The organism is Micromonospora sp. NPDC049240, from assembly GCF_040647835.1.
Taxonomy (GTDB): domain Bacteria; phylum Actinomycetota; class Actinomycetes; order Mycobacteriales; family Micromonosporaceae; genus Micromonospora.
In genome coordinates this window covers 399256-455007 of sequence record NZ_JBEZCX010000001.1, presented here as the reverse complement: position 1 = coordinate 455007, position 55752 = coordinate 399256, and the positions used below count along the sequence as shown (strand labels likewise).

Genomic DNA, 55752 nt, shown 5'->3' with positions numbered 1-55752 from the left:
TGGTCCGTCGCGGCGGACAAGGCGCCCGGTGCCCTCTCCACCCTGAAGATCGTCGACGGCGACTTCACCGGTGACGGGCGGGCCGACGTGGCCGCCCTCCAGACCAAGGACAACAAGCTGCGCCTGCTGACCTGGACCGGCAAGCCCGACGGCAACTTCACCGACCCGGTCGAGTCGTGGTCGTCGTCGATCTTCGGGCAGTTCGCCAGCATCAAGCTGGTCGGCGGCGACTACAACGGCGACCGGCGGGACGACCTGGCCGTCCTCTACAAGTACCCGGACAACGGGCTCGGCCTGCACACGTTCACCTCGACGCCGACCGGCGGGTTCAACGTGCCGCTCGCCTCCTGGCGGGTCGGCTCGGGCGTCTACGGCTGGTGGCCGAGCATGCGGATGGACGGCGAGTAGGACCGACCGGACGAGGCCCGGACCGGCGTCCCTCCGCTCGTGCGGAGCGGCGCCGGTCAGGGGCGGCGCGGCGGGGCGGCGGGCAACGAGGTGGCCGGGGCGTCCCGTGTCGCGCGTTGCGCCGCCCGGTGCTTGGCCGCCAGCCGGCCCAGATAGAACAGCGCGCCGGCCAGTACGCCCATGTCGTCCAGGTAGATCGGGTCGGGGAGCAGGTCCACCGGCAGGATCGTGTAGATCAGCGCGCCGTAGAAGGCGACCTTGCCGCCGGCGCCGAGCGCGCCCAGCATGCGACGGGTGCGAACCACCCGGATCGCGAGCAGCACCGCGCCGACCAGCGTCGCGGCCGCGACGACTGCGGCGACGACAACGAGCACCCACGCTTCACGGGACACGACACCACGCTAGCGGAGCCGGGCCGCCGCCGCCCGGATGCTCAGTACGCCGGCACGGCCGCCCGGCCCCGGGCCACCGGCGTCAGCTCCCGGGTGGTCTCCGCGACCTGCGTCGCGGTCGGCAACTCCCGCGTGCTCTCCGGGCCGGCGAAGCCCACGATGGAGAGTGCCGCCTGCGGCTCGACGACCGGGTGCAGCGCCGTGAACGCCTCCTCGCGCAGGCTCCGCGCCGCCGCGGCGGCCGTCTCGGCGGCCCGCCAGGCGGCCTGTTCCCGCTCCGAGGCGGCACGCTGCCGGGCGAGCAGATTGTCCCGTACCAGCCGGCGCAGCAGCAGCTCCTGCTCCACCGGGTGCCGGCTCGGGTCCCAGCCGCGCCCGCCGAGGATGTCGCTGAGCTGCTGCACGCTGATCTCCTTGCGCCACTGGGCGTCCAGCGCCGCCCGGTGCAGCCAGCGCTCCCGGTCCGCGTACTCGGCCGGGGTGCGGGCGGTCCGGGGCAGCGGCAGGGCCGCGGCGGCGGCCAGCCGGCGGACGTCCTCCTCCGCCGCCTGGCAGGCGAGCCACGCCGCTTCGGCCTCGTCCTGGGCGGCCAGCCACTCGGCCCGACGCCGTTCGGCGGTCACCGTCGCGCGGGACGCGGCCACCGACACCTCGTCCGCGTACCGGGCCCGTTCGCGGGCCCGCTCACGGTCCTGCTCGGCCCGGTCGATGCTGCTCGGCCGGGCGGCGTCGCTGATCCGTTCGCCGAACACCGCACGGAACCGGGTGGGGCGGACGACGAGCGCGGCGACCACGACCGCCGCCAGGGCGAGCAGGGCCAGCCAGATCACGGCGGCGGCGGGGACGTCCGGCAGGACGGTGGAGAAGACGGTCTGCATACCAGCACCTCGCGGTGGAACTGTTCACGATCAACGGGTGGGGCCCGGGCATCGGGCGGAGTGCGCGTCGGCGCGCGACGGGGTGCGCGGGTGGGGCGACCTGCGGTGGGTGGGCCGCGCCGGGGCGACCGGAAAGGTGGCCCGTCAGGCGCGCGGCGGCCCGCGGCGGGCGATGGTCGCCCGGCCCGCGTCGTCGGTGACCGTGACCTCGACGGCCGGGATCGGCGCGACGGACGCGTCGTCGAACCGGTCGGCGACGGACGGGCCGGTGGCCGAGTGGGTGACCGCCCACGCCGCAGCGGTGCCCGGCTCGGCGACCGACGTGGTCGACGTGGCCTCGCGACCGGCGTCGACGGTCGACGACACGCGGGTGTCGGTCACCGTGACGACGGCGGGACGCGTCACCGTGGCGGCGTCGGCGGAGGTCGTGGCGATGCCCTGGAGGCCGGCGATCAGCGCCAGAGTGGTCACGGCCGTGCGGGCGATCCGGCGCAGCATCGCCGTCCAGGCGGACGAGGCGAACGCTACGGGCAGCACCCCCTCAACCTATCGGTTGATGCCGGCCCACGCAGCTCGACGATCTTCCCGGTTACGTGAGCCGGCCCACGGATCGGTGTGGACGGACCTTCTTCTTCGCTTCGGAGCAGGTCGACGGATGCATCGACGACGATGAGATTGTCGACAGTTTTCGGCCGGTCGGGCGGGGCACACTGGCGCGGACGACCCCCCACCGCGAGGAGAAACCATGGGTGTACGCCGCACCACCACCGCGCTGGTCGCCGCGCTGACCGCCGCCACCCTCCTGAGCGCCACCCCGGCCCACGCCGCGACCACCTCGGTCGACACCGGTCCGCTGCGACCGGTGGCCGCCGTCGACGTCAACCGGTACGCGGGCGACTGGTACCAGGTCGCCGCCATCCCGCAGTGGTTCGAGATCCAGTGCTTCAAGAACGTCAAGGCCCGGTACGACGTTCAGCCCGACGGGACCGTCGGCGTCCGCAACACCTGCCGGACGATCCTCGGCACCACGAGCACGGTCACCGGCCGGGCCCGGAGCGAGAACCCGCCCGCAGACTCGGCGCTCACCGTCTCCTTCCTCCGGCTCGGCGACCGGTGGATCTACCTGGGCGGCCCCAACTACGTGGTGATCGGGCTGGACCCGGAGTACCGCTGGGCGGTCGTCGGCGACCCCGACCGCAGCAGCGGTTTCGTGCTGTCCCGCCAGCCCGCGCTGGACGCGGCGCAGCTCGCCGACGTGCAGGCCACGCTCACCGACAACGGCTACGACCTCTGCGACTTCCGCACCACCCGGCAGGACGGCGGCGCCCGGGCCGGCGCGTTCTGCTGACGGCCCGGCCCAATTTGGGGGACGCACGCCGCCCCGACGCCGAACGGCGCGGCACCCGCCGGGTGCCGCGCCGTTCAGCCGTGCGAGGTCAGTGGCCGTCGATGACCGGCGGCGGGGCGGCCCTGCCGTCCCCCCAGACCATGTCGTCCTCGGTGAGCCAGGTCAGCCGGCCGTCGGACTCGTCGTCGTCGGAGTTGCCGCGTGCGCCCAGCACCCCGTTGCGGCCGGCCGTAGCGGGCCGTCCGGTGCGACCGGTCGATCTGCCCTCCGTGTCGACGGCCAGGCTCCGGCCGGAGGTGAGCCGGCCGGTGCCGGCCGCCGAGCGGCTCTCCGCGCCGGGCACGCCGCCGAACCGTCCCGTGGCGGCCGCGTTGGCGCTGCCGGCGAGCGAGCCGGTGCTCAGCACGCCGGGACCGCCGAAGAGCCCGCCCCCGCCGGCCGGCACGGTCGGGTGGGCACCGCCGGGGCCGAAACCCGGGCCGCCGCCGATCGCCGGGCCGCCGGGAACGGTGGTCAGCGGGCCGGCGCCGGCCAGCGACGTGCCGCTCGGGTCGACCGTGCCGCCGGTCGGGACCGAGCCCGGGGCGCCCGCGCCGGGGTGACCGCCCGGGTGGCCGCCGGGTGTGCCGTCGCCCGGCGTGCCGCTGGTCGGGGCCGTGTGGTGCACGCCCGAGGTGGTCGCGGTGCCGTGCGCCCCCGGGCCGAAGCTGCCCAGGCTCGGGCCGGACGACGGAGTCCGGACCGACGGGCCGTCGTGCAGCGTCGGATCCTGCGGAGCGTGGTGGCCGGGCAGCTCGCTCCCGGGCGGCTCCGGCGCGACGACCCGGCCGTACGCCGAGAAGTCGTAACCCTCGGCCAGCTTCGCCACCACCCGCACCATCCGTCGGTGCGCCTTCTCCTGCTCGGCCTCGTCCTGCTGGTGGCCGATGATGCCACCGATCACCGCGCCCGGGCCGCCGCCGAGCAGGAAACCCTTACCGGCGCCGGAGAGCAGCTTGTCGTGGTCGTCGGTCTTCTCCGGGCTCTCCGCCTCGGCCTGGGCGGCGCGCAGGTCGCCGGCCATCATGTCCAGCGCCTGCCGGATGCCGGTCATGCCCTCGGCCAGGTCGCCGGAGTAGCCGGCGACCATGGTGAGCCGGCGCTGGAACTCGCGACTCGCGCCCCCGGTCCAGGTCTTCGCCAGCGCGTCCAGGTCGGCGGTGAGGTCACGGGACAGGTCGTCGAGCGTGCCCTCGAGGGAGGTCCAGCGGGCGCTCAGCGCGTCGATCTGCGCCGGGTCGCCGGCGTTGACGCCCTGGTAGAGCTCCTCGTGGCTGACGTGCTCGTAACGCCGGGTGTATTCAGACACGGGGATCCTCCTTCGGTTGCGTCATCGCCTCGTTCAGGCCGGCGAGGGCGGCCGCGATGTCGGCCGCGGCAGCGGCGTTGCGGGCCTCGGCGGTCCGGTAGTTCTTCATGATCGTCGCGGTGGCCTCGCGGGCGGCCAGGATCGCCCGGCGCAGCCGGTCGACGTGGTCGACGTAGCTCTGGTGCGTCTCGGCGTACCGGCGTGAGTTGTCGGTCGCGTCGACGAACGTGCCCAGCGCGGGGGGCCGGCACTGCATCTCGGTGTTGAGCGTGCGCAACACCGACTCGGCCTCGTGCAGACGCCGTTCGAGCCGCTTGTGGAAATCCTCCAGGGAGAGAACGTCGACTGTGGTGCGCCCGGTCATGGCGGAATCCCCGTTGTCCTCGTCGAGAGCCGGTGGCCGTGCTCAGATTAGTCGAACCGCGTCCACCCGGGTGGCCCCCGGACGCGCCGCTCCACGTCGGTCGGTCAGCCGCCTCCGACCTGGGCCGCCGCACCGTCCGGCGGGGCCGGCACGGGCGTCGCGGCGCGCTCCGGCAGCGCCGTCGCATCGAAGTACGCCATGGCGTCCGCGCGGGCCAGGGTCGGCCCGGTCGGCACCAGCGCCAGCAGCGAGGCGGGCACCGCCACCGGGCTCACGTCGCCGTAGCCGAGGGCGCTCCGCGCGTCCCCGGCGGCGGTGCCGAGCGGGTAGCGGATCCCCTGCGCGGTGATCAGGTAGACCGTGGCGCCGGCCGCCGGCTTGCCGCTCTCCCCGGCGGTGGCCTGCACCAACGCGCCCTTGCCGCCGGGCAGCAGCACGCTTTCGGCGGTGCGGACCGCGTCCCGGGCACCCTGCCGCGCCGGCAGCGCGGTCGCCGCGGTCAGCTCCGGCGGCGGGGCGTCGAAGATCTCCAGCGTGGTGGCCGGCGGCTGGCCGGCCGGACCGGGCCGGTAGGTGGCGCAGAGCACGGTACGGCCGGGGCGCACCTCGTGCAGCGTGGGCATCCGGGCCGGCAGCCCGTCCGCCTCCAGCCGCTGGTCGGTGTAGAGCCGGCCGGCTTCGTCCGGGGTGATGTCGGTGATCCCGCCGCCGCCACCGAGCAGCAGCCGGGCGGTGACCTCGCCGACCGCCGCCAGGCCCTGCCGGGTGAGGACGTAGAACTGGCCGGCGGCCTGGTAGACCTGACCGACCCGGGCCGGCCGGTCGGCCACCGTCAGCCCGCTCGGGCCGCCGTCCCCGCCGATCGTGGGCCTGCGCAGCGCCGGGCCCACCGGCACCGCGTTGAGCAGTTGCGGGCCGACGGTGAGGTTGGCCGCGCCGGCCATCCGCAACGCCACCAGCGCCTGCTCGTCGCCGACCACGCGCAGCCGGGCGCCGCCGGTCAGCAGCCAGCGGGCGTCGCCGGTGCGGACCAGGACGGCCCGGTCGGTGAGCGGGGTGCCGCCGGACAACGGCCGGTCGATCACCAGCCGGGTGGTCGAGCGGCGCCTGTCGTTCGGGTCCGGCACGTCGCAGACCGACCAGGGGAGCCCGACCAGCGACCCACGGTCGGGCAGGTCGTCCGGCGCACCGACGATGCCCACCATCCGGCCGCGCGGCCGGTCCCGGATCGACGCCTGTGACACGGTGCGCACTGTCGCCGACGCGTCGTCGACGACGAGCCGGGCCGAGGCGTAGTTGAGCGTCGGGTGCAGCACCCGGTCGTCACCGAACCAGTAGGTGGCGCCGGTCTCCCGCTCGATCACCACGGTGTTCGGTTCGAGCGGGGCGGAGTTGCTTGTCAGTTGCCCGTACGCGCCCACGCCGCCGAGGACCACCGCCGCGGCGATGACACTGCCGAACACCGCCATGCCGAGCCGGCGCATCGGCAGGTCGTTGGTCTCCGGGTCACCGGAGAGCAGCGCCGAGACGATGCGGCGGGTGACGAAGCGGTACGCCTGCACCTGATCGCGGCGGGTCCGCATGACTAACCTCCGGGCCGGGTGGGCCCGCGACGATCAGGGCCGAACAGCGCCGCGGGCTTCCCTACGATAAGGGGCCGTCGGGCGCGCGCCGGACCCCGTCCGCCGCCCGGTGAACGCATCCGCCGGCAGGTGCCCACATGTCCAGAAGGGACGCTCACCGATGACGCAGCTCCAGGCGCCACCCGGTCGTACGGCGACCGCCCCCGCCCCGGCGGACCGGCCGGTCACGCCGGCGGACAGGCGACGCCGGGGCCGCCTGGGCCCGGTCGTCGTCGGTCAGCTCGTGGTGGCCGAGTGCGCCGCGCTCGCCGTCTGGTTCGCCACCGCCGGCCCGGCCTGGCTGCTCGCCACCGTGGCGCTGCTCGCGCTGCTGTCCGTGGTGGCCGCGTTCGCCCGGCGGGGCGGCCGATGGTGGTACGAGGACCTGATGCTCCGCCGTCGGCTGCGCCGTCGTCGGGACCGGGCCCGGGGCGCGCTGCCGGCCGGTGACCCGCGGTTGGCCGCGCTCGCGCCCGAGCTGACCGTGGTGGAGCTGACCGAGCGCGGCACCCGGCTCGGCATCGGTCAGGACGACCGGGGCTGGTTCGCGGCGGTGGCGCTTACCGGTCGGCCCGGTGCGCCCGCCGGGTCGATCGAGGCGGCGACCGTGGACCGTGCCCTCGCGGTGCTCGCCGACTTCGCCGGCCCGGTCAGCCAGACCCAGGTCGTCTCGCACACCCTGGTCTGGTACCCCGCGCCGGGGGCGGCCCCCGCCGCGCACCGCACCGTGTGGGTGGCGCTGCGGCTGGCCGTGGGTGACGCCCGGGCCGAGACGGTGAGCCGCGGCGGCGGCCTGCGCGGCGTGCACCGGACGGTGGCGGCCGGCGTGGGCCGGCTCGGCAAGGCGTTGCACGCCGCCGGGCTCGGGCACCGTGTGCTGGGTCGCGACGAGCTGCACGCGGCGGTGGTCTCCGGGGCCGGGCTGGACCTGGCGCCGGACTCCCCGGCCGAGACCTGGACCGGCCTGCGCGGGGGCGGCTGGACGCAACGCTGCCTGGCGCTGCGGGTCCGTCCCCACGGCTCGCTGGGCGCGCTTGTGGACGCGGTCACCGCCACCTCCGCGCCCTCGCACACGGTCGCGGCGGTGGTGCTCCCCGGTGGCCGGCGGCTCCCCCCGCTGCTGCGGGTGGCGGCCATGGACGGGCACGCCGAGGCGCTGGTGAAGGCCGTCCGGGAGATGGCCCGACGGGCCGGGGTGCCGGCCCGCCCGCTGGACGGCCAGCACGGGCCCGGCGTCTACGCCACCGCGCCGGTGGGCACCGCGATGGGCACCGTCACGGTCGAAGGTTGACGATCCAGCCGTACGCGCCGCAGACCCAGACGGCCAGCGGCACCAGCGCGACGATCAGCAGGATCTCGACGATGTCCAGGACCCGCCCCCAGACCGGGGAGATCCGCTTGCCGGCCACGGTGAGCCCGTAGACCAGGCTGATCACGGCCACCACGGTCAGCCCGCCGAGGATCAGGCCGAGCCGCACCGGCAGCGAGCCTGCGTCGAAGACCGCCGCGGCGACCAGCCCGAGGCCGACCGTGCCGGCGAGCAGCACCGGGGTGCGTTGGTCGCGGCCGAGGAACGGGCGGGCCCGCAGCAGCGACAGCAGCGCGAGCACCAGGCAGAGCAGGACCGCCGGGAGTCGACCGTCGGCGGCCAGCACCAGCTCACCGCCGAGCACCAGCAGCGCGACGGTCCACAGCAGACCGGTGAGGAACCCGTCGGCCCGCTCGCTGTCGCGCAGCACGGACGGCCCGTCCACCGACTCGGTGTCGGTCTTCAGGTCCTCCGGGCCGGTCGGAATGGACGGCACCGGCAGCCGGGCGAGCCGGTAGGCGAGCATCGGCAGCGCCGGCAGCGCGCCGAACGCCACGGCCGACACCACCGCCGCCGAGGCGGCGGCGTCGATGTCGAAGGCCAGGCTGAGCACCGCGCCGAAGCCGACCGCCGCGCCCACGCCCACCGTGCCGAGGAACCACGGCGTCCGGTCCCCGACGGCGAGCGCGGCGAGCGCGCCGAAGAGCACCACGGCGGTGCCGGCGAGCAGCACGTGCGGGCTGGCCAGCTCGGGCAGCGGCCGGTCCCCGGCGAGCACCAGCAGGCCGCCGACGCCCGCATGGCCGACCCCGACCAGGGCCAGCACCGCGCCGGTGCGGCTGTCGCCGGCCGCCCGGGACAGCACCGCGGCACCGACCAGCAGGGCCACCGCGACCACCAGGGCGGCCACCGCGCCGGGTAGCTGCGGCGGCCCGGCGAGCAGCGCCGCGACCGCGCCGGCGGCCAGCGCCGAGGAGGCGAGCAGCACCGCGTACGCCCGGGTGGTGCCCACCTGCCAGGCGCCGGCCCGTTGGGTGGTGGAGGTGGCGACGGCGTCCACCACGTCGTCGAAGACGATCTCGGGCGCGGTGGCGGCGCGCGGGTTGAAGTAGAGCACCTCGCCGTCGCGGACGTCGAGCTGCGCGGCGGTACGCCCGCCGTCGAGCGGCTGCCCGCCGAGTCGGGACAGGCTCCACCCGCCGTGCCCCACGCCCTCGTCGGCGAGCTCCTCGCCGGCGTAGCGCAGCAGCGTCGGCAGCAGGTCGGCCAGGGGAACGTCGGAGGGCAGGGCCAGGTCCATCCGGGTCCGCGGCGCCACGATGGTGATCCGGCTCAGCCCGCCGGTCGCCGCCTTCGTCGCCACAGTGGCCTCCTCGTGCTCGCCTACGATCCGCCCCGGCCGTCGACGTCGTCCCCACGGGTCCACGACGTCTCCGGGAGATTACCTACGATGGCGGTCGCACAGGTCGCCCACCCGACGCTCGCGGCGGTGGCGGACCTGCGGGGGAGGGGAGAGCCGTGGGTACGGTGGTGTTCCGCCGGCCACCGCGTCAACCGGGGCCGGCGATGCCGCGCGGTGAGGTGCTGCTGGAGTCCCCGCCCGAGCTGCCGGAGCCGCAGGCCAAGGGCATGGGGCAGGTGCTGATGATCCTGCCGATGCTCTGCGGCGTCGGCGCGATGGCCTTCCTCTACGCCGGCCGTGGCGGCGGCATGATGACGTACGTGGCCGGCGGCCTGTTCGGGGTGTCCATGTTGGGCATGGCGATCGGCACGCTCGGCACCGGCGGCAACGACAAGGCCGAGCTGAACGCCCAGCGCCGCGACTACATGCGTTACCTGGCGCAGATGCGCAAGCGCACCCGGCGGGCGGCCGAGCAGCAGCGCGCCGCGATGACCTGGCGGCACCCGGAGCCGGATGCGCTCTGGTCGATCGCCGCCTCCCGCCGGCGGTGGGAGCGGCGGCCCACCGAGGACGACTTCGGCGAGGTGCGCATCGCGCTCGGCCCGCAGCGGCTGGCGGTGGAGATCGTGCCGCCGGAGACCAAGCCGGTGGAGGACCTGGAACCGATGAGCGCGATCGCGTTGCGCCGGTTCGTCCGCGCCCACTCCAGCGTGCCGGAGCTGCCCACCGCGCTGTCGCTGCGGGCGTTCGGCCGGATCGCGTTGCGCGGCGACCGGGAGCCGGTGCTCGACCTGACGCGGGCCGTGCTGGGCCAGTTGGTGACGTTCCACGCCCCGGAGGACCTGCTGGTGGTCGTGGTGGCCGCGCCGGACCGGCAGCCGGTCTGGGACTGGGTCAAGTGGCTGCCGCACGCCCAGCACCCGGGGCGTACGGACGCGGCGGGCGCGCGCCGGCTGGTCTTCGCCGGCCTGGCCGAGGCGGAGTCGGCCCTCGCCCACGAGCTGGGTGGCCGGCCCCGGTTCGCCCCGGAGGCGAAGCCGCTCACCACCGCACCGCACGTGGTGGTGGTGCTCGACGGCGGCGAGGTGTCGGCGACCTGCGCGCTGACCGGGCCGGGGCTGCTCGGCACCACGGTGGTGGACCTGTCCGGGGCGGTGCCCCGGGACGCCGGCCGCTGGCTGCTCGGCCTGGATGTCGGCGACGGCACCGGGCTCGGCCTGATCGGGGCCGCCAACGCGCCCCGGCTCGGCCGGCCGGACCGGCTGACCCGGCCGGCGGCCGAGGGGTTGGCCCGGCAGCTCGCGCCGTTCCGGCTCTCCCCGCAGCAGGGCGCCAGCACCGACGAGCCGCTGGCCCGCAGCATGGAGCTGCCCGACCTGCTCGGCGTCGGCGACGCGGCCATGGTGGACGTTCGGCAGACCTGGCGGCCCCGCAACCACCGGGACCGGCTACGCATCCCGCTCGGCCTGGGGCCGGACGGCAACGTCGTCGAGCTGGACTTCAAGGAGTCCGCGCACGAGGGCATGGGCCCGCACGGCCTGGTCATCGGCGCGACCGGCTCCGGCAAGAGCGAGCTGCTGCGGACCGTGGTCGGCGCGTTGGCGGTGACGCACTCCTCGGCGGAGTTGAACTTCGTCCTGGTCGACTTCAAGGGCGGCGCGACGTTCGCCTCGCTCGACGCGTTGCCGCACACCAGCGCCGTGATCACCAACCTGTCGGACGAGCTGCCGCTTGTCGACCGCATGCGCGACGCGCTGGCCGGCGAGATGAACCGGCGGCAGGAGGTGCTGCGGGCGGCCGGCAACTACGTGTCCCGCTACGACTACGAGAAGGCGCGGGCGGCCGGCGAGTCGCTGGAGCCGATGCCCAGCCTGCTCATCATCTGCGACGAGTTCTCCGAGCTGCTGGCCGCCAAGCCGGACTTCATCGACCTGTTCGTGATGATCGGCCGGCTCGGCCGGTCGCTCGGCGTGCACCTGCTGCTCGCCTCGCAGCGGCTGGAGGAGGGGAAGCTGCGCGGGCTGGACACGCACCTGTCGTACCGGATCGGCCTGCGGACGTTCTCGGCGGTCGAGAGCCGGATCGTGCTGGGCGTGCCGGACGCGTACGAGCTGCCGAGCGCGCCCGGGCACGGCTATCTCAAGACCGACACGGCCACCATGCTGAGGTTCCGCGCCGCCTACGTCTCCGGCCCGTACCGGGCGCCGGGGCAGGTGCAGCGCTCCACCCGGGCGCAGGTGCAGGGCCGGATCGTGCCGTACGGCGTCGACCACGTGCCGGTGCCGGCGCTGCCGACCGCCGCGGAGACCGCGCCGGAGCCCGAGCAGACCGGCGACGGCAAGACCGTGTCCACGCTGGACGTGCTGATCGGCCAGCTCGCGGGCCGGGGCCGGCCGGCGCACCAGGTCTGGCTGCCGCCGCTGGCCGAGCCGTCCGGGTTGGCCGAGCTGCTGCCGCCGTTGAGCGTGCACCCGACCTTCGGCCTGACCACCGCGGAGTGGCCGGGCCGTGGCCGGCTCGCCGTGCCGGTGGGCGTCGTGGACCGGCCGTACGAGCAGCGCCGCGACCCGATGATGGTCGATCTTGCCGGTGCCGGCGGCAACGTGGTGATCGTCGGCGCCTCGCTCAGTGGCAAGAGCACCATGCTGCGCTCACTGCTGGCCTCCCTGGCGCTCACCCACACGCCGCGCGAGGTGCAGTTCTTCTGCCTCGACTTCGGCGGTGGCGCGCTGCGCAGCCTGGACGCGCTGCCGCACGTCGCGGGCGTGGCCGGTCGGCGCGACGTCGAGGCGGTCCGCCGGACGGTGGCCGAGGTGGTGGCCGTGCTCGACGAGCGGGAGAACCGGTTCACCCAGCACGGCATCGACTCGGTGGCGAGCTACCGCCGACGGCGGGCCGCCGGGGAGTTCGCGGACGACCCGTTCGGGGACGTCTTCCTCGTCGTGGACGGCTGGAACACGCTGCGCCAGGAGTACGAGGAGCTGGAGCAGACCATCACCAACCTGGCCAACCGGGGGCTGGGCTTCGGCGTACACGTGGTGGTCACGGCGGTGCGGTGGGCGGAGATCCGGATCAGCATGCGGGATCTGCTCGGCACCAGGCTGGAGCTGCGGCTGGGGGATCCGGCCGAGTCGGAGATCGACCGGCGGGCCGCGCAGAACGTGCCGGTCGGTGCGCCGGGCCGTGGCCTGACCCGCGACAAGCTGCACTTCCTGACCGCGGTCTCGCGGATCGACGGCAGGCGCGACATCGAGGACCTGACCGAGGCGTCGGTCGCGTTGGCCGGGCACGTGGCGGCGAACTGGCCGGGCCGGCCGGCGCCGAAGGTCCGGCTGCTGCCCCGCAGGCTCACGGTCGGCGAGCTGGCCACGGTGGTCGACCGGGCCGTCCCGGGCATCCCGATCGGGGTGAACGAGTCGGCGTTGGCCCCGGTTCACCTCGATCTGGCGGGCGAGCCGCACCTGACCGTCTTCGGCGACGCCGAGTGCGGCAAGACCAACCTGCTGCGGCTGATCGCCCGGGGGATCGCCGAGCGGTACACGCCGGCGCAGGCGCGGTTGGTCATCGCCGACTACCGGCGTGGCCTGCTGGGCGCGGTCGAGGGTGACCACCTGCTCGACTACGCGCCGTCCAACCAGGTGTTCAGTCAGGGGCTCGGCTCGATCCGCAGCGCCCTGCAGAACCGGCTGCCGGGCCCGGACGTGACGACCGCGCAGCTCCGCGACCGGAGCTGGTGGAAGGGGCCGGAGCTGTACATCCTGGTGGACGACTACGACCTGGTCGCCTCCGGCGGCAGTAACCCGCTCAGCGCGCTGCACGAGCTGCTGCCGCAGGCGCGGGACATCGGCCTGCACCTGATCGTCACCCGGCGGGTGGGCGGCGTGGCCCGGGCTCTCTACGAGCCGGTGCTGCAACGCCTGCGCGAGCTGGACTCGCCGGGCCTGCTGATGTCCGGCAGCCGGGAGGAGGGCGCGGTCTTCGGCAACCTGCGGCCCAGCCCGCAGCCGCCGGGCCGAGGCACCCTGGTCCGCCGCCGCGACGGCCAGCAGTTGATCCAGACCGCCTGGACGGAGCCGGCCTGACGGGTCGGACGGCGGACCGTCGGTCGGGTAGCGTCGGCGCGACGTCGCGAGTGTGGAGGGGAGCCCGTGGTGAGCAGCCCGTCGGGTATCGGTGGAGCCGTGGAGAGCCTGTTGCGGCAGGCCCAGGAGCAGCAGCGCCGGCTGGTCGAGCTTCAGCAGCAGCGGGCGGAGCTGCGGGTGGCCGGGGAGAGCCCGGACGGCCTGGTCCGGGTGACTGTCGACGGTGAGATGAAGGTCGGGAACGTCGAGCTGAACGCCCGGGCCATGCGGCTGGACAGCTTCTCGCTGGCGGAGTCGGTCCAGGCGGCCGTCGACGCGGCGTACGCGGCCTTCGCGGAGCGGCAGCAGGAGATGCTGGCCGAGACGCTCGGCGACTCCGACCTGGTCCGCCGCGCGCAGGACGGCACGCTGACCCCGGAGGACTGGTTCCGCCAGTTCGGGGTGGACCTGTCGGACCCGACCCGCGGTCTGCGGCGCTGAGCGGGGGCCGACGATGGCGAACACGGTGGACGTCGACGCGATCCGCAAGGCCGGCCGGATGCTCGACGCGCCGGACGGTCCGATCCAGTACCTGCGCAACGTGCAGGCGCTGCTGGCGGACGTGAAGCTGCCGGGCGGCGCGTTGAGCATGTTCGGCCACGGTGCGGTCGAGCGGCACAACGCCTCGGTGGACGGGCACCTCGACAATGTCCGGGCCGGTATCGAGCACCTGCACCGGGCCGCGGAGCAGCTCGAACAGAGCGCGAAGAACTGGGAGAAGTCGGATCAGCCCTGGGTGGTCAAGTGACCGGCCGGGCCGACCAGGGGGAGGACGCCTGATGCCACCGGAGATCTTCATCGCCAACGCCTCCGGCTCGGTGACCGGCACGGTCTCGGTCGCCGAGACGACCGCGCCGGTCCGGTCGGCGGCGGCGATCGCCCGGGGCAACCTGATGTGGATCGCCGCCTCGGCGGGGCTGATCGGCGCCATCCTCTACCTGGAGATGTTCGACAACCAGCAGGTCAACGAGACGATCAAGAAGTGGGAGGAGGCCGCGCGCCTGCTCGGGCCGGATCAGTTCGGCGCCGCGATGGCGGCGGTCCCGCCGGACGCGAAGGAGTGGGACTTCGACGACCGGGACGCGTTCGACCTCTTCGTCCGCAAGCTCGGCGCGGAGATCGACTCGCTGGCCGACGCGTTCAACACCAACAAGGAGACGCTCACCTCGGCCCGGGACGCCTACAACGACGCGGTCTCCGGTTTCGCCCAGGCGATGATGCCGGTCCTGGTGGCGGTGATCGCCTCGATCGCGCTCCAGTTCTTCCCGGCCACCTCCGCGTTGGCGCAGGCCATCGGCATCGCCGGCCTGACGGCGACCGCCGCCATCCTGGTGATGGTCTTCGGGGACATCGGCGCGCTCCTGCACGCCGTGATGGCCGGGTTCAACACCGACAGCCGGGTGATGTTCGCGGCGGACTCCCGGCCCGGTTGGGCGCCCACCGGCACCGACCCGGGGATCAAGGACATCAAGATCGACTGGGTCAAGGACAGCAAGTTCTACCAGTGACGGGAGCCGACCACGTGGACACGCTGATCACCTGGTTGTTCGTCTACTTCGTGCTCACCATCCCGGGCTTCCTGGTGCTGGCCCTGATCGCCGGGCTGACCCGCTCGCCCCGGCTCCGGCTGGCCGCCGAGGTGGTGGTGCTCAGCGGCTGTGCCGCGCTGCTGGTGGTGGTGGTCGAGGGCGCCTTCGACAAGCCGCTGCTGTGGCTGGCGGCGGCGCTGCTGGTCGCGGTGCTGGTCTTCGGCGTGACACTGCTGGTCAGGACGCGCCGCGGCCGGCTCTGACCACGACCTGTGCCTCCACTGCGGACGGTCCGCTTCGGATCGGTCGGCAGGGCTGCGCGGTTTGGACGTCGTCCGCTACGGTTCGCTTGATGTGCCGTCGGCGGGGTGGGTTCGCCTTGCCGCGGGGGAGGGCGCGGCGGATCCGCCGCCACAAGATGACGGAAGGGTGTGAAGCATGGCGTTCGAGGTCAGTGCAGCGAGTCTGCACACCGCCGCGAGTGACGTGCGGTCCACGCGCAGCGATGTCGACGGTGAGCTCAAGAAGCTGTGGAACGTGGTCGACGACCTGGCCATGGCCTGGAAGGGGCAGGCTTCCACGGGCTTCCAGGGCCTGATGACCCGCTGGAACGAGGACACGAACAAGCTGCTCACCGCGATGGACAACATCGCTGACCTGCTCGACAAGTCCGGCACGACGCACCAGGTCAACGACGAGGAGCAGCAGCAGATGCTGGACAAGTTCCACGCTGCGCTCAACCCGTGATCCGCGCAGACAGGCAGAGGGGGAATCGATGAGCATCAAGGTTGACTACGCCGTCCTCGAGAGCAGCAACCAGCAGATGCAGGCCATCTCGCGGACCATCGACGAGAAGCTGGACACGCTGCGGGCCATGCTGACCAAGCTCGAGTGGGAGGGCCAGGACCGGGTCGCCTACCAGCAGCACCAGGCCCAGTGGGACGCCGCCGTGCGGGACATCAACAAGGTCCTCAACGAGATCGGCGGCGCGGTGGGCATCGCACGCGAGAACTACATGACCACGGAGATGAGCAACTCCAAGGTCTGGGGCAACTGACCTCGACCGGTCCGGCACGGCTCCGCTCCGGCTCGCGTCGGGCGGAGCCGTGCCGTGTTCCGGGCCCGGCGGCCCGGGTCCGCCCCGGCTCGGGGGCCGTCCGCGTCGCCGGCCGGTCGTGCGTCAGGCGTCCCGGGGGACGTCGCGCCGGCCGGGTCGCCATCCGCGTCGCCGGCCGCGTACCAGGATCGGGCGCACCGTCAGCAGTACGCCGGCCAGCAGCGTGCCGACCACGGCGGCCCAGATCGCCGCGGTGCGCTGCCGGGCCAGCGGGTCGGTGCGCGGGGCGGGCGGCGGCATCGCGCCCAGCGGCGGGTCGCTCCGGGTGCCCAGCAGGCTGGTCACCGCCCGGTAGGGATTGACCATCCCGTAGCCGACCTGCGGGTTGTGCCCGTCGGGCGGGTTGTCCGCGGTGCGGGTCAGCCGGTAGGCCACCTCGTCGGGGCTGATGTCCGGGTACGCGGCGCGCACCAACGCCGCCGCCCCGGAGACGTACGCGGTGGCGAAACTCGTCCCGCCCTGCGGCTCGGCCCGGTAGCCCGCACCCTGCGGCGCGGGGCCGACGATGTTCAGGCCGGGGCCGGCGATGTCCACGTAGTCCGCGCTGACCGAGCTGCCGACGTGCCCGCCCTGCTCGTCGATGCCGGCCACGGCGATGACCCCCGGGTACGCCGCCGGGTAGGCCGGCCGGTCCTCCCGGTTCTCCTGCCGGTTGCCGGCGGAGGCGACCACCACCACGCCCTTGTCGAGCGCGTGGGCGACCGCCGACCTCAACGCCGGGTCGTCCAGCGTGACCAGGGACAGGTTGATCACGTCGGCGTCGTGGTCGACCGCCCAGCGGATCGCCCGGCCGATCTCACCCGGCACGTCCGGGTCGAAGTTCTCCTTGTTCTCCGCCAGCACCCGCAACGGCAGGATCCTGGCCTCCGGTGCGATGCCGGTGTAGGGCGAACCGCTGCCCTCCCGGCCGGCGATGATGCCGGCCACCATGGTGCCGTGCCCGACCAGGTCGCACTGCCCGCGCAGGTGGACCAGCCGGTTGAAGTCCTCGCCGGGCAGCACCCGGCCGCGCAGCAACGGGTGGGTCGGTGAGACGCCGGAGTCGACGACCGCGACGGTGACGCCCCGCCCCTTGCCGACCCGCCAGGCCGCGGCCGGGTCGAGCCGGCTCAGCGCCCAGGGCGCCTCGGTGGGGGCCGGACCGCCGGGGGGCCCGCACTTCGGTGCCGCCACCGCCGGGGCCGGCACCGCCGCCGCGCCGGCGACGAGGGCGGCCACCGCCGCTCCGGACAGGACGGACCTGACCCGGTGGCCGGCCCGGGCGCGTCCCGTCGTCCGGCCCGGCCGCAAGCTGTCGCGCACGCGGTGAGATTACCGTCGTGGCCGGACGCGTGCGGGCACGGACGGCCGCCCGGCGGTGGTCAACGCTCGGGGGTGGCGTCGGTGGCCGCCGGTTCGGCGGCGAAGAGGTCGAGCAGCGCCCCGACCTGCTGGTCGGCCTCGGCGGGATGCCGGAAGCGGCCGTTCGGGTTGATCGTGTACTCGTTGCGCCGACCCACCCGGGTGCGGTGGAGGTAGCCGCCGGCCTCCAGGTCGGCGACGATCGCCTGGGCCGCCCGCTCGGTGACGCCCACCTCGTCCGCCACGTCCCGCAGCCGCGCGGTGGGGTTGCGCGCGATGGCCAGCAGCACGTGCCCGTGGTTGGTGAGGAAGGTCCAGTGCCGGCGGCTCCCGTCCTCGCCTGGTGTGGTCGCCATGGTGGTCATCGTATGGCGTGGCGGGCGGTTGCCCGGACCCGGAGCGGGTCGAGGCATAACGCATGAAATGCGTATCACGAAATCTTGACGTGCCATCGGTCTCGTGTGACGGTGGGTCGCGAGGCCGACACCGCCGACCGCCGGCCCGGTCGTTCCGCCCGAGGACGAGGTGAGCAGCGATGATCCCGAGCACTCCCGACGAGGCACTCGCCGAACTACGGGCCGGTAACCACCGGTTCGTCACCGGTGTGCCGCAGCATCCGAACCAGGACGCCGGGCGCCGGGCCGCGGTCGCCGAGGGCCAGCACCCGTTCGCGGTGATCGTCGGCTGCTCCGACTCCCGGCTCGCCGCCGAGATCATCTTCGACCGCGGTCTCGGCGACCTCTTCGTGGTGCGTACCGCCGGGCACACCGCCGGCCCCGAGGTGCTCGGCAGCGTCGAGTACGCGGTGACCGTGCTCGGCACGCCGCTCGTGGTGGTGCTCGGCCACGACTCGTGCGGCGCGGTCCAGGCGGCCCGCGAGGCGGTCCGCACCGGCTCCGCGCCGGCCGGGCACCTGGGCGCTGTGGTGGACGCCGTCTCGCCCAGCCTGCTCCGGGCCGCCCGGCAGGAGGTCGAGGACCTCGACGGCATCATCGACGTCCACATCGCGCAGACCGTGGAGACCCTGCTGGCCCGCTCGACGGTGCTCGCCGAGCGGGTGGCCGCGGGAGCGTGCTCGGTGGCCGGCATGTCGTACCGGCTGAGCGGCGGTGAGGTGCGGACGGTGGCGCAGTCCCCGGCCCCGGTGCCCGCGCCGGCCGCACCGGCGGACCCGGCGCTCGCCGGCTGACCACCCCCGGACACACGAAAGGGGCCGCCCGGAGGCGGCCCCTTCTCGCGTACGCGTCAGAGCAGTGACATGTGCACGTGGTCGGTGTGGTTCGAGGGCCCGCTGTAGGAACTCCAGCCGGTCGCCGGGAACCAGATCTGCCGGTTCCAGATCACGTAGTAGATGCCCAGTCGGTCGGCGTTACGGATGAGGAAGGCGGCCACCTCGTTGCCGTACCGGCGGGTGTCGTTGTTGTGCCACGGCGAGAAGCCGCTGTTCTGCAACGACCAGTCGCACGCCTTGCCCTTGGGGTGCTCCCACGGCCCGCCGGGGCGGTAACAGCCCACGAAGCGGTTGAAGCCGGCGCGCTTGACCTCCTTGTACGCGTGCAGCGTGCGCGGCGTGACGCAGCCGGAGGTGGTCGGGTCGTTCTCGCTGCACGACTCGGACTTCCACCCGCCGTCGGCGGTGCGGCCGGGGCCGATCTTGGCAACCGGGGAGGTGGCCGAGACCAGGCCACCGGTGAAGTCCAGCCCGCCGACCAGCTTCAGCGCCTTCTGCGCCTCGACCTTCTCGCGGGCCATCGCGTTCGTCTGCTTCTCCTGCTCGCGCACCTCGGCGTCGAGCGCGATCTTGGCCTGCTCGGCGCGCGTCTTCACCGCGTTGATGGCGGCGAGCCGCTGCCCGTTGAACAGGTTGAGTTCGTCCAGGGCGCTGGCCCGACGGACGAACGAGTCGGGCGAGTCGCTCTCCAGCAGCATCGCCATCGCACCGACCCGACCGGTGCGGTAGGACTGCGCGGCGATCTCGGTGACCTGCGGGCTGAGCGCGTCGAGCTCGTTCTGCGCCGCCTTCACCTCGAGCGCGAGCTTGAGCTGCCGCTTGCGCGACGTGTCCAGCTTGGACTTGGCCTGGAGGTAGGCCCGGTTGGCGGCGGTGACGGCCTCGCTGATCAGCGGTGGGTCGTCGTCCTCCGAGTGCCCCGAGGGGTTGGGGGCGGCGGTGTGCGGAGCCGCCGACGCCGGGGTCGGCCCGACCAGCACGGCGAGCGCGGCGAGCACGGCCACCACGGGTGTCAAGCAGCGGCGCAGGGGTGCCGTCACAGTGTTCCCTTCCGTCGGCCGCCGACCGGGTTAGCTGACGGGTTCGGGACGGAAGCGGCCCCTACCGCTGACGCGGATTCACCCCATGTACCTGGTTCCCCGGCTCGCCCGGAGGCGATTGGGCGGCGGCACCGCAGGCGCGGGTGCGCGCCTTCGGCGGTGACCGGCAGCGAGGTTACCCGAGATGTCGACCGGGGATCTACGCCCGGAAGCCGACCAATCGCGAGAATTCGACATTGCCCAGCGTGACCAGCATCGCGTTTCACGCGCGCCGTCACGCTGCGGAGTGTCACCATGCGACATCCGTACTTCCCCGGCGGTCGGGCCACCGTTCGGTCGGCGTCCCGCCGAGCGCCTCCAGCGCCTCGCCGCGGGCCGCCGGGGGCCGGCCCGGCGGTGGCGGCGACGCCCCGGCCGCCGGCCCGCGCCGCCCGGCGGTGGCCACGACCGCGGCCAGCGCGGTGGTGAGCGGTACGGCGGCGATCAGACCGAGGGTCGCCACCGCGCTGCGGACGATCTCCTGGGCGAGGAACTCGCTGGTCAGGATCTCGCTCACCGGGCGGGAGTCGGCCACCAGCAGGAGCAGCAGCGGCAGCGAGGCGCCCGCGTACGCCAGCACGATGGTGTTGACAGTGGACGCGATGTGCGCCCGGCCCACCCGGGTGGCCGCCCGGTAGAGCTGCCGTCGGGAGAGGTCGGGGTTGGCGTGCGCCAGCTCGGTGACGGTGGCCGCCTGGGTGACCGTGACGTCGTCCAGCACGCCCAGCGAGCCGATGATGATGCCGGCCAGCAGCAGCCCGTGCAGGTCCACGCCGCCCTGGAACATGGAGAGCGTGGTGGCGTCCTCGCTGCCGAAGCCGGTCAGGTGGGTGGCGGCGGTGGCGAGCGTGCCCAGCACGCCGGTGACCACCAGGCTGCCGAGCGTGCCGAGCACCGCCACCGACGTCTGCGCGCTGATGCCGTGGGTCAGGTAGAGCACCACGAACATGATCAGCGCGGCGCCGACGATCGCCACCGGCAGCGGGGACCGGCCGGCGCCGATCCCGGGCAGCACGAAGCCGAGCAGGATGGCGAAGCTCGCCACCAGGCCACCCAACGCGGCCAGCCCGCGCCAGCGCCCGAACGCCACGATCGCGGCGGCGAAGAGCGCCACCAGCCAGATCAACGGCGTGGCCCGCTGGTGCTCGGCGATGTTGTACGCCTTCACCGACGGGTCGGCCGGGTCGGTCAGCTCGACCAGGATCACCTCGTCGCCGACCTCGACGCGTGGTGCCCCGGGCCCGTCCGGGATCGGCGTCTCGACCTGCCGGCCGGCGTCCGGGCCCTGCTCCGCGGCGACCGTCACGGTGCCGCACCGGCCGCCGCCGCCCTCGGGGGCCTCCGGCGTGGGCGGGCAGGGCTCGGTCACCACCCGGGTCACCGTGCCGTGGTGGCGTGGCACGTTCTCGGCTTCGGCCGGCTCGGGGCCGCCGCCCCGGGGCCAGAGCGCCAGCGCCGCGAGCACGGTGAGCACGAAGAGCGGCACCACGGTCGCGAGCAGGAGCCGGCGTACGCCCGGCGGCGCGGCGGGGGCGGGACGGGTGTGGTCGGCGCCCACGGTGGCTCTCCCTGCGGGTCGCGGCGCACCGGTTCACCGGCCGGTCGTCCACCGGCCGGCGCGGACGCGTCCTGTCCACGCCCGGGGTCGCCGCCGGGTCATGGTAGCCACCCCACCTGCGCGATCTTGCAGTTGTGGCCCTGGCAAACGGCGCGAACGGGGCGTTTCGTGGGCCGCAACTGCAAGATCGGCGGGGCGGGGGTGGGGTGGGGAGGGTCAGCCGCGCTTCATGAGGCGGCCCACGGCGGCCATCATCTCGGTCGCCATCTCGTCGGCGCGGCCCTCGGCGGCGCCCTCGTGCATGCAGTGCCGGGCGTGGCCGTCGAGCAGGCCCAGCGCGACCTTGTCCAGCGCGGCCTGGATGGCGGAGATCTGGGTCAGCACGTCGATGCAGTAACGGTCGTCCTCGACCATCTTCTCGATGCCCCGGACCTGCCCCTCGATGCGGCGGAGCCGCGCGAGCAGTTGGTCCTTGCTGGCGGTGTAGCCCCGGACCGGGGTGGACGGCGTGGTCATGCGTCGAGGATACCGTACCCCTCGGGGGTATGGTACCGTTCGACTTGTACCCCCAGGGGGTATCGGATCGGAGGGCGAGATGGACACCACATACCAGGTGCGGGGCATGACCTGCGGGCACTGCGTCAACGCGGTCAGCACCGAGCTGAGCGCGCTGCCGGGCGTCACCGACGTCCAGGTCGACCTGGCCACCGGCCGGGTCACCGTCACCAGCCGGGAACCACTGGACGCGGACGCCGTCCGCGCCGCCGTCGACGAGGCCGGCTACGACCTCGCCGGGGCGTGACGGGTCCGCGGACCCGCAGAACCGAGGAGGCACCATGAACACGGCGACGAAGCTGAGTGGCTTCGCGCTCGGCCTCGCGGCGGTGTTCGCCGGGGCGTACGGGATCGGTCACGTGGCCGGTCCCGCCGCCCCGGCCGCCGAGACCCGGCACGACACCACCGACACCGACCACGGAGCCGCCGGCCACGGCGACGAGAGCGCCGGCGGCGCGCACCTGCCCGGCGGGCTGCTGGTCTCCGAGCAGGGCTACACGCTCCAGCCGGTGACCGCCCCGGCCGGCGAGTTCGCGTTCCGGATCACCGGCCCGGACGGCGCACCGGTCACCCGCTACGACGTGGCGCACGACAGGCGCATGCACCTGATCGTCGCCCGCCGCGACCTGTCCGGCTTCCGGCACGTGCACCCGGAGCTGGCCGCCGACGGCACCTGGCGGGTCGCCTCGCCGCTCGCCGGGCCCGGCGTCTGGCGGGCGTTCGCCGACTTCACGCCGACCGGCGGCGAGCCACTGACGCTCGGCGTTGACGTCACCGTCCCCGGCCCGCTGACCGCCCGGCCGCTGCCGGCACCGGCCACCACCGCCACGGTCGACGGCTACACGGTCACGCTCGCCGGCACGCCGGAGCCCGGTCGCACCAGCCGGCTCACGCTCACCGTCAGCCGGGCCGGTCGCCCGGTCACCGACCTCCAGCCCTACCTCGGCGCGTACGGGCACCTGGTGGCGCTGCGCCAGGGCGACCTGGCCTACCTGCACGTGCACCCGGAGGGCACGCCCGACGACGGGCGCACGCCCGCCGGGCCGGCGGTCATGTTCGCGGCCGAGGTGCCGTCCGCCGGGGCGTACCGTCTCTACCTGGACTTCCGCCACGGCGACGCGATGCACACCGCCGAGTTCACCGTCCTGGCCGGCGCCCAGCCCGCGCCGGCACCCACCACCGCACCGACCCCGGACGCCGGACACGGCACGCCGGGGCACGGGCACAGTTGACCGGGGAGGTGTCGCGATGACCACCACGGGAAAGACGCTGCCGACCGCGCCGAACCTGATCGAACTCGCGATCGGCGGCATGACCTGCGCGTCCTGCGCCGCCCGGATCGAGAAGAAGCTCAACCGGATGGACGGCGTCGAGGCCACGGTGAACTACGCCACCGAGAAGGCCACCGTCCGGTACGCCGACGACATCGCGCCGGCCGACCTGATCGCCACCGTGGAGAAGACCGGCTACACGGCAGAGGTGCCGCCGCCGCCCGCCCGCGCCGGGGAGGTCGCGGCCGCCGAGCCGGTGGACGAGCTGCGGGTGGCGCGCACCCGACTGTGGGTCTCCGCGGTGCTGACGCTGCCGGTGATCGTGCTGGCCATGGTGCCGGCCTGGCAGTTCGACTACTGGCAGTGGGCCTCCCTCACGCTGGCCGCGCCGGTGGTGGTCTGGGGCGGGCTGCCGTTCCACCGGGCCGCGCTGGTCAACCTGCGGCACGGCGCGGCGACCATGGACACGCTGGTCTCGCTCGGCACGCTGGCCGCGTTCGGCTGGTCGCTCTGGGCGCTCTTCCTCGGCGACGCCGGGATGCCCGGGATGACGCACCCGTTCCGGTTCGACATCACCCGCGGCGACGGCGCCGGCAACATCTACCTGGAGGCCGCCGCCGGGGTGACCGTCTTCATCCTGGCCGGGCGTTACTTCGAGGCGCGGGCCAAGCGCACCGCCGGCTCCGCGCTGCGGGCCCTGCTGGAGTTGGGCGCGAAGGACGTGGCGGTGCTGCGCGGCGGGTCGGAGGTCCGGATCCCGGTCGACCAGCTCGCGGTCGCCGACCGGTTCGTGGTCCGGCCCGGCGAGAAGATCGCCACCGACGGCGTGGTCGAGGAGGGCACCTCGGCGGTCGACGCCAGCATGCTCACCGGCGAATCGGTGCCGGTCGAGGTCGGGCCGGGTGACGCCGTGGTGGGCGCCACCGTCAACGCCGGTGGCCGGCTGGTGGTCCGGGCCACCCGGATCGGCGGCGACACCCAGCTCGCCCAGATGGCCCGACTGGTGGAACAGGCGCAGACCGGCAAGGCGGCGGTGCAGCGCCTCGCCGACCGGATCTCCGGCGTGTTCGTGCCGATCGTGATCGCCCTGGCCGCCGGCACGCTGGGCTGGTGGCTCGGCACCGGCGCCGGGCCGACCGCCGCGTTCACCGCCGCCGTGGCCGTGCTGATCATCGCGTGCCCGTGCGCGCTCGGCCTGGCCACCCCGACCGCGCTGCTGGTCGGCACCGGGCGCGGCGCGCAGCTCGGCGTGCTGATCAAGGGACCGGAGGTGCTGGAGTCCACCCGCCGGGTGGACACCGTGGTGCTGGACAAGACCGGCACCGTCACCACCGGCCGGATGACGCTGGCCGAGGTGCTGCCCGCCGCCGGCGAGGACGCCGGCGAACTGCTCCGGCTGGCCGGCGCGTTGGAGGCGGCCTCCGAGCACCCGATCGCGCGGGCGGTCGCCGAGGGCGCGGCCGAGGCCGGGCCGACGCCCGCCGTCGGCGACTTCGCGAACGCCGAGGGGCTCGGCGTGACCGGCACGGTCGACGGCCGGAGCGTGGTGGTCGGGCGGCTCCGACTGCTGCGGGAGCGCGGTCTCGACGTACCCGAGGAGGTCGTGCGCGCCGCGACCGGCGCGGAGGCCGCCGGCCGCACGGCGGTCCTGGCCGGCTGGGACGGGCGGGCCCGGGGCGTGCTCGCGGTGGCCGACGCGGTGAAGCCGACCAGCCGGGCGGCGGTCGAACGGCTGCGCGGCCTGGGGCTCACCCCGGTGCTCCTCACCGGCGACAACGCCACCGTGGCCGGGGCGGTGGCCGCCGAGGTGGGCATCGACGAGGTGATCGCGGAGGTGCTGCCCGCCGACAAGGTGGCCGTGGTCGAGCGGCTCCAGGGCGAGGGCCGGGTGGTGGCCATGGTCGGGGACGGGGTCAACGACGCCGCCGCGCTGGCCCGCGCCGACCTCGGGCTGGCCATGGGCACCGGCACCGACGTGGCCATCGAGGCCGCCGACCTGACGCTGGTGCGGGGCGACCTGCTGGCTGCGGCGGACGCCATCCGGCTCTCCCGCCGCACGTTGACGATCATCAAGGGCAACCTGTTCTGGGCGTTCGCCTACAACGTGGCCGCGCTGCCGCTGGCCGCCGCCGGGCTGCTCAACCCGATGCTCGCCGGCGCGGCGATGGCCTTCTCGTCGGTGTTCGTGGTGGCGAACAGCCTGCGGCTGCGGCGCTTTCGCCCGATCGGGTGACGCCGGGCACCGGCATGGTTGGGCGGGCGACCGGTTGGGTAACTCGTTGTCGTCACGCAACTGTTGAGCTGGAGGTTCCCATGGGTCTCGACGACAAGATCGACAACGCTTCCCAGGACACCGCGGGCAAGGTCAAGGAGGGCATCGGCCGGGCGACCGACAACGAGCGCCTCGAGGCCGAGGGCCGCAACGACCAGGCCGGCGCCAAGCTCAAGCAGGCCGGCGAGAAGATCAAGGACGCCTTCAAGAGCTGACGTACGCTCGCACACCCCACCGGGCCGGCCTTCGGGCCGGCCCGGCGTGCTACGTGGCGAGGGGCGCTCGCGCTGACGCGACGCCGGGTCAGCGCGGCACGCGGTAGCGGATGTGGGTGACGGTGGGACCCGCGACCACCCGTTCCGGCGTCAGGGTCGCGTCCAGCGGTCCGTCGAAGAGTGGCGTGCCGCCGCCCAGCACGATCGGCACCACGTGCAGCCAGAGCGAGTCGAGCAGGCCCGCCGCCAGGTAGCCGCGTACCGTGTTGCCGCCACCGGCCACGCAGACGTCGCGGTCACCGGCCGCCTCCCGGGCCTGCTCCAGCGCCGCCTCGGCGCCGTCGGTGACGAAGTGGAACTCCGTGCCGCCGGCCATCAGCAGCGACGCCCGCGGGTGATGGGTCAGCACGAACACCGGGGTACGGAACGGCGGATCGGCACCCCACCACCCGGTCCAGGCCCGGTCCCACGGCCCCTCGCCGCCGCCGAACATGCGCCGGCCCATCACGTACGCCCCGACGCCGGCGGTCATCTCCTCGACCACGTCGGCGTCGACGTTGCGTTCCCCGCCGGTGAGGGCGTGCTGCGCGCGCCAGCTCTCGGTGGCGAACGCCCACTCGTGCAGCCGCAGGCCGCCCTGCCCGAGCGGATCCTGCACGCTCTGACCCGGCGCGGCCACGTACCCGTCCAACGACATCGACAGTTGACTGGTGACCTCTCCCATGAGGGGTGGACCCGCCGGGTCGGCGGAACTCATCGCTCGGCGGCCAGCCGCGCCGCGCGTACCTCCAGGTAACGCCGCTCGGGCAGGCTGGTGGTGGCCCGGGCGGCGGCCAGGTAGGCGGTCCGGGCGTCCGCCCGGTCGCCGGCCAGTTCGAGCAGGTGGGCGCGGACGGCGGCGAGGCGGTGGTGGCCGGCGGTCCGGTCGTCGACGTGCAGCGGCGCGAGCATCGCCAGGCCGGCCCGGGGGCCGTCCACCATGGCCACCGCGACCGCCTGGTTGAGCGTGACCATCGGGTTGGGCGCGAGCCGGGCCAGCACCCGGTAGAGCGCCACGATCTGCGGCCAGTCCGTGGTCGCGGCGGTGGGCGCCTCCGCGTGCACCGCGGCGATGGCGGCCTGCACCTGGTACGGGCCGGGCGCCGACCAGGTCAACGCGTCGGTCACCAGCGCGATCCCCTCCGCCACGGCAGCGGTGTCCCAGCGGGTGCGGTCCTGCTCGGCCAGCGGCACCAGTTCCCCGTCCGGTCCCACCCGGGCGGCCCGGTGCGCGTCGGTGAGCAGCATCAGCGCCAGCAGCCCGGCCACCTCGCCCTGGTCCGGCAGCAGCCGGTGCAGCTCCCGGGCCAGCCGGATCGCCTCCCCGGTCAGCTCGACCCGGTGCAGCGTGTCCCCGCTGGACGCGGTGTAGCCCTCGTTGAAGACCAGGTAGAGCACGCGCAGCACCGCGCCCAGCCGTTCGTCCCGGTCGGCTCCCGACGGGAGCGTGAAGCGTGCCCCGGCCGCCTCGATCCGCTGCTTGGCGCGGCGGATCCGCTGGCTCATGGTCGCTTCCGGCACCAGGTACGCCCGCGCGATCTCGGCGGTGCTCAACCCGCCCACCGCGCGCAGCGTGAGCGCCACCTGGGCGTTGACCGGCAGCGCCGGGTGGCAGCAGAGGAACAGCAGCCGCAACGTGTCGTCCCGGCTCGGCGGCTCCTCGTCGGCGGGCGGGGCGACCGCCGCGTACGCCGGCTGCCGGACCGCCACCGCGACCTCGCGCGCCCGGCGGGCGTGTTCGCTGCGCCACTCGTCGGTGAGTCGGCGGGTGGCCACGGTGACCAGCCAGGCACGGGGATGCTCCGGCACGCCCTGCGCCGGCCACCCGGTGGCGGCGGCGAGCAGCGCCTCCTGGACCGCGTCCTCGCAGGCGTAGAACTGGCCGTGCCGGCGGACGAGCACGCCGAGAACCTGCGGCGCGAGTGCCCGCAGCAGGTCCTCGACCGCCCGGGAGGTCACATCTCCGTCCCGGCCTGCTCCATCACCGCGCGCACCTCCAGCACGCCGAAGCCGTGCCGCACGTCCGGCCAGCTCGCGGCGATCTCGACGGCCCGCTCCGGGGTCTCGCAGTCGACCGTCAGATAGCCGGCGAACTGCTCCTTGCTCTCCACGAACGGGCCGTCGGTGATCTCCGTGCCGCCGCCCGCGGGGCGTACGGTCCGGGTCTGCGACGGGTCGGCCAGCGCCTCCCCGCCGACCAGCTCACCGGACTCGGTCAGCGTCTTCATGATCTCGTCGACCTCGCCGAAGATCGCGGTGCGCTCCGCCTCGGTCAGCTCGTCGGCGAAGCCGGGCCGGTTCCAGATCAGCAGCATGTACTTCACGGTCCACTCCTCGGGTACGGGCCACCGTCGGTGGCGCCTCGCAGACGGGTCGGAGCCGGCCGGCCCGATCCGACACGTCGCGTCATGGGGAGGGGTGGGAAGTTATTCGGACTCGGCGACGAAGACGCCCTGACCCTGCTGGCCGTAGATCAGGTTTCGGGCGTGCAGCTCCTTCACCGCCCGGTAGGCCGTCGAGCGGGCGACGTTGTACAACTCACCGATCTCGGAGACCGAGGGCAGTTGTCGGCCCGGCGCATACTCGGATCTTGGCCTCGATGTCATCGGCGACGCGCCGGTAATGGGGTGGTCGGGTCGGCATGGTCGGCTCTCCTGGACTTCAGCGGAGATCATGCTGCCAGCCGAAACCTGGTCGGACAAGTGAACAACCCGGCAAGGTGGAGACAGTGGGAACTTCACTGGGCTTCCTCCACCGGTCGGCCGTGGCGAGGCTGCCTGCAGTGCCAGGATCGGCATACCTGTGCCCAGTTCGACTGGGCCGTGGAGCGGTTCGCGCACTACGCATCGATCACGTTCCAGAAGCGATGATCACCGCCCTGCCCTTCGAAAGGGCGGGCTCGGCCCGAACCGTCCGAGATCTTGGAGCGAAGTGGCCCCTGGAGGGGCACGTAGTTTCCAAGATCTCTCTGCGCCCGACATGCGAGAAGAATTATCCGCCATGTGGAAGGACTGCGGCGGGCGGCTCGTCAGGCGGACGCTCGACGGTGAACTTCCACAAGCGCCCCCGCCTGCAGAGTCGGTCAGCGAGGGGCGCGCAGGGGGCGGGGCGCGGGGCGGCCGGCGTCCAGCGAGGCGCGGTCGGCGGCGGTGGTGCCGGAACTCCACCCCTCCGTGTCACGCACCTGGAGCCGGTGCCGGGTGGTGCCGGGAAAGAGCTGGTCGGCGCGTTCCCGGACGGCATCCGTCCGGGCCGCCAGCACCGGCAGCAGCCGGTCGTCGGCGTGTTCCTCGGCCGCCGCCGTGCTGGCCGCCCGCAACCGCTCCCCGATCCGCAGCGCGAACGCGTTGAGGAACGACTCGTCGTAACCCTTCGTACGCCGGCCGCCGCCCTTGCCGCGCCCACTGCGATCGCCGCGTCCGCGCAGCATCGCGGCGGTGGCCTGCACCAGTAGCGACGTGTGCAGCAGTTCGACCGCGGCCAGGTCGGCCGGGAACCCGAGGACGGTGGCGAAGCCCAGGTCGTCGGACCAGACCGACTCGCACCGGTTCGCCGCCGCCACCTCCTGGATCAGCAGCGCCTTCGCCGCCGCGTACGGGGCGTCGGTGCCGAGGCGCATCCCGCCCGGCTGGTCGGGCCGCTCGGCGGTGGCGTCGAGCAGCGCCGCGTCGATGCTGTGCCGGGCCATCAGCTCCTGCGCCTTCGCGGTGAACGCCTCCGCCTCGGCCGGGTAGCCGCTCGACTCGGCCTTGGCCAGCAGCGCGCGTACCCGGTCGAGCATCCGGGAACCGGTGGCCGGCACGGCGGCGAGCGGGACGGCGGCGGCGCCGGGCGGTGGCCGGAGCACCGCGATCGGCGGCAGTGACCCGACCAGCACCAGCGCGTCGACCGCGTCCCGCAACGCGGTGATCCGGTCGCCGTCGGCGCGGCGGTCCAGCCAGCCCGCGTCGGCGTCCCAGCGGGCGTCCAGGTCGGTGAGCTGCTCGTCGAACCAGGCCGGCACCGGTGCGGGCAGCGCGCGCCGCTGGGCGGCCAGCGTGTCGCGCAGCAGCCGGGCGCCGCGCGGGGTCAGCCGGCGGGTGGCGAGCCGGTCCACGTCGACCGGCTGCCAGCCGCGCGGCCAGAGCCGCCCCACGGCACGGGAGAGCCGGGCGAGCAGCGCCGCGTCCACCGCCGCGCCGTCGCCCACCACCAGAGCGTCGAGGGCGCGCTCGGCGGCGCGTACGTCGGTGCCGCGCGCCGCCGCGAGGGCGTCGTCGAGCAGCGTCTCGGCTGGTGACACGGGTGGCTCCCCCTGGAATCCGACAGGCGGCAGGTCGTCCACCCCGGCACAGACGGTACCCGGCCCTTTCGTTCAACCGTCCGGACCTGGTATCCGTACTCCTGGCCGGAACGCGGGCGGGGCGACGGACGGAGAGCGACGTGGGCGGGCAGGACCGGGGCGTGCACCGCCGCCGACGACGGTCGGGTGCCGGCCTCCGCGCGTTCGCGGCGGTGCTCGTCGTGACCGGCCTCACGGCGGTCGGTGGGTACGCCGTGCGACGCCATCCGGAGCTGCTGGCCTCGGTCGGGGTGGACCGGACCGTGCCGGCGGCGATGCCGTCCGCGCGCCCGCCGGCGGCGACCGCCCCGCCGGTGAAGGTCGCTCCGTCGCCGGTCCCGGCAGCCGGTCGGGTGCCACCCGCCATCGGCTACCCGCTCCGGGGCGGGGGCGGGTTCCGCACCGCCGACACCACCGGCGCGGTCGCCGGGCGCGGCGGTGAGCTGCTGCGTTACCGGGTCGCGGTCGAGGACGGCATCCGCAACGTGGACGTGGAGCGCTTCGCCCGGGAGGTCGCGGCGACGCTCGCCGACCCGCGCGGCTGGACCGGTGACGGCCGGTGGCGGCTGCAACGGGTGGGCCGGGACGCGCCGGCCGACTTCACCGTGCTGCTGACCACGCCGGTCACCCGGGGCGAGCTGTGCGGCGACCCGACCGACCGCTACACGTCCTGCCGCAACGGCGACCGGGTGGTGATCAACGTGGCCCGCTGGGTGTACGGCGTGCCGCACGTGCCCGACCTCGGCCTCTACCGGCACTACCTGCTCAACCACGAGGTGGGCCACCGGCTCGGCCACGGCCACGAGCGCTGCCCCCGGGCCGGCGGCCCGGCGCCGGTGATGGTGCAGCAGACGCTCGGCCTGCACGGCTGCACGCCGAACGCGTGGCCACTGGTGGCTGGCGAGCCGCTGGCCGGCCCGTCCGGCCAGTACGACGACCCGATCCCGGCCGGGGACCACTGACCTGCCGACCCGCCGGGTGAATACTGGCTGGGTGGAGAGCCGTCCCCGCCTGCTGCTGGTCGAGGACGACCGCGCCCTGTCCGGTCTCCTCGTCGACCTGCTCACCGAGGAGGGGTACGACGTCGACGTGGCCGGCGACGGCCACCTCGGGCTGCACCGGGCGCTGACCCGGGACTACCAGGTCATGGTGGTCGACCGGGGGCTGCCGGTGCTGGACGGGCTGGAACTGGTCACCCGGCTGCGGGCGCACGGCGTCGCCTGCCCGGTGCTGCTGCTCACCGCCCGTGGCGCGGTGCACGACCGGGTCGCCGGCCTGGACGCCGGGGCGGAGGACTACCTGGTCAAGCCGTTCGAGGTGGCGGAGCTGTCGGCCCGGCTGCGGGCGTTGCGCCGCCGCCACCCGGACGGCGCGAGCTGGTTGCCGCTGGGCCGCGGCCGGCTCGACGTGGGCAATCGTCGGGTGGTCGACGGCGCCGAGGAGATCCCGCTCTCCGCCCGCGAGTTCGCCGTGCTGCACGCCCTCGCCGGGCGGCCCCGCAAGGTCTTCACCCGGGCGGAGCTGCTCAGCACCGCGTTCGACCGCGCCGACGCGCCCGGCACCGTCGACGCCTGCGTCCACCACCTGCGCCGGAAGCTGGGGCGGGACGCCGTCCGGACGGTGCACGGGCTGGGTTACCGGCTCGGGGCCGGCTGAGCGTGGACGAGGCCCGGCTCGCTCGTGCCCGCCGGCGCAGCGTGGCGCAGACCGCCGGCGCGATCGGGCTGGTCCTGTTGCTCGTCGGCGCGCTGATGTTCGCGCTGACCAGCCGGCAGGAGTCCCGGGCGTTGGACGGTGAGCTGACCCGGGTGCTGGCCGCCGCCGAGGACGTCGACGATCCCCCGCCGGGGCAGTTCCTGGCGCGGCAGCGCCCCGGCGACCCGGTCGTCGAGGTGACGCCGGGCGCGTCCCCGGAGCTGACCCGCGTGCTCGACGAGGCGGTACGCCGTTCGCCCGGCCGTCACGACGCGACGGCCGGCGACGACCGGCCGGTCCGGGTGGCGGTGGCGCGCCGGTCCGACGGCACCCGCTGGGCGGTCGCCGCCGAGCTGGCCCCGCTCCGACGCCGGCAGGGGCAGCTCGGCCTCGCGCTGCTGGTGGCCGAGCTGGCCGGGCTGGCCGGTGCGCTGGTGACCGCGACACTGCTGGCCCGCCGGGCGGTCGCCCCGCTGGCCGCCGCGTTGGGCATGCAACGCCGGTTCGTGGCGGACGCCTCGCACGAGCTGCGTGCCCCGCTGACCGTGCTGCACACCCGGGCGCAACTGCTGGCCCGGCGGGCCCGGGAACAGCCGGCCCAGGGGCTGGCCGGGCAGCTCGACCAGCTCGTGGCGGACACCCGGGCGCTCGGCGAGGTGGTGGAGGACCTGCTGGTGTCGGCCGCCGCCGAGCACCAGCCGTTGCCGGACACCGCGGTGGACCTGACCGAGGTGGCCCGCGAGGTGGTGGGCAGCATGTCCGCGTACGCCGGCGAGCGGCGGGTGGAGCTACGGCTGGTGGCGGCCGGTCCGGCGCTGGTCCGGGGCGCCGGACCGGCCCTGCGCCGGGCAGTGACCGCGCTGGTGGACAACGCCGTCGGGCACGTGCCGGCGGGCGGGCACGTCACGGTGACCGTGTCCCGCCGGGACGGGCGGATCGCCGCCGAGGTCGCCGACGACGGGGTCGGCCTGGACCCGGCGGAGGCGGACCGCCTGTTCGCGCGGTTCGCGCACGGCACGGCCGGGGCCGGCCGGCGGTTCGGCCTCGGTCTCGCCCTGGTCCAGCATGTGGCACAGGCGCACCGGGGCACGGTCGAGGTGGCCGGTGCGCCGGGTCGCGGCGCCACCTTCACGCTGCTGCTGCCGCCCGCCTGAGCGGGCCCGGCGTAAGAACTTCGCAAGAACTGCCGGGCACTGTGGGACCGAACCGGACCCCACCGCCGAGGAGATCATCGTGCCGGACTCCGTGAACGGACTGCCCCTGCATCCGCTGGTGGTGCACGCCGTGGTGGTCCTGCTGCCGCTGGCCGCGCTGGGCGTGGTCGCGTTGGCCGTACGCCCCGCCTGGCGGGGCCGCTTCGGGTGGCTCGTGGTGCTGGTCGCCGCGCTGGCCACCGCAGCGATCCCGCTCGCCACCGAGAGCGGGGAGAGCCTGGAGCGGCGGGTCGGCGACCCGGGCCGGCACGCCGAGTTGGGCGACCAACTGCTCTGGTTCGCGTTGCCGTTGCTGGTCGTCGCCGTCGCCCTGGTCTGGTTGCGGCGCCGGGCGGAGCGGCCGGCCGGTGCCGGGGCGACGACCGGACCCGGCGTGCCGGGCGTGGTGGTGGCCGTGCTGGCGGTGGTGGTGGCCGCGGCGAACCTGGTCCAGGTCTACCGGGTGGGCGAGTCCGGGGCGAAGGCGGTCTGGGGTGACGTCCCGGCGGCCACCGCGGAACACGGCGACTGAGCCGCCCGTCCCGGCGGCCGGGCCGCCGGGCTGCGGAGCCGGTACGGCGGTGGTGAGATGGACCGCATGGATTACGTGACGTTCGGCTCCACCGGCCTTCAGGTGTCCCGGCTCTGCCTGGGTTGCATGAGCTACGGCGAGCCGGGACGGGGCACCCACCCGTGGTCGCTGCCGGAGGACGACGCCCGGCCCTTCATCAAGCAGGCGCTGGAGCTGGGGGTGAACTTCTTCGACACCGCCAACGTCTACTCCGACGGCACCAGCGAGGAGATCGTCGGCCGGGCGTTGAAGGACTTCGCCGACCGCGACGAGGTGGTGATCGCGACGAAGGTCCACGGCCGGAGGGGGTCGGGACCGAACCGGGGCGGCCTGTCCCGCAAGCACATCATGAGCGAGATCGACGCGAGCCTGCGCCGGCTCGGCACCGACTACGTCGACCTCTACCAGATCCACCGTCTCGACCCGGCCACGCCGATCGAGGAGACGCTGGAGGCGCTGCACGACCTGGTCCGGGTCGGCAAGGTCCGCTACCTCGGCGCCTCGTCGATGTACGCGTGGCAGTTCGCCAAGGCGCTCGGGCTCGCCGAGCGGCACGGCTGGACCCGGTTCGTCTCCATGCAGAACCACTACAACCTGATCTACCGCGAGGAGGAGCGGGAGATGCTGCCGCTCTGCCTCGACGAGGGCGTCGCGGTGATCCCGTGGAGTCCGCTGGCCCGCGGCCTGTTGACCCGCGACCCGGGGGAGCGGACGGCGCGGGCGGACACCGACGAGTTCGGCCGCAAGCTGTACGCGCGTACCGAGGAGCACGACCGGGCGGTGGTCGACGCGGTGGGCCGGGTCGCCGCGCAGCGTGGCGTGCCGCGCGCCCAGGTGGCGTTGGCCTGGGTGGCGCGTCATCCGGCGGTGACCGCGCCGATCGTCGGGGCCACGAAGCCGCACCACCTGACCGACGCGGTCGCCGCACTGGAGATGGAGTTGACCGACGCCGAGGTGGCGGAGCTGGAGGCGCCGTACGTCCCGCACCCGGTGTCCGGTTTCTGAGCGCTATCGCGAGAACGCCGCCCAGATGTGCTTGGTGGTGGTGGTGGCGTACCAGCCGACGTCGAGCGAGATCGACTGGGCCAGGAAGAGCCCGCGTCCGCCCGAGTCGAGCGGGTGGATGTCGGACAGCTCCGGCACCGAGCTGACGTCGTGGTCGGCCACCTCCAACAGGAAGCAGTCGTCGGTGGCCAGCAGCGTGACGATGGTGGGGGGTCGCCCGTGCCGGAGCGCGTTGCTGGCCAGCTCGGTGACGACGAGCAGCACCATGTGCGGCACCTCGTCCAGATCCTCGCCCTGCACCAGCCCGTGCCGGTTCAACGCGTCGCGCAGCGAGGCCCGCACGTCGCGCAGCTCTTCCGGGGTGTCGAGCACCCACCGCTCCAGCTCGGTGGCCTGCGGTGGCGGCGGCGACGTGCGCAACTGTCCCATGATCTCTCTTTACCCTGCGTAGCGATCTGCTAAGCCCGGCCGCCCGTCGTCGGCGGGTCCGGGGCATCAGCGGCGCATCAGCGCGAACGCCCCCCAACCCAGATACTCGCGCTGGAAGCGGACGTACCGCAGCGGGTCCTCGGTCAACTCCTGCCGCAGCTCCGGGGCCAGCTCGTCGTCCGGGTTGGCGTCCAGCCAGCGGCGCAGGTTCAACCAGTGCGCGGCGGCGTAGCGGTCCCAGCTGTCCTGGTCGGCGAGGACCATCTCGACCAGGTCCCAGCCGCACGCGCCGAAGAGCCGGACCAGGCCGGGCAGGTCGTGGAACTCGTCCCGGGACCGTGCGTGGGAACCGGTCACCGTCTCCTCGTCGGGCGGGTCGAGGCGCCAGTACGGCTCACCGACCAGCACCGTCCCGCCGGGGCGAAGGCTGCGACGGAGGATCTCCAGCGTGCCGGGCACCCCGCCGCCGATCCAGGTCGCACCGACGCAGGCGGCCAGGTCGACGGGCTCCGTCGCGACGTACGTCGCGGCGTCGCCGTGCACGAAACGTAACCGTTCGGACACCCCCAGCTCGGTGGCGCGCTCCCTGGCGGCAGCGGTGTTGACGGTGCTGATGTCCACCCCGGTGCCGGTCACGCCGTGGTCCCGGGCCCAGGTGCAGAGCATTTCGCCCTTGCCGCTGCACAGGTCGAGGATCGACGTGCCCGGTTCGAGCTTGATCGCCCGGCCCAGGGTGGCCAGCTTGCCGGCGTCGAACGGGTTGATGATCCGCAGGTCGCCCTCGCGGATGGTGAAGCTACGTGGCAGGTCCATCCGTCGGGACGGTAGTTCGGGCCCCGGCGAGGGTCCAGGGGATTTTCGGGGTGGCCGGCCCACACCGCCCCGGCGGGCGAGGTGTCGACCACACGGATATCGGCTGTGGTCGATGTCACGCTAGCGTTCCGGCACGCCGGTCGTCCCACCGGCGGTCGGACGGGAGAACGCCATGAAGACACCGTGGAAAGCCGTCACCACCCTCGCCGCCGCGCTCCTGCTGGTCCTGCCCGGTGGCGTCGCCGCCCGGGCCGCGAGCACTCCGTACACGAAGGCTCCGGTCGCCGGCACGCTGCGCGCGTACCCGGTCTCCGCCGTCTACCTCGCCGGGGTCTCCTCCGGCGGTTACCTGGCGACCCAGCTCCAGGTCGCCTACTCGGCCCGGATCCGGGGCGCGGCGATCTTCGCGGCCGGGCCGTACTACTGCGCGCAGAACAGCGTCCCGCAGGCGCTCTACGGCTGCGGCGACACCATCTACCCGACGTACCTGGGCAACCTGGAGGCGTACACCCGCACCTGGGCCTCGTCCGGCTGGATCGACGGCACCGGCAACCTGGCCGGCCAGCCGGTGTACGTCTACCACGGCGCCAACGACGCCACCGTGAAGAAATCGGTCACCGACGACCTGGTCCGCTACTACCAGGACTTCGGCGCCGGCGTCCGCTACGACTCCGGCGGTGCGGCCGGGCACTCCTGGGTCACGCCCTACGGCACGGTCGGCTGCACGGCCACCGCCTCGCCGTTCCTCGCCGACTGCGGCACCGACCCGCAGGGCGCGTTCCTGGCCCACCTGCTCGGTCCGGTCGCCGCGCCGAACACCGGCCCGCTCAGCGGCACGCTGATCCGATTCAGCCAGGACAGCTTCGCGGTCAACGGCTGGGCCAACGGGCTGAGCATGGACGGCAACGGCTTCGCGTACGTGCCGGCCGCCTGCGCCGCCGGCACCACCTGCCGGCTGCTGGTCGCGCTGCACGGCTGCGCCCAGGGGTACGCCAGGGTCGGCACCGCGTTCGTCGACCGGGCCAACCTCAACCAGTACGCCGACACCAACCGACTGATCGTCCTCTATCCGCAGGCGATCGCCTCCGGAGTCAACCCGAACGGCTGCTGGGACTGGTGGGGCTACCTCGGCACGAACTACCCGATCAAGGGCGGTGCCCAGGTCGAGACCGTGCTGAACATGGTCCGCCGGCTGGACGGCTGACCCCGTGTGCGGCCCGGCCCGTACCCCGGGTCTGGGCCGGACCGGGTCACCTGCGGTACGGTCAGTTCATGGTCGTCGAGGAACATTGGTGGAACGGCGTCAACATCCCCCGCGGGCGCCGCGACGTCTACATCTGCACCGACGGACAGCAGTGGCAGGTCCAGGCTCAGATCGGCGGCGCCGCCGGCCGGTCGAAGATCCAGCAGTGCCCGAGCCGCGTCTCGGCGAGCATCCTCGCCGGGGCATGGCGGTCGGGCGGCACCGGTTGGCGGGAGATGCCCCGCTGATCCGGGCGCGGCGGTCAGTTCCGGCCGCCGTGCACCGCCCGGTCGACGAGTGATGCCGTGGTCGCCCATGCCCTCGGCGGTTGAGCAGGATTGAGCCGACCGGAAGCGGGTACGCCCGGCCGTGGCCGGTGCTGCGGGAGCGGGCGGCGGTGACCAGGCCGCCGGGGACAGGGCCGCCGGTGCCCAGCGCCTCGCCCGCCGGCTGCGGGCCGTGCCGGCGCTGCTGACGGACCGGTTCCGCCGGGTACGCGCGGGCGCCGGGCTGGCCGCCCAGGCCGGGTTGGCCGCCGGCCTCTCCTGGTGGGCCGCGGACTCGCTGCTGCACGTGGCCCAACCGGTCTTCGCCCCGATCTCGGCGGTGGTGGCGCTCGCCGCCTCGGTGGGGCAACGCCTGCGCCGTACCGTCGAACTGGTGCTCGGCGTGGCGGTCGGCATCCTGATCGGCAACCTGTTGATCAGCCTGGTCGGGGTCGGTGCCTGGCAGCTCGGCGCCATCGTGGCGCTGGCCGTCCTGGTGGCCGCGTTCGTCGGTCGCAGCCCGGCGCTGGCGGTCCAGGCCGGGGCGACCGCGGTGCTGATCGGCACGCTGACGCCGACCATGCCGGACCTCGAAGCGCCCCGGGTGGTCGACGCGTTGATCGGCGGCGCCGCGACGCTGCTGGTGACCGCCGTGCTGCTGCCCCTGAACCCGCTGCGGATCATCAACCGGGCGGCCGGCCCCGCGCTGATGCTGCTCGCCGACCAGTTGGACCGCACCGCCGCTGCCCTGCGCGAGCGGGAGGTCGAGGCGGCGATCGCCGCCCGGGACCGGCTGCGCGACAACAAGGAGGAGATGGGCGCCTTCGGCGAGGCCGCGCAGGGCGCCCGGGAGGCCGCCACGCTCTCGCCGGTCTACTGGACCGCCCGGCAGGGGCCGCTCGGCCGGTACGCGAACTCGGTCGAGCCGGTGGACCGGGCGATGCGCAACAGCGGCACGCTGATCCGGCGGGCGGTCACGCTGCTCGCCGACGGCGAGCGGATCCCGGACGCCATGCCGGCTGCCGTGTCGGGGCTGGCCGAGGCGGTCCGCCGGCTGCGCAGGGAGTTCGCCCGGGGCGTGGCGGAGCCGACCCGCTGCCGGGAGTCCGCGTTGCGGGCGGTGGCCGAGGCCGGGCGCGCGTACCGGGCCGGGGTGGACTTCTCCGGCGCGGTCGTGGTGGCCCAGGTGCGCACCGCGGCCAGTGACCTGCTGGTCGCCACCGACGTCGACCAGGACGAGGCGAACCGGCTGGTGCGCTCGGCCTTCGGTCCGCTCGACCCACCCCGGTCCGGCGAGCGCGCCGGCTCGGGGTCGGCCCGTCCCGAGGGCTGACGCGAGGGTGGCCGGTGGCGTGCTGCTGGTGGTGGGCTCGGCCCTGGTGGCGGCGGCGGTCTTCGCGCCGGGGGAGCTGACCGGCTCCGGCGACGGCTGGTCCCACGCCGGGGCGGCGTGAAAGGCGCGTCAAGAAACCACCGCCCGGCGTGATGGTCGCGTTATGGCCCCTGTCCGCCCGCGTGAACTGGCGTTTTGATTGCCCGGCGCGACCGGGAGGCGGTCGCGAGGACATTTTCCGCTAGGAGAGGTCAGCCGTGTCTGACGTGCTGTTCGTGTTGCTGACGGTGGGGCTGTTCGCGGCTCTCGCCCTCGTGGTGAGGGGTGTGGAGAAGCTGTGAGCGCCGTCAACGCCGTCGGCCTGGTGCTGGCGATCGGGCTGGGTGTGTTCCTGGTCGTCGCCCTGCTGTTCCCGGAGCGTTTCTGATGAGCATGACCACAGCCGGAGTGCTGTTCGTGCTGTCGCTGGTGGTGGCGCTGGTCGCCGTGCACCGGCCGTTCGGTGACTACATGTTCCGGGCGGTCTCCGGCACCCGGTCGTCCCGCGTCGAGCGGGGCGTCTACCGCCTGGTCGGGGTGAACCCGGCCGCCGAGCAGACCTGGGGCGTCTACGTCCGCAGCGTGCTCGCGTTCTCGGCCGTCTCCCTGCTGTTCCTCTACACGTTCCAGCGTCTGCAGAACCACCTGTGGCTCTCGCTGGGCTTCGACCCGGTGGTGCCGCACGGCGCGTGGAACACCGCCGTGTCGTTCGTGACCAACACGAACTGGCAGTGGTACTCGGGTGAGTCGACCATGGGCCACCTGGTGCAGATGGCCGGCCTGGCGGTGCAGAACTTCGTCTCCGCCGCGGTCGGCATCGCCGTCGCGGTGGCGCTGGTCCGGGGCTTCGCCCGTAGCCGCACCGGCGAGCTGGGCAACTTCTGGGTCGACCTGGTCCGCGTCACGCTGCGGATCCTGCTGCCGATCGCGGTGCTCGGCGCCCTCGCGCTGATGCTCGGCGGGGTGGTGCAGAACCTGTCCGGCGGCACCGACGTGACCACGTTGACCGGCGGCGGCCAGACGATCACCGGTGGACCGGTGGCCGGGCAGGAGGTCATCAAGGAACTCGGCACCAACGGCGGCGGCTTCTACAACGCCAACAGCGCCCACCCGTTCGAGAACCCGACCGCGTGGACGAACTGGCTGGAGATCTTCCTGATCCTGGTGATCCCGTTCAGCCTGCCCCGGGTCTTCGGCCGGATGGTCGGGCAGAACCGGCAGGGCCACGCGATCGCCGCCGTGATGGCGATCCTCGCGCTGGCCAGCATCACCCTGACCAACGTCTTCGAGCTTGCCGGCCACGGCACGGTGCCGCAGGCGGTCGGCGCGGCGATGGAGGGCAAGGAGGTGCGGTTCGACGTGTCGAACTCGGCCACCTTCGCCGCGGCCACCACGCTCACCTCGACCGGCGCGGTCAACTCGTTCCACGACTCGTACACCGCGCTGGGCGGGATGATGACGCTCGGCAACATGATGCTCGGCGAGGTCGCACCGGGCGGCGTCGGCGCCGGCCTGTACGGGCTGCTGGTCCTCGCGGTGCTCACGGTCTTCGTCGCCGGCCTGATGGTCGGCCGCACGCCGGAGTACCTGGGCAAGAAGATCGGGGCCCGCGAGATCAAGTTCGCCTCGATGTACTTCCTGATCACGCCGGCGCTGGTGCTCACCGGCACCGCCGCCGCGTTCGCCACCGGCAACGCCTCGACCGCGCTCAACACCGGGCCGCACGGGCTCTCCGAGGTGCTCTACGCGTTCACCTCGGCGAGCAACAACAACGGCTCGGCGTTCGCCGGCATCACCGTGAACACGCCCTGGTGGAACACCGCGCTCGGGCTGTGCATGCTGCTCGGCCGGTTCCTGCCGATCATCTTCGTGCTCGCGCTGGCCGGCTCGCTGGCCCGCCAGCAGCCCACCCCCGCGTCCGAGGGCACCCTGCCGACCCACAAGCCGCTCTTCGTCGGCATGGTCGTCGGCGTCACGGTGGTGCTCGTCGCGCTCACCTTCCTGCCCGCGCTCGCGCTCGGCCCACTGGCCGAAGGGCTGTGACCACCATGAGAGACAAGGACATGACAGCACCTCTCGACACCGCCGACGCGCCAGCCACCGGCGCCCCGGCCCACGCCGACCCGGCCACCTCGGGCGGCCGGGTCGGCGGCGGACTGCTCGATCCGCGCCAGCTGCTCGCGTCGCTGCCGGACGCGCTGCGCAAGCTCGACCCGCGCACGCTGTGGCGCAACCCGGTGATGCTGATCGTCGAGATCGGCGCGCTCTTCACCACCGCGCTCGCGGTGGCCGACCCGTCGGTCTTCGCCTGGGCGATCACCGTCTGGCTGTGGCTGACCGTGATCTTCGCCAATCTGGCCGAGGCGGTCGCCGAGGGACGCGGCAAGGCCCAGGCCGCGACGCTGCGGCGGGCCAAGCAGGACACCGTCGCCACCCGCCTGCTCGGCTGGGCGCCGGGCGCGGCGGCCAACGCCTACCGCGACGAGGCGGTGCCCGCGCCGCAACTGCGGCAGGGTGACGTCGTGCTGGTCGAGGCCGGCCAGATCATCCCCGCCGACGGCGACGTGGTCGAGGGCATCGCCAGCGTCGACGAGTCGGCCATCACCGGCGAGTCCGCGCCGGTGATCCGGGAGTCCGGTGGCGACCGCAGTGCGGTCACCGGCGGCACCCGGGTGCTCTCCGACCGGATCGTCGTGAAGGTCACGCAGAAGCCGGGCGAGAGCTTCATCGACCGGATGATCGCGCTGGTCGAGGGCGCCAACCGGCAGAAGACGCCGAACGAGATCGCGCTGAACATCCTGCTGGCCGCGCTGACGATCATCTTCCTGCTCGCGGTGGTCACGCTCCAGCCGCTGGCGATCTTCGCCAAGGGTTGGCAGGCCGCCGCGCCGGACACGCAGGCGATCACCGACTCCGGCGTCACCGGCATCGTGCTGGTCTCGCTGCTGGTCTGCCTCATCCCGACCACCATCGGCGCGCTGCTCTCCGCGATCGGCATCGCCGGCATGGACCGCCTGGTCCAGCGCAACGTGCTGGCCATGAGCGGCCGGGCGGTCGAGGCGGCCGGCGACGTCAACACGCTGCTGCTGGACAAGACCGGCACGATCACCCTGGGCAACCGGCAGGCGGCCGAGTTCCTGCCGGTGGCCGGCGTGGACGCGGCCACCGTCGCGGACGCGGCCCAGCTCTCCAGCCTGGCCGACGAGACGCCCGAGGGGCGTTCGGTGGTGGTGCTGGCCAAGAACGAGTTCGGGCTGCGCGAGCGCGAGCCCGGCCTCATCCCGCACGCCACGTTCGTGCCGTTCACCGCGCAGACCCGGATGAGCGGCGTCGACCTGGACGCCGAGGGCGGGGTCCGGCAGATCCGCAAGGGCGCCGCCGCCGCGGTGATGAAGTGGGTACGCGAACACGGCGGCCACCCGACCGACCAGGTCGGCGAGCTGGTGGACGCGATCAGCGGCACCGGCGGCACCCCGCTCGTGGTCGCCGAGCGCGTGGCGGGCGAGCCGGCCCGGGCGCTGGGCGTCATCCACCTCAAGGACGTGGTGAAGGCCGGCATGCGGGAGCGCTTCGACGAGATGCGCCGGATGGGCATCCGGACCGTGATGATCACGGGGGACAACCCGCGTACCGCGAAGGCAATCGCCGACGAGGCCGGCGTGGACGACTTCCTCGCCGAGGCCACGCCGGAGGACAAGCTCGCCCTGATCCGCAAGGAGCAGGAGGGCGGCCGACTGGTCGCGATGACCGGCGACGGCACCAACGACGCGCCCGCGCTGGCCCAGGCGGACGTGGGCGTGGCCATGAACACCGGCACGTCGGCCGCGAAGGAGGCCGGCAACATGGTCGACCTCGACTCCGACCCGACCAAGCTGATCGAGATCGTGGAGATCGGCAAGCAGTTGCTGATCACTCGGGGCGCGTTGACGACGTTCAGCATCGCCAACGACATCGCGAAGTACTTCGCGATCATCCCGGCCATGTTCGCCGGCATCTACCCCTCGCTGGACCGGCTCAACATCATGCGGCTGGCCAGTCCCGAGTCGGCGATCCTCTCCGCGGTCGTCTTCAACGCGATCGTCATCGTCGCGCTCATCCCGCTGGCCCTGCGCGGCGTGCGCTACCGCCCGGCCAGCGCCTCGAAGCTGCTCAGCCGCAACCTGTGGCTCTACGGCCTCGGCGGCATCGTGGTGCCGTTCGTCGGCATCAAGCTCATCGACCTGCTCGTCCAGTTCATTCCGGGGATCTCGTGATGCGCCTTCCCATTTGGCTCTCCCAACATCTGGCCGCCCTGCGTGCCGTGCTCGTCCTCACCGTGCTGCTCGGGCTGGCGTACCCGCTCGCCCTGGTCGCGGTGGGCCGGATCCCCGGCATGGACGGCCGGGCGGACGGTTCGCTCGTCACCGTCGGCGGGAAGACCGTCGGTAGCTCGCTGATCGGCCAGTCCTTCACCGACGCGGACGGCAACCCGGTCCCGCGCTACTTCCAGTCCCGGCCGTCCGCCGCCGGCGCCGGCTACGACCCGACCGCCACCGCGGCCGGCAACCTCGGCCCGGAGAGCGTGGTGGACACGCTCGCCGTCGACCCCGCCGAGTCCACCCCGAGCCTGCTCACCCAGGTCTGCGCGCGTAGCAGGGCGGTCGGTGAGCTGGACGGCGTGGACGGGCGGCGCCCGTACTGCACGCCGGACGGGGTGGGCGCGGTGCTGGCCGTGTTCCGCGCCGACGGCCTCACCGGTCCGGTCACCCGTGTGGTCAGCGTCAACCAGGCCGTGCCGGCGACACCGTTCGTCACCACCTGGGCGGGTGTGCCGGTCGAGGCGGCCCGACCCGGGCTTGACTACGTGGCCGAGGGCGGCGTGATCACCCCGGTCCGGGGCGACGCGCCGGCGCAGCCGGCCGTACCCGCCGACGCGGTCACCGCCAGCGGCAGCGGCCTCGACCCGCACATCTCCCCGGCGTACGCGGAGATCCAGGTGGCCCGCGTGGCGCGGGAGCGCGGCGCGGACCCGGCGGCGGTCCGCCGGCTGGTCGAGGCGCACACCACCGGCCGGGTGCTCGGCTTCATGGGTGAGCCCGCGGTGAACGTGCTGACCCTCAACCTCGCGTTGGACGAGACGTTCCCGGCGCGCTGAGCCGGCGACGTGAGAGGGGGCCCCGTCTCTACCGGAGGCGTTGAGCGGGGGCCCCTCCCTAATCCTGGGAGGATGGGGCGGTGGGCAGAGGCGAGCTGCGGATCTACCTGGGCGCGGCGCCGGGGGTCGGCAAGACGTACGCCATGCTCGAAGAGGCCCGGCGCCGGGCCGAGCGCGGCACCGACGTGGTGGTCGGGCTGGTCGAGACGCACGGCCGCCCGCACACCGCCGCCATGCTCGGCGACCTGGAGGTGGTGCCGCGCCGGTCGGTGAGCCACCGGGGCGTCGACCTCACCGAGATGGACCTCGACGCGGTGCTGGCCCGCCGGCCCGAGGTGGTGGTGGTCGACGAACTGGCCCACACCAACGTCCCCGGCTCCCGGCACGACAAGCGCTGGCAGGACGTGCAGGAGCTGCTCGACGCCGGGGTCAGCGTGCTCTCCACGGTCAACGTCCAGCACCTGGAGTCGCTCAACGACGTGGTCGCCCGGATCACCGGCATCACCCAGCGGGAGACCGTGCCGGACCAGGTGGTACGCGCCGCCGAACAGGTCGAGCTGGTGGACATGACACCGGAGGCGCTGCGTCGCCGGATGGCGCACGGCAACATCTACCGGCCGGACCGGATCGACGCCGCGCTCGGCAACTACTTCCGGCTCGGCAACCTGACCGCGCTGCGCGAGCTGGCGCTGCTCTGGCTGGCCGACAAGGTCGACGAGCAGCTCGACGCGTACCGGGCCCAGCAGGGCATCTCGGACACCTGGGAGGCGCGGGAACGGGTGGTGGTCGCGCTCACCGGCGGCCCGGAGGGCGAGACGTTGATCCGCCGGGCGGCCCGGATCGCCGCCCGCGGCAAGGGGGCCGACCTGCTCGCCGTGCACGTGGCCCGCAGCGACGGCCTGGCCGGCGCGGACCCGGCCCAACTGGCCCGGCAGCGGGTGCTGGCGGAGAGCCTCGGCGGCACGTACCACCAGGTCCTCGGCACCGACATCCCGGCCGCGCTGCTCGACTTCGCCCGGGGCGTCAACGCCACCCAGCTCGTGCTCGGGGCCAGCCGGCGGGGGCGGTTCGCGCAGATCTTCGCCCGGGGCGTCGGCGTGACCACCACCGCGCTCTCCGGCCCGATCGACGTGCACCTGGTCACCCATCCCCAGGCCGGGCGCGGACGCCGCGGCGCGGCGGTGCCGGCCGCGTTGTCCCGCCGCCGGCGGCTGCTCGGGTACGCGCTGGCCGTGCTCGGCATGCCGCTGCTCACGCTGCTACTGGAAGCCCTGCCCGACCTCACCCTGACCAACGACATCCTGCTCTTCCTCGCCGGCGTGGTCGGCGTGGCGCTGGTCGGCGGGCTGTGGCCGGCGCTGGTCGCCGCGCTCGGCGGCTCGCTGCTGCTCAACTGGTTCTTCACCCCGCCGTTCCACACGCTGACCATCGCCGAGGCGGACAATCTGCTCGCGCTCGGCGTGTTCGTCGGCGTGGCGGTGGCGGTGAGCGGGGTGGTCGACGTGGCGGCCCGGCGTACCCGGGAGGCGGCGCGGGCGTCCGCCGACGCGCAGACGCTGGCCACCGTCGCCGGCAGCGTGCTGCGTGGCGCGCGCCCGCTGCCGGCGCTGCTGGACCGGCTCCGGGAGACGTTCGGGTTGCGCGCGGTCAGCGTGCTCGAACTCGCCGCCGAGGCGGAGGGGCGGCCGGCCCGGTCCCGCGACGAGGCCGCCTGGCGGGTGGTGGCCAGCGTCGGCGAGGCGCCGCCGGGCAGTCCGGACGCGGGCGAGACGGTGGTGCCGGTGGACGACCGACTCAGCGTGGTGCTCGCCGGCCGGCGGCTGGCGGCGGCCGACCGCCGGGTGGTCGAGGCGTTCGCCGCCCAGGCCGCCGTCGCGCTGCGCCAGGAGCGGCTCGCCGAGGAGGCGGCCACCGCCCGCCCGCTGGCCGCCGCCGACCGGATGCGCACCGCGCTGCTCGCCGCCGTCAGCCACGACCTGCGGACGCCGTTGGCGTCGGCCAAGGCCGCGGTGAGCAGCCTGCGCAGCCACGACGTCGAGTTCGACGCCGACGACTCCGAGGAGCTGCTGGCCACCGCCGACGAGTCGCTGGACCGGTTGGGCCGGCTGGTGGCGAACCTGCTCGACATGAGCCGCTTGCAGGCCGGCGCGCTCGGCGTCGCCGCGACCGCGATCGGGCTGGAGGACGCCGTACCCCGGGCGTTGGACGAGCTGGGCCCGGCGGCGGCCGAGGTGACCACGGACATCCCGCCGGACCTGCCGGCGGCGCTGGCCGATCCCGGCCTGCTGGAACGGGTGCTGGTCAACATCGTCGCCAACGCCCTGCGGCACAGCCCGCCCGGCCGGCCGCCGACGATCACCGGCAGCGCGCACGCCGGCCAGGTCGAGGTGCGGGTGATCGACACCGGCCCGGGCATCCCGGAGGACCGGTGGGAGCACGTGTTCCTGCCGTTCCAGCGCCTCGGTGACCGGGACAACCGGACCGGGGTGGGGCTGGGCCTGGCACTGTCCCGGGGGCTCGCCGAGGCGATGGGTGGCAGCATCACCCCGGAGACCACGCCCGGCGGCGGTCTCACCATGGTGCTGCGGCTGCCCGCCGCCACCGAGTCGGAAGGGCCGCGGGAATGACGCGCATCCTGGTCGTCGACGACGAACCGCAGATCGTCCGCGCGCTGCGGATCAACCTGCGGGCCCGCGGCTACGACGTCGACGTGGCCGGCAGCGGCGCCGCCGCGTTGAAGGCCGCCGCCGGCCACCCGCCGGACCTGGTGGTGCTCGACCTCGGCCTGCCCGACCTGGACGGCACCGAGGTCATCCGGGGGCTGCGCGGCTGGACCGCCGTGCCGATCATCGTGCTGTCCGGCCGGGCCGGCAGCGAGGACAAGGTCGCCGCGCTGGACGCCGGCGCCGACGACTACGTCACCAAGCCGTTCGGGGTGGACGAGCTGCTCGCCCGGATCCGCGCGGTGACCCGACGGCTGGCACCCGCCACCCCCGGCGTTCCCGCGCTGCGCATCGGCCGGACCACCGTCGACCTGGCCGACCGCACCGTCACCCGGGACGACGGCACCGAGATCAAACTGACCCCCACCCAGTGGGCGGTGCTGGAGAAGCTGCTGCGCAACCCCGGCAAGCTGGTCAGCCAGCGGCAGCTCCTGCACGACGTGTGGGGGCCGGAGTACCAGCAGGAGACCACCTACCTCCGGCAGTACCTGGCCCAGCTCCGCCGCAAGCTGGAGGACGACCCGGCCCGGCCACGGCACCTGATCACCGAGCCCGGCATGGGCTACCGCTACCGGCCCTGACGTTTGCGCCGGCCCGCACGGGGGACTCGGCGAGCCGGTCGGGCAGCGGGGGAGGGGCATGGCGGACAACCGGTTCGTGACGCCGCCGCCGGAGGGGTTCGGCCGCCGCCTGGACGAGCACGCCGTCGACACCGGCGCGGCCGAGCCGGAACGGCCCGAAGGGCTGGTCGACAGCGGCGTCTACGTCGACGGTGTCCGGCGTGCGTCGCCGGTCGGTCTCGCCGACACGTTCCGCTGCCTGCAACAGCTCGCTGGCGGCATGGCCTGGATCGGGCTGCGCCGGCCGAGCCGGGAGCAGATCGCCTCGCTGGCCGCCGAGTTCCAGCTCCCCGAGTTGGCCGTGGAGGACGCGATCAACGCGCACCAGCGACCGAAGCTGGAGCGGTACGGCGACACCCTGTTCGTGGTGCTGCGCGCCGCCCGGTACCTGGACGCGCGGGAGGCGGTCGAGTTCGCCGAGCTGCACCTCTTCCTCGGCCCCGGCTTCGTGATCACCGTCCGGCACGGCGGCACGCCCGACCTGGCGGCCGTCCGGCGGCGGCTGGAGGCGGACCCGACCGTCCTCGCGCTCGGTCCCGAGGCGGTCCTCTACGCCGTGCTCGACCGCGTGGTCGACGGCTACGCCCCGGTGGTCGCCGGCCTGGAGAACGACATCGACGAGATCGAGACCGAGGTGTTCGGCGGCGACCCGAACGCCAGCCGCCGCATCTACCAGCTCAGCCGCGAGGTGATCCAGTTCCAGCGGGCGGCGCGACCGCTGCTCAAGGTCGTCGAGGCGCTCTCCGGCGGCTTCGACCGCTACGGCACGGACGAGGAGCTACGCCGGCTGCTGCGCGACGTGGCCGACCACCTGACCCAGGTGGTGGAGCGGGTGGACGGGTTCCGGCACCTGCTCCAGAACATCCTCACCGTCAACGCGACGCTGGTCTCGCAGGCGCAGAACGAGGAGATGCGCAGCCTCACCGCGGCCAGCTTCGAGCAGAACGAGGAGGTCAAGCGCGTCTCCGCCTGGGCGGCGATCCTGTTCGCGCCCACCCTGATCGGCACCGTCTACGGCATGAACTTCACCCACATGCCGGAGCTGGGCTGGCGGTACGGCTACCTGTTCGCGGTCGCCCTGATGTTCGCCGTCTGCGCGGCGCTCTACCTGCTGTTCAAGCGCCGCGGCTGGCTGTGAGCCCGTCCACCCGGGCGGGGCGCGCGACCGTCCACAGCACCGCGGCGCCGAGCAGCGCGGCGGCGGGCGCGACCACCAGCCCGTACCGGACGCCGGCCGATACGCCGGCGAGCGCCGAGCCGGCCGCGCTGCCCACCACGAAGGCGGTGCTCACCCAGGCGAACGCCTCGGCCACCGTGCCCGGCTCGGCGAGCCGCTCGGCGGTGAGGAAGACGGCGGTCAGCACCGGCGGCAGCGCCAGCCCGCTGACCGCGAGCAGGCCGGCCATCGGCACCGGGCCGGGCGCCAGCAGCAGCGGCAGGAAACCGACGGTGAGCGCGGCGGCCAGCAGCGGCAGCCGGCCGGGCCCGCCCGGCCGGACCCGGGTCCAGCACAGGCCGCCGACCAGCGCGCCGGTCGCCTGCGCGGCCAGCAGCCAACCGCTGAGCCGCCGGTCGCCGGCCGCCTCGGCGTAGCCGGTCACCGCCACCGCGATGCTGCCGACCGCCGCGCCGACGCCGACCACGCCGAGCATCATCACCGCGAACCGGGGTACGCGCAGCGGCCCGGCCCAGTGCCGCACCGCGGCCACCCCGCGCCAGGACCGGGCGGCGGGACTCAGCGCGTACACCGCGGTGCCGGCGAGCTGCACCACGGCGGCGGCGAACAGCCCGGCGGACGGCCCACCGACGGTCACCGCGAGCAGCGTGACCAGCGGACCCACCACGAAGATCACTTCCTGGACGGCGATGTCGAGCGTGTACGCGGTGGGCACCGTGCCCGGTGGCAGCAGCGCCGGCCAGAGCGTACGCAGGCACGCCTCCAGCGGCGGGGTGCCGAGGCCGGCGACCGCCGCGCCGGTGACCGCGCCGGCCAGGTGCCCACCGGTGAGCGCCACCGCGCCGAAGCCGAGCCCGGAGACGACCGCCGCCGCCCAGAGCACCGGCGGCTGCCGCCAGCGGTCCACCGCCCGGGCCAGCAGCGGGGTACCCACCGCCATGCCGGCCGTGTACGCGGCGACCAGCAGGCCGGCGACTGCCAGGCTCAGCGACTGGCGGGCGAAGAGCAGCAGCGCCAGCGGGCCGCTGGCGGTGGGCAGCCGGCCGAGCTGGCTGCCCAGGAGGACGCGGGCGACCTGCGGGGCACGCAGCACCGCCCGGATGGAGACGTCGACGGACATGGGGCATCGCTCCCGGAGTGCGGATCGGGTGGAGGCGTCGGCGGCGTCGCGCGCCTCAGGGAGCGAAGTCGGCCCGGTCGGGGTCGTCGCCGTAGAGCGGGAGGGCCGGTGTGATCCACTGCGCGAAGGCGGTCGCCGGGATCATCCGCCGACGTTAACCCATAGGGTGTCGGAATGGTTGACCGGCGGACCGACGTGCCGGCCCAGCGGGGGGCGCGCCGTCCGGGCGGCGCGGAACGGGGACTGGCGGCCGGGTGCGCCCGGATCGTCGCGTCCCGGCCGTTCGAGGTCGCGATCGTCGTGCTCATCATGGCCAACGGCATGGTGCTGGGCATCGAGACGTACCCGCATCCGGATGCCACGGCGGCGGTGCTGCGCGGCATCGAGTGGGTGTTCCGGGTGGTCTTCGTCGTGGAGATCGCCGTCCGGGTGCTCGCGTACGGGCGCCGGCCGCAGGACTTCCTCCGGCACGGCTGGAACGTGTTCGACCTGCTGGTGACCGTCGCGATCTTCATCCCGTGGCTGCACGGCGACCCGGCCGTGCTGCGCTTCGTGCGGGTGGCCCGGGTGCTGCGGCTGGTTCGTTTCTCGCCCGGCCTGCGCACCATCGTCACGGCGCTGTGGCGCAGCCTGCCCGGCGTGGCGGCGTTCCTGGCGCTGGCCGGCGTCACGCTCTACGTCTACGGCATGGCCGGCTGGCTGATCTTCGGTGACCGCTATCCCGAGCAGTATGGCGACATCGGCCGCTCGCTTGTGACGCTCTTCGTGCTGCTCTCCCTGGAGACGCTGCCCGACCTGCTCGAACAGGGCCTGGAGGTGTCGCCGTGGACGCTGCTCTACTACGTCAGCTTCGTGATGATCGCGGTCAACCTGCTGCTGAACATCCTCATCGCCGTCATCGTCAACTCGATGGAGGAGGCCCGCCGGCTGGAGATGACCGAGGGGCTGGCGCCGGACTACGACTCCGACGGCGACGGGGTGCCGGACGAGGTGGACCGGATCGCCATCAGCCAGCGCCTGGACGACCTGCGTACGGTCGTCGCCGAGCTGGAGCGGGAACTGCGGATCGACCGGGAGGACGCGCACCGACGCTGAGGCGCGCCGGACCGGCTGCGCCGCTGCGCCACGGGGGGACGGCTGCGCCGCTGTGCCACAGTGTGGAGTCGTGGACATGCTCACGGTACGCGGCCTGACCCGGCGGTTCGGACAGTTGACCGTGCTGGAGGACGTGTCCTTCGGCCTGGCCGCCGGCCGGCTCGCCGTGGTGGTCGGGCCGAACGGCAGCGGGAAGACCACGCTGCTGCGGTGCGTGGTGGGCGCGGACCGCCCCGACGCGGGCGAGGTGCTGCTGGACGGCCGGCGCTGCTACGAGACCGATGCCCGGACGCGCGCCCTGCTGGCCGCCGCGCTGGACGACATCGACTTCTTTCCGGACCTGTCCGTCGTGGAGCACCTCGAACTCGTCGCGTACGCCCATGGGGGCTCCGGTGCGACGGTGACCGAGGTGATCGCCGAGCTGGGGCTGGAGCGCGCCCGCGACCAGTTGCCCTCGACGCTGTCCAGCGGGCAGCGGCGGCGGCTGGCGTTGGCCTCGTGTTTCGTCCGCCCCCGCCGCCTGCTCGTGCTGGACGAGCCGGAGCAGCGCCTCGACGCCCGCGGCCGGGCGTGGCTGGCCGACCGGCTGCTGCGCGAGAAGCGGGCGGGCACGGCCGTGTTGATGGCGACGCACGACGCCGAGCTGGCGGCGGCGACGGCGGACGACCGGCTCGAGATCGGCGGCGGTGCGTGAGCACGGAACTCGGCGTCCGGCCGGGCAGCCCGCCCGACGCGCGTCAGCTCCGGGGCCGGCTGCGGCGGACCCGGCGACGCCACCGGGCGGTGTCGCTCGGTGACGTGCTCACCGACGCCTACGTCCTCGTGCTCTTCGCCGGCATGTACGGCTGGGCGCTGGTGAGCGAGGTACGCGACTACCTCGGGTCACCGTCGGGCCGGCAGGGTGATCCGGGGGACCGGTACTGGCTCGGGGTCGCCGCCGCCCTGGCCGTCGCCGGGCTCGCCTGGCGGGGCCTGCGGGCGGTGGGCCCGCTGGTGGTGTCGCCGGCCGCGCAGTCCTGGGTGGTCAGCTCGCCGGTCGACCGGCGGGGCTGGCTGTTGCCCCGCTTCGTCATGCTGCTGGGCGCGGCGGTCGCCGGTGGTGGCCTGGTCGGTCTGGCCGCGGCGGTGGCGACCGGCGCCGGCGGCGCGACCGACCTCGCCGGCTCGGCCGTGGCCGGGGCCGCCTGCGGCACGCTCGCCGTGGCGTCGGCGGTCGTCGCCCAGGGCGGTCCGCGCCGGGCCGGGTGGGCTCGGTTCCTCGACCGAGGGTTGTTCGGCGCCGCCGCCGTGGTGGCGGCGGCGCTGGTCGCGGGTCACCTGACCGGGTTCTCCGTGCCGCCGCCGTCGACGTCCCTCGGCTGGGCGCTCGGGTTCGCGGCGGCGCCCCCGGTCGTGGTGGCCGTCCTCCGGGCGTACCGGGCGCTGCCGTCGGTGGACCGGGCGTCCCTGGTCAGCGGCGCCCAGGTGGCGGACGCGGCGGCCGGCGCCGCGCTGCTGCTCGACCCGTCGTTCCTCACCGGTCTGGTGGAGAGCCGCCGCTGGCGGTCGATCGGCGTGGTGTCGAGTCGCCGGTTCCGCCCGCTCGGCCGGTTCGGCGTGCTGGTGCAGGCCGAGCTGTGGCGTCCGGTCCGCCACCCCAGCGCGCTCGTGGTCTGGGTGGGCCTGCTGCTCACCCTGTACGCGGTCGCGGTGGCGCTGCCGACGCTGGCCGGCCCGGCGCAGGTGGTCCTCGGGTTCCTGGCGGTCGGCCGGTTGACCGGTGGCCTGCGTGCCGTCGGGCGTTCCGCCGGCCTGCGCCGCTCGCTGGGCGGCGGGGACACCGTGCTCAACCTGGCGCACCTGGTGGTGCCGGCGGTGTCCGTGCTGATCTGGTACGCGGTCTCTCTGCCGATGGTGCGCGCCGGCGTCGGCGTGCTCGACGGGGTGCTGGTGCTCGGCACCGTGGCCGCTGCCTACCGGGCCGCCACCCGGCCGCCGATGAAGTACGGCGGCGTCGCCGTGGACACCCCCGTTGGAATGATCCCGGTCGATCTCGTTCGGCAGGTGGTCCGGGGACCGGACGTGGTCGGCGCGTTGGTCGTGGCGCAGCTTCTCTGGCCCTGACCTGGGCGGGCCCGCCATGACAGTTGTGTGAAAAAACGCGACTCGCGTTTCGGCGGCGGGTCGGGCGGGGCACCGAACGAGACGTCAGCCCATCGGAAGAACAGGACGGCTCCCGTGGAAGTCACCGGTTTCCTCACCGCGATCATCATCGGCCTCATCATCGGCGCGCTGGGCCGCCTGGTGGTGCCGGGCAAGCAGAACATCCCGATCTGGCTCACCCTGCTCATCGGTGTGGTCGCCGCGATCCTGGGCACCCTCGTGGCCGGCCTGTTCGGCGTGGCCGACACGCCCGGCATCGACTGGATCGAACTGCTGCTCCAGGTGCTCTTCGCCGCGGCCGGCGTGTACATCGCCGCCGGGGCGTACGGACGCCGCCGCCACTGACGTGAAAGGCGGGGCCCCTTGTTAACGCATTCTGCATAACAAGGGGCCCCGCCTAACAGCTACTCCCGCCAGCCGGTCAACTCGACACCCTTGGCGAGCTCCACCCGGAAGCCCAGCGTGATCTCCCCGCGGTCGCCCGGTGCCAGCGACAACCGCCAGGTCAGCTCCCCCAGCTCGGTACGCTCCGCCGGCTGCGGCGCCACCGACGTCTCGCGTACCACCACCGTCTCGTCGCGGGAGACCGGCAGTTGGTCGCGTACCTCGACCGTCGCCGGTCGCGGCGTGTGGTTGGCGACGGTGATCCGGTACTCCACCTCCCGCCGCCGGGTCGACCCGAGCGTCGCCTTCGTCTCGGTGCGCCGGTGCAGCTTCCGCTCCACCCGCAGCCGGTCGTCCACCCCGAGCGCCAGTTCGGTCTCCTCGCCCGGCGCCCACGTCGGCAGCCGGGTCGCCGCGACGAAGTCGGCGCCGTGGAACACCGCCGCCGGGCCGGGGAGCAGCGTGTGCGCCGACGTGTTGCGTACCGTCGCCCGCAGGTGGGCCTCGGCGGCGCGGACCGGCACGGTCACGTGGTCCAGCCGGGCCGGCAGCTCCAGCACCGCGATGGTGGCCCGGTGCGCGCTGCCGTCGGCCGGCACCGCCAGCGGCCGGGCCGGCCGGTAGGTGGCCGCGCTGACCCCCTGCTCGACCTCCGCGACGCTCTCCCGCAGGCGCGGCTTGGGCGCCGCGGACCGGGCCGGACCGCCGCCGACCGGCGCCGCGCCGGGAGCCGGCGGCGCCGGCATGTCCGCCGACATCGCGCGCGGTGTCGCCGGCCGGAACCGGTCGAGATACCAGGGCGAAAGCTCGGGTACGCCGGCAGACGCCGCCGGCCGGGCGGTGGAGAGCCGCACCTCGCACTCCGGCCAGTCCTCCCCGGTGCTCTGGCTGACCAGCCCGAACCAGGTGACGGTCATGGTGTCGTCGAGCAGCCGCAGATCGTAGGAGGGCGTCCAGCGCGCGCCGTCCACCAGGTAGCTCAGTTCCAGCTCGACCTCGGCGTCGTCGGCCGTCACCGCGACGGTCACCTCGGCGGCCAGCCGGTCCGGTGCCCGCTTGTCCTGCGCGGCGGTCAGGTCGCGCTCGACCGCGGCCAGCTCCTCGGCCAGCTCGGTCCGACGCCGGTTCAGTCCGCGACGTCGGGCCCGGGACTCGGCGAGCTGACCGGCGAGCGAGTCGGTGAAGGCCGCCACGTCGGCCGGCACGGCGTCGCCGGCGGCCAGCGCCCGGGCGTACGTGCCGCCGGCGCGCTCGGCCAGCCGGGTGAGGAACTGCTCGCGCTGCTCCTCGATGCCGTCCGCGTCCTCGGTCCCGGCCAGCTCCTCGGCCAGGTCGCGGCGTCGCTGCTCCAGACCGGCCACCTGCGCGTCGGTGCTGCGGGCCTGCCGCCACGTGGTCACGTCGACGCCGAGCACGGTGGCCGCGCCCAAGCCGCCGACCCGAACCGAGTCGCGTCGCAGGCCGAGCGGGAGTGGCGCGACGCGTACCCGATGGTCGCCGGCGGGCAGCCGGATGCTGCCGCGGCGGGTGACCCGGGCCCGGTCCGGATAGACGGTGACGCCGACGACGGGTGCCTCGATCTCTGCGGTGTCCACGGCGGCGAGGGTAGTTCAGCGGCGCCCGCGCCGCTCGGGCCCGGTTTTCCGGCGGCGTCGGTGAACCGGAGCCGGGATCGCCGCGTCATGGGGTGCGTCGATCGTCCGGCACCGGGCAAGGCGGGCCGGACCCGAGCGGATGAGAGGAACGGTGCGATGGGGAAGAAGGACAAGCAGCACAGCGAGAGCATCAAGATGAGCCGGCTGAAGTACGAGCAGCGGCGGCGGGAGGTGAGCGGGGGCCGGGCACCGTCGGACCCGTCCAGTTCCGACTCGGAGACGTCACGCATCCGCGACACCGCCGCGCAGAACGTCGGCGGGGTCCAGTTCCAGCAGCAGGACGACGGCCAGTCGGCCCGGTGGGGGGCGAGCCAGTCCGGGCCGAGCACGATCACCTACGACCCCACCTACCCCTACTACCCGCAGTCGGGCACGCCCGGGTACACCGCGCAGGCGACGCTCGACCACGAGCTGCACCACGAGGACGCGAACAACGTCTACCAGCACCCGGTCGACCGCGACCTCTACGGGGCCAACTTCCACCTGCCCGGCACCGACGCCGAGGCGCCGGAGCTCCGCGACTCCTACTCCCGGCAGGCGGACACCATCTCCGCCAACTGGGACGAGGTGCGCTCGGCGTCCACCCGTGACGCGAGCATCCAGAACAATCCCGGCTGGCCGGAGTACGTCGAAAGGCGGGTGGACTACGTCCACTCGTCGCCGAACCAGCACAACGAGAGCGTGGCCGCCGAGATGATCGGCACGCTGAACAGCGCAGGTCTCCAGGGGCCGGTCAACAACCAGGTCCGGGCGATCTACAACGAGGCGTCCGCCCGGCGCGTGACCGGCGGCGAGGTGGCCCGGATCGGTCCGGTCGATTCGGCCACCTCCACCCGGACGTCGGCCTTCACCAACACCGAGGCGAAGTCGAAGGGACCGGCACCGACCAAGTAGCCGCCGTCGAATCGGAAAGGGACCACATGACCGAAGCAGTCGTCGACGTCGACCGCGCGCCGGAGCTGCCCCCGCCGCCTCCGCCCCCGCCGACCCGCCGGTCGCCGTTCATCGTGCACCTGGACGGCGACGAGTACGACGCCGCGCTGGCCGGGCTGGCCGTCTGGGTGGAGCACCTGCTGCTGCCGATCTACGGGCGGGAGGTCACCTCGCGGGCGCCGTGGTGCCCGCGCTGGTGGGAACACGCCGAGGCGGTCGCCCTCCTGCACGGTCTCTGGTTGGCCTGGCAGGAGCTGACCGGGGTGGGGGGCGGGCTGTCCGGCCCGGCGTCCTGGCACCGCGACCATCTCAATCCGGTGATGTCGTCGTTGCGGGATCCGGCGGGTCCGTTCGCCGGGTGCAAGACCGGGGTCCACCGCGACAAGGAGAGTCCGGAGGTGGAGGACTACTTCGCCGGGTGAGGCAGCCGGCCGATGGGCGGGTCCGCGAACGTCGCGGATC

57 protein-coding genes and 1 riboswitch (1 of these 58 only partly in view) are annotated in these 55752 nt (G+C 74.2%); of the genes, 36 read left to right on the top strand and 21 right to left on the bottom strand.

The window, feature by feature from the left end; genetic code table 11:
• On the top strand, positions 1 to 408 hold the final stretch of the coding sequence (locus tag AB0B02_RS02185; RefSeq protein ID WP_357294387.1) for a trypsin-like serine protease. Its footprint begins 1380 nt before the window's first position; only the last 408 of its 1788 coding nucleotides appear in the window; its start codon lies off the left edge, out of view; it ends in the stop codon at positions 406 to 408.
• Positions 409 to 464: 56 nt separating this feature from the next.
• On the opposite strand, the gene AB0B02_RS02180 is transcribed toward AB0B02_RS02185, so the two are convergent.
• The 3 genes from AB0B02_RS02180 to AB0B02_RS02170 all read right to left on the bottom strand — a co-directional run bounded on the left by AB0B02_RS02180 (position 465) and on the right by AB0B02_RS02170 (position 2215).
• On the bottom strand, positions 465 to 800 hold the full coding sequence (locus AB0B02_RS02180; protein ID WP_281943351.1) for a YkvA family protein: 336 nt from the start codon (positions 798 to 800) through the stop codon (positions 465 to 467).
• 41 nt (positions 801 to 841) lie between these two features.
• Positions 842 to 1678, bottom strand: coding sequence for a hypothetical protein (locus AB0B02_RS02175; protein WP_281943350.1), 837 nt, complete (start codon positions 1676 to 1678; stop codon positions 842 to 844).
• 144 nt (positions 1679 to 1822) lie between these two features.
• Complete coding sequence (locus AB0B02_RS02170; protein WP_357294374.1) at positions 1823 to 2215, bottom strand: hypothetical protein; 393 nt, start codon at positions 2213 to 2215, stop codon at positions 1823 to 1825.
• Between the two features lie 208 nt (positions 2216 to 2423).
• Here AB0B02_RS02170 and AB0B02_RS02165 point away from each other — a divergent pair, with 208 nt between their 5' ends.
• Complete coding sequence (locus AB0B02_RS02165) at positions 2424 to 3026, top strand: lipocalin family protein (protein ID WP_357294367.1); 603 nt, start codon at positions 2424 to 2426, stop codon at positions 3024 to 3026.
• A gap of 88 nt (positions 3027 to 3114) precedes the next feature.
• On the opposite strand, the gene AB0B02_RS02160 is transcribed toward AB0B02_RS02165, so the two are convergent.
• From AB0B02_RS02160 to eccB, 3 genes are all read right to left on the bottom strand, one after another.
• Entirely contained in the window at positions 3115 to 4374 is a 1260-nt protein-coding gene (locus AB0B02_RS02160) for a WXG100 family type VII secretion target (protein WP_357294364.1), read from the bottom strand.
• Positions 4367 to 4738, bottom strand: a complete 372-nt coding sequence (locus AB0B02_RS02155; RefSeq protein WP_281943344.1) for a hypothetical protein — start codon at positions 4736 to 4738, stop codon at positions 4367 to 4369. Before AB0B02_RS02155 ends, AB0B02_RS02160 begins: the two co-directional genes overlap by 8 nt.
• Positions 4739 to 4842: 104 nt before the next feature.
• Positions 4843 to 6321 carry a type VII secretion protein EccB gene (gene eccB, locus AB0B02_RS02150; RefSeq protein ID WP_357294354.1) on the bottom strand — a complete coding sequence of 493 codons (1479 nt, stop codon included), beginning with the start codon at positions 6319 to 6321 and terminating at the stop codon, positions 4843 to 4845.
• A gap of 160 nt (positions 6322 to 6481) precedes the next feature.
• Here eccB and AB0B02_RS02145 point away from each other — a divergent pair, with 160 nt between their 5' ends.
• On the top strand, positions 6482 to 7651 hold the full coding sequence (locus AB0B02_RS02145) for a type VII secretion protein EccE (protein WP_281943340.1): 1170 nt from the start codon (positions 6482 to 6484) through the stop codon (positions 7649 to 7651).
• Here AB0B02_RS02145 and eccD read toward each other — a convergent pair.
• The gene (gene eccD / locus AB0B02_RS02140; protein WP_281943338.1) at positions 7635 to 9032 is read right to left on the bottom strand and encodes a type VII secretion integral membrane protein EccD; all 1398 of its coding nucleotides are present in this window, start codon (positions 9030 to 9032) and stop codon (positions 7635 to 7637) included. The genes AB0B02_RS02145 and eccD overlap by 17 nt on opposite strands.
• A 155-nt stretch (positions 9033 to 9187) precedes the next feature.
• Here eccD and eccCa point away from each other — a divergent pair, with 155 nt between their 5' ends.
• The 7 genes from eccCa (at position 9188) to AB0B02_RS02105 (ending at position 15778) form a co-directional block, all read left to right on the top strand.
• Positions 9188 to 13153, top strand: coding sequence for a type VII secretion protein EccCa (eccCa, locus tag AB0B02_RS02135; RefSeq protein WP_357294331.1), 3966 nt, complete (start codon positions 9188 to 9190; stop codon positions 13151 to 13153).
• Positions 13154 to 13222: 69 nt separating this feature from the next.
• Positions 13223 to 13633, top strand: coding sequence for a YbaB/EbfC family nucleoid-associated protein (locus tag AB0B02_RS02130; RefSeq protein ID WP_281943334.1), 411 nt, complete (start codon positions 13223 to 13225; stop codon positions 13631 to 13633).
• A 13-nt stretch (positions 13634 to 13646) separates the two neighbouring features.
• On the top strand, positions 13647 to 13940 hold the full coding sequence (locus AB0B02_RS02125; RefSeq protein ID WP_357294317.1) for a hypothetical protein: 294 nt from the start codon (positions 13647 to 13649) through the stop codon (positions 13938 to 13940).
• 31 nt (positions 13941 to 13971) lie between these two features.
• Entirely contained in the window at positions 13972 to 14700 is a 729-nt protein-coding gene (locus AB0B02_RS02120) for a hypothetical protein (RefSeq protein WP_357294311.1), read from the top strand.
• The gene (locus tag AB0B02_RS02115; protein WP_281943327.1) at positions 14697 to 14984 is read left to right on the top strand and encodes a hypothetical protein; all 288 of its coding nucleotides are present in this window, start codon (positions 14697 to 14699) and stop codon (positions 14982 to 14984) included. Before AB0B02_RS02120 ends, AB0B02_RS02115 begins: the two co-directional genes overlap by 4 nt.
• A 175-nt stretch (positions 14985 to 15159) precedes the next feature.
• Entirely contained in the window at positions 15160 to 15468 is a 309-nt protein-coding gene (locus AB0B02_RS02110) for a WXG100 family type VII secretion target (RefSeq protein WP_357294299.1), read from the top strand.
• Between the two features lie 28 nt (positions 15469 to 15496).
• Positions 15497 to 15778, top strand: a complete 282-nt coding sequence (locus tag AB0B02_RS02105; protein WP_091062555.1) for a WXG100 family type VII secretion target — start codon at positions 15497 to 15499, stop codon at positions 15776 to 15778.
• Positions 15779 to 15901: 123 nt separating this feature from the next.
• Here the strand turns inward: AB0B02_RS02105 and mycP are convergent, their stop codons facing one another.
• Together mycP and AB0B02_RS02095 are read right to left on the bottom strand one after the other, a co-directional pair.
• Positions 15902 to 17140, bottom strand: a complete 1239-nt coding sequence (gene mycP / locus AB0B02_RS02100) for a type VII secretion-associated serine protease mycosin (protein ID WP_357294288.1) — start codon at positions 17138 to 17140, stop codon at positions 15902 to 15904.
• A 59-nt stretch (positions 17141 to 17199) separates the two neighbouring features.
• Positions 17200 to 17544: a helix-turn-helix domain-containing protein gene (locus tag AB0B02_RS02095; RefSeq protein WP_281943321.1), complete on the bottom strand. Its 345-nt coding sequence runs from the start codon at positions 17542 to 17544 to the stop codon at positions 17200 to 17202.
• Positions 17545 to 17714: 170 nt separating this feature from the next.
• On the opposite strand from AB0B02_RS02095, the gene AB0B02_RS02090 reads away from it, so the two are divergent.
• On the top strand, positions 17715 to 18368 hold the full coding sequence (locus tag AB0B02_RS02090; protein WP_281943319.1) for a carbonic anhydrase: 654 nt from the start codon (positions 17715 to 17717) through the stop codon (positions 18366 to 18368).
• Positions 18369 to 18424: 56 nt separating this feature from the next.
• Here AB0B02_RS02090 and AB0B02_RS02085 read toward each other — a convergent pair whose 3' ends face one another.
• The 3 genes from AB0B02_RS02085 to AB0B02_RS02075 all read right to left on the bottom strand — a co-directional run bounded on the left by AB0B02_RS02085 (position 18425) and on the right by AB0B02_RS02075 (position 21563).
• Positions 18425 to 19450, bottom strand: coding sequence for a hypothetical protein (locus AB0B02_RS02085; RefSeq protein ID WP_281943317.1), 1026 nt, complete (start codon positions 19448 to 19450; stop codon positions 18425 to 18427).
• A gap of 3 nt (positions 19451 to 19453) precedes the next feature.
• Positions 19454 to 19585: riboswitch (cyclic di-AMP (ydaO/yuaA leader) on the bottom strand.
• A gap of 154 nt (positions 19586 to 19739) precedes the next feature.
• Positions 19740 to 21047, bottom strand: coding sequence for a YibE/F family protein (locus AB0B02_RS02080; protein ID WP_357294246.1), 1308 nt, complete (start codon positions 21045 to 21047; stop codon positions 19740 to 19742).
• 216 nt (positions 21048 to 21263) lie between these two features.
• A complete protein-coding gene (locus tag AB0B02_RS02075) occupies positions 21264 to 21563 on the bottom strand; it encodes a metal-sensitive transcriptional regulator (protein WP_281943313.1) in 300 nt (99 codons plus the stop codon).
• A 79-nt stretch (positions 21564 to 21642) separates the two neighbouring features.
• Here AB0B02_RS02075 and AB0B02_RS02070 point away from each other — a divergent pair, with 79 nt between their 5' ends.
• The 4 genes from AB0B02_RS02070 to AB0B02_RS02055 all read left to right on the top strand — a co-directional run bounded on the left by AB0B02_RS02070 (position 21643) and on the right by AB0B02_RS02055 (position 25360).
• Entirely contained in the window at positions 21643 to 21849 is a 207-nt protein-coding gene (locus tag AB0B02_RS02070; protein WP_357294236.1) for a heavy-metal-associated domain-containing protein, read from the top strand.
• A 34-nt stretch (positions 21850 to 21883) separates the two neighbouring features.
• Positions 21884 to 22834, top strand: coding sequence for a hypothetical protein (locus tag AB0B02_RS02065; RefSeq protein ID WP_357294225.1), 951 nt, complete (start codon positions 21884 to 21886; stop codon positions 22832 to 22834).
• A 16-nt stretch (positions 22835 to 22850) separates the two neighbouring features.
• Entirely contained in the window at positions 22851 to 25106 is a 2256-nt protein-coding gene (locus tag AB0B02_RS02060) for a heavy metal translocating P-type ATPase (protein ID WP_357294220.1), read from the top strand.
• A gap of 80 nt (positions 25107 to 25186) precedes the next feature.
• Positions 25187 to 25360: a CsbD family protein gene (locus AB0B02_RS02055; RefSeq protein ID WP_281943306.1), complete on the top strand. Its 174-nt coding sequence runs from the start codon at positions 25187 to 25189 to the stop codon at positions 25358 to 25360.
• A gap of 88 nt (positions 25361 to 25448) precedes the next feature.
• On the opposite strand, the gene AB0B02_RS02050 is transcribed toward AB0B02_RS02055, so the two are convergent.
• The 5 genes from AB0B02_RS02050 to AB0B02_RS02030 form a co-directional block, all read right to left on the bottom strand.
• Complete coding sequence (locus tag AB0B02_RS02050; protein ID WP_357294202.1) at positions 25449 to 26084, bottom strand: dihydrofolate reductase family protein; 636 nt, start codon at positions 26082 to 26084, stop codon at positions 25449 to 25451.
• A 29-nt stretch (positions 26085 to 26113) separates the two neighbouring features.
• Positions 26114 to 27358, bottom strand: a complete 1245-nt coding sequence (locus AB0B02_RS02045; RefSeq protein WP_357294194.1) for a sigma-70 family RNA polymerase sigma factor — start codon at positions 27356 to 27358, stop codon at positions 26114 to 26116.
• Positions 27355 to 27714: a YciI family protein gene (locus AB0B02_RS02040; RefSeq protein WP_357295809.1), complete on the bottom strand. Its 360-nt coding sequence runs from the start codon at positions 27712 to 27714 to the stop codon at positions 27355 to 27357. The genes AB0B02_RS02045 and AB0B02_RS02040 overlap by 4 nt, the downstream gene beginning before the upstream one ends.
• A 111-nt stretch (positions 27715 to 27825) precedes the next feature.
• Positions 27826 to 27936, bottom strand: a complete 111-nt coding sequence (locus AB0B02_RS02035) for a hypothetical protein (protein WP_357294186.1) — start codon at positions 27934 to 27936, stop codon at positions 27826 to 27828.
• A 545-nt stretch (positions 27937 to 28481) separates the two neighbouring features.
• The gene (locus AB0B02_RS02030; protein WP_357294179.1) at positions 28482 to 29681 is read right to left on the bottom strand and encodes a DUF2786 domain-containing protein; all 1200 of its coding nucleotides are present in this window, start codon (positions 29679 to 29681) and stop codon (positions 28482 to 28484) included.
• A gap of 140 nt (positions 29682 to 29821) precedes the next feature.
• Between AB0B02_RS02030 and AB0B02_RS02025 the strand changes: the two genes are divergently transcribed.
• The 5 genes from AB0B02_RS02025 (at position 29822) to AB0B02_RS02005 (ending at position 34184) form a co-directional block, all read left to right on the top strand.
• On the top strand, positions 29822 to 30682 hold the full coding sequence (locus tag AB0B02_RS02025) for a DUF3152 domain-containing protein (RefSeq protein ID WP_281943296.1): 861 nt from the start codon (positions 29822 to 29824) through the stop codon (positions 30680 to 30682).
• 31 nt (positions 30683 to 30713) lie between these two features.
• Positions 30714 to 31376: a response regulator transcription factor gene (locus tag AB0B02_RS02020; protein ID WP_281943295.1), complete on the top strand. Its 663-nt coding sequence runs from the start codon at positions 30714 to 30716 to the stop codon at positions 31374 to 31376.
• 2 nt (positions 31377 to 31378) lie between these two features.
• Positions 31379 to 32569, top strand: a complete 1191-nt coding sequence (locus AB0B02_RS02015) for a HAMP domain-containing sensor histidine kinase (RefSeq protein ID WP_357294158.1) — start codon at positions 31379 to 31381, stop codon at positions 32567 to 32569.
• A 79-nt stretch (positions 32570 to 32648) separates the two neighbouring features.
• Complete coding sequence (locus AB0B02_RS02010) at positions 32649 to 33140, top strand: DUF2231 domain-containing protein (RefSeq protein ID WP_281943291.1); 492 nt, start codon at positions 32649 to 32651, stop codon at positions 33138 to 33140.
• Positions 33141 to 33206: 66 nt separating this feature from the next.
• Positions 33207 to 34184 (top strand): aldo/keto reductase, encoded by a 978-nt coding sequence (locus AB0B02_RS02005; protein WP_281943808.1) that lies wholly within the window; start codon positions 33207 to 33209, stop codon positions 34182 to 34184.
• Positions 34185 to 34187: 3 nt separating this feature from the next.
• Here the strand turns inward: AB0B02_RS02005 and AB0B02_RS02000 are convergent, their stop codons facing one another.
• Together AB0B02_RS02000 and AB0B02_RS01995 are read right to left on the bottom strand one after the other, a co-directional pair.
• Entirely contained in the window at positions 34188 to 34613 is a 426-nt protein-coding gene (locus tag AB0B02_RS02000) for an ATP-binding protein (RefSeq protein ID WP_281943289.1), read from the bottom strand.
• A 66-nt stretch (positions 34614 to 34679) separates the two neighbouring features.
• Positions 34680 to 35426 carry a class I SAM-dependent methyltransferase gene (locus tag AB0B02_RS01995; RefSeq protein WP_281943287.1) on the bottom strand — a complete coding sequence of 249 codons (747 nt, stop codon included), beginning with the start codon at positions 35424 to 35426 and terminating at the stop codon, positions 34680 to 34682.
• A 172-nt stretch (positions 35427 to 35598) separates the two neighbouring features.
• Here AB0B02_RS01995 and AB0B02_RS01990 point away from each other — a divergent pair, with 172 nt between their 5' ends.
• The 10 genes from AB0B02_RS01990 (at position 35599) to AB0B02_RS01945 (ending at position 47922) form a co-directional block, all read left to right on the top strand.
• Entirely contained in the window at positions 35599 to 36630 is a 1032-nt protein-coding gene (locus AB0B02_RS01990; protein ID WP_357294132.1) for a PHB depolymerase family esterase, read from the top strand.
• Between the two features lie 68 nt (positions 36631 to 36698).
• Positions 36699 to 36917, top strand: a complete 219-nt coding sequence (locus tag AB0B02_RS01985) for a hypothetical protein (RefSeq protein WP_281943282.1) — start codon at positions 36699 to 36701, stop codon at positions 36915 to 36917.
• 202 nt (positions 36918 to 37119) lie between these two features.
• Positions 37120 to 38268 (top strand): FUSC family protein, encoded by a 1149-nt coding sequence (locus AB0B02_RS01980; protein ID WP_357295797.1) that lies wholly within the window; start codon positions 37120 to 37122, stop codon positions 38266 to 38268.
• A 337-nt stretch (positions 38269 to 38605) separates the two neighbouring features.
• Positions 38606 to 38695, top strand: coding sequence for a K(+)-transporting ATPase subunit F (gene kdpF, locus AB0B02_RS01975; protein ID WP_036343797.1), 90 nt, complete (start codon positions 38606 to 38608; stop codon positions 38693 to 38695).
• Complete coding sequence (gene kdpA, locus AB0B02_RS01970; RefSeq protein ID WP_357294092.1) at positions 38695 to 40350, top strand: potassium-transporting ATPase subunit KdpA; 1656 nt, start codon at positions 38695 to 38697, stop codon at positions 40348 to 40350. Before kdpF ends, kdpA begins: the two co-directional genes overlap by 1 nt.
• Positions 40351 to 40370: 20 nt before the next feature.
• On the top strand, positions 40371 to 42560 hold the full coding sequence (gene kdpB, locus AB0B02_RS01965; protein ID WP_281943276.1) for a potassium-transporting ATPase subunit KdpB: 2190 nt from the start codon (positions 40371 to 40373) through the stop codon (positions 42558 to 42560).
• Positions 42560 to 43441 (top strand): potassium-transporting ATPase subunit C, encoded by an 882-nt coding sequence (locus AB0B02_RS01960; RefSeq protein ID WP_357294046.1) that lies wholly within the window; start codon positions 42560 to 42562, stop codon positions 43439 to 43441. The genes kdpB and AB0B02_RS01960 overlap by 1 nt, the downstream gene beginning before the upstream one ends.
• An 80-nt stretch (positions 43442 to 43521) precedes the next feature.
• On the top strand, positions 43522 to 46068 hold the full coding sequence (locus tag AB0B02_RS01955; protein WP_281943272.1) for a DUF4118 domain-containing protein: 2547 nt from the start codon (positions 43522 to 43524) through the stop codon (positions 46066 to 46068).
• Positions 46065 to 46745 carry a response regulator gene (locus AB0B02_RS01950; protein WP_281943271.1) on the top strand — a complete coding sequence of 227 codons (681 nt, stop codon included), beginning with the start codon at positions 46065 to 46067 and terminating at the stop codon, positions 46743 to 46745. Before AB0B02_RS01955 ends, AB0B02_RS01950 begins: the two co-directional genes overlap by 4 nt.
• A 58-nt stretch (positions 46746 to 46803) precedes the next feature.
• Positions 46804 to 47922, top strand: coding sequence for a magnesium and cobalt transport protein CorA (locus tag AB0B02_RS01945; protein ID WP_357294017.1), 1119 nt, complete (start codon positions 46804 to 46806; stop codon positions 47920 to 47922).
• Here the strand turns inward: AB0B02_RS01945 and AB0B02_RS01940 are convergent.
• Positions 47900 to 49081, bottom strand: coding sequence for an MFS transporter (locus AB0B02_RS01940; RefSeq protein WP_357294012.1), 1182 nt, complete (start codon positions 49079 to 49081; stop codon positions 47900 to 47902). The genes AB0B02_RS01945 and AB0B02_RS01940 overlap by 23 nt on opposite strands.
• A gap of 174 nt (positions 49082 to 49255) precedes the next feature.
• Between AB0B02_RS01940 and AB0B02_RS01935 the strand changes: the two genes are divergently transcribed.
• From AB0B02_RS01935 to AB0B02_RS01920, 4 genes are all read left to right on the top strand, one after another.
• Positions 49256 to 50176 (top strand): ion transporter, encoded by a 921-nt coding sequence (locus AB0B02_RS01935; protein WP_281943266.1) that lies wholly within the window; start codon positions 49256 to 49258, stop codon positions 50174 to 50176.
• 76 nt (positions 50177 to 50252) lie between these two features.
• On the top strand, positions 50253 to 50870 hold the full coding sequence (locus AB0B02_RS01930; protein ID WP_357295791.1) for an ABC transporter ATP-binding protein: 618 nt from the start codon (positions 50253 to 50255) through the stop codon (positions 50868 to 50870).
• Entirely contained in the window at positions 50867 to 52279 is a 1413-nt protein-coding gene (locus tag AB0B02_RS01925) for a DUF6297 family protein (protein WP_357294000.1), read from the top strand. The genes AB0B02_RS01930 and AB0B02_RS01925 overlap by 4 nt, the downstream gene beginning before the upstream one ends.
• 114 nt (positions 52280 to 52393) lie before the next feature.
• Entirely contained in the window at positions 52394 to 52663 is a 270-nt protein-coding gene (locus AB0B02_RS01920; RefSeq protein WP_281943262.1) for a GlsB/YeaQ/YmgE family stress response membrane protein, read from the top strand.
• A gap of 59 nt (positions 52664 to 52722) precedes the next feature.
• On the opposite strand, the gene AB0B02_RS01915 is transcribed toward AB0B02_RS01920, so the two are convergent.
• Positions 52723 to 54297: a mucoidy inhibitor MuiA family protein gene (locus tag AB0B02_RS01915; RefSeq protein WP_357293990.1), complete on the bottom strand. Its 1575-nt coding sequence runs from the start codon at positions 54295 to 54297 to the stop codon at positions 52723 to 52725.
• 156 nt (positions 54298 to 54453) lie between these two features.
• Here AB0B02_RS01915 and AB0B02_RS01910 point away from each other — a divergent pair, with 156 nt between their 5' ends.
• Both AB0B02_RS01910 and AB0B02_RS01905 read left to right on the top strand, forming a co-directional pair.
• A complete protein-coding gene (locus AB0B02_RS01910) occupies positions 54454 to 55251 on the top strand; it encodes a hypothetical protein (RefSeq protein ID WP_357293985.1) in 798 nt (265 codons plus the stop codon).
• A 26-nt stretch (positions 55252 to 55277) separates the two neighbouring features.
• Positions 55278 to 55712 carry a DUF4913 domain-containing protein gene (locus AB0B02_RS01905; RefSeq protein ID WP_281943257.1) on the top strand — a complete coding sequence of 145 codons (435 nt, stop codon included), beginning with the start codon at positions 55278 to 55280 and terminating at the stop codon, positions 55710 to 55712.
• The last annotated feature ends 40 nt before the right edge of the window (positions 55713 to 55752 follow it).

Bases quoted from the DNA above. Each gene is read 5' to 3' on its own strand.
- AB0B02_RS02155 (WP_281943344.1), bottom strand. From the start codon at position 4,738: ATGACCGGGCGCACCACAGTCGACGTTCTCTCCCTGGAGGATTTCCAC.
- AB0B02_RS02060 (WP_357294220.1), top strand. From the start codon at position 22,851: ATGACCACCACGGGAAAGACGCTGCCGACCGCGCCGAACCTGATCGAA.
- kdpB (WP_281943276.1), top strand. From the start codon at position 40,371: ATGACAGCACCTCTCGACACCGCCGACGCGCCAGCCACCGGCGCCCCG.
- AB0B02_RS02040 (WP_357295809.1), bottom strand. From the start codon at position 27,714: ATGCTGCTGATCTGGAACCGGCCCGGCTTCGCCGACGAGCTGACCGAG.
- AB0B02_RS01945 (WP_357294017.1), top strand. From the start codon at position 46,804: ATGGCGGACAACCGGTTCGTGACGCCGCCGCCGGAGGGGTTCGGCCGC.
- AB0B02_RS02095 (WP_281943321.1), bottom strand. From the start codon at position 17,544: ATGACCACCATGGCGACCACACCAGGCGAGGACGGGAGCCGCCGGCAC.
- AB0B02_RS02165 (WP_357294367.1), top strand. From the start codon at position 2,424: ATGGGTGTACGCCGCACCACCACCGCGCTGGTCGCCGCGCTGACCGCC.
- AB0B02_RS02110 (WP_357294299.1), top strand. From the start codon at position 15,160: ATGGCGTTCGAGGTCAGTGCAGCGAGTCTGCACACCGCCGCGAGTGAC.
- AB0B02_RS01935 (WP_281943266.1), top strand. From the start codon at position 49,256: ATGGTTGACCGGCGGACCGACGTGCCGGCCCAGCGGGGGGCGCGCCGT.
- AB0B02_RS02005 (WP_281943808.1), top strand. From the start codon at position 33,207: ATGGATTACGTGACGTTCGGCTCCACCGGCCTTCAGGTGTCCCGGCTC.
- AB0B02_RS01910 (WP_357293985.1), top strand. From the start codon at position 54,454: ATGGGGAAGAAGGACAAGCAGCACAGCGAGAGCATCAAGATGAGCCGG.
- AB0B02_RS02000 (WP_281943289.1), bottom strand. From the start codon at position 34,613: ATGGGACAGTTGCGCACGTCGCCGCCGCCACCGCAGGCCACCGAGCTG.
- AB0B02_RS02050 (WP_357294202.1), bottom strand. From the start codon at position 26,084: ATGGGAGAGGTCACCAGTCAACTGTCGATGTCGTTGGACGGGTACGTG.
- AB0B02_RS01990 (WP_357294132.1), top strand. From the start codon at position 35,599: ATGAAGACACCGTGGAAAGCCGTCACCACCCTCGCCGCCGCGCTCCTG.
- AB0B02_RS01995 (WP_281943287.1), bottom strand. From the start codon at position 35,426: ATGGACCTGCCACGTAGCTTCACCATCCGCGAGGGCGACCTGCGGATC.
- kdpA (WP_357294092.1), top strand. From the start codon at position 38,695: ATGAGCATGACCACAGCCGGAGTGCTGTTCGTGCTGTCGCTGGTGGTG.
- AB0B02_RS01985 (WP_281943282.1), top strand. From the start codon at position 36,699: ATGGTCGTCGAGGAACATTGGTGGAACGGCGTCAACATCCCCCGCGGG.
- AB0B02_RS01905 (WP_281943257.1), top strand. From the start codon at position 55,278: ATGACCGAAGCAGTCGTCGACGTCGACCGCGCGCCGGAGCTGCCCCCG.
- AB0B02_RS01930 (WP_357295791.1), top strand. From the start codon at position 50,253: ATGCTCACGGTACGCGGCCTGACCCGGCGGTTCGGACAGTTGACCGTG.
- AB0B02_RS02075 (WP_281943313.1), bottom strand. From the start codon at position 21,563: ATGACCACGCCGTCCACCCCGGTCCGGGGCTACACCGCCAGCAAGGAC.
- AB0B02_RS01950 (WP_281943271.1), top strand. From the start codon at position 46,065: ATGACGCGCATCCTGGTCGTCGACGACGAACCGCAGATCGTCCGCGCG.
- AB0B02_RS02090 (WP_281943319.1), top strand. From the start codon at position 17,715: ATGATCCCGAGCACTCCCGACGAGGCACTCGCCGAACTACGGGCCGGT.
- AB0B02_RS02120 (WP_357294311.1), top strand. From the start codon at position 13,972: ATGCCACCGGAGATCTTCATCGCCAACGCCTCCGGCTCGGTGACCGGC.
- AB0B02_RS01940 (WP_357294012.1), bottom strand. From the start codon at position 49,081: ATGTCCGTCGACGTCTCCATCCGGGCGGTGCTGCGTGCCCCGCAGGTC.
- AB0B02_RS01960 (WP_357294046.1), top strand. From the start codon at position 42,560: ATGCGCCTTCCCATTTGGCTCTCCCAACATCTGGCCGCCCTGCGTGCC.
- AB0B02_RS02105 (WP_091062555.1), top strand. From the start codon at position 15,497: ATGAGCATCAAGGTTGACTACGCCGTCCTCGAGAGCAGCAACCAGCAG.
- AB0B02_RS02125 (WP_357294317.1), top strand. From the start codon at position 13,647: ATGGCGAACACGGTGGACGTCGACGCGATCCGCAAGGCCGGCCGGATG.
- eccB (WP_357294354.1), bottom strand. From the start codon at position 6,321: ATGCGGACCCGCCGCGATCAGGTGCAGGCGTACCGCTTCGTCACCCGC.
- AB0B02_RS02055 (WP_281943306.1), top strand. From the start codon at position 25,187: ATGGGTCTCGACGACAAGATCGACAACGCTTCCCAGGACACCGCGGGC.
- AB0B02_RS02070 (WP_357294236.1), top strand. From the start codon at position 21,643: ATGGACACCACATACCAGGTGCGGGGCATGACCTGCGGGCACTGCGTC.
- AB0B02_RS02065 (WP_357294225.1), top strand. From the start codon at position 21,884: ATGAACACGGCGACGAAGCTGAGTGGCTTCGCGCTCGGCCTCGCGGCG.
- AB0B02_RS02175 (WP_281943350.1), bottom strand. From the start codon at position 1,678: ATGCAGACCGTCTTCTCCACCGTCCTGCCGGACGTCCCCGCCGCCGCC.
- AB0B02_RS02145 (WP_281943340.1), top strand. From the start codon at position 6,482: ATGACGCAGCTCCAGGCGCCACCCGGTCGTACGGCGACCGCCCCCGCC.